General features: G+C 67.3%; 61 protein-coding genes and 1 pseudogene (2 of these 62 only partly in view). 43 read left to right on the top strand and 19 right to left on the bottom strand.

Annotated features, from left to right (window positions below; all coding sequences use genetic code 11):
- The 3 genes from NP4_RS19265 to NP4_RS19255 form a co-directional block, all read left to right on the top strand.
- Positions 1-472: the 3' portion of a helix-turn-helix domain-containing protein gene (locus NP4_RS19265; protein ID WP_245997716.1), read on the top strand. It extends 374 nt beyond the left edge of the window; 472 of the gene's 846 nt are visible here — the last part of the coding sequence; its start codon lies off the left edge, out of view; the stop codon is at positions 470-472.
- Positions 473-479: 7 nt separating this feature from the next.
- Positions 480-1,598, top strand: coding sequence for a serine hydrolase domain-containing protein (locus NP4_RS19260; protein WP_067999614.1), 1,119 nt, complete (start codon positions 480-482; stop codon positions 1,596-1,598).
- A 309-nt stretch (positions 1,599-1,907) separates the two neighbouring features.
- Positions 1,908-2,813: an ROK family protein gene (locus NP4_RS19255; RefSeq protein WP_067999613.1), complete on the top strand. Its 906-nt coding sequence runs from the start codon at positions 1,908-1,910 to the stop codon at positions 2,811-2,813.
- A gap of 2 nt (positions 2,814-2,815) precedes the next feature.
- Here NP4_RS19255 and NP4_RS19250 read toward each other — a convergent pair whose 3' ends face one another.
- Positions 2,816-3,025 (bottom strand): DUF4287 domain-containing protein, encoded by a 210-nt coding sequence (locus NP4_RS19250; protein WP_067999609.1) that lies wholly within the window; start codon positions 3,023-3,025, stop codon positions 2,816-2,818.
- A gap of 83 nt (positions 3,026-3,108) precedes the next feature.
- Between NP4_RS19250 and NP4_RS41670 the strand changes: the two genes are divergently transcribed.
- The 4 genes from NP4_RS41670 (at position 3,109) to NP4_RS19235 (ending at position 7,352) form a co-directional block, all read left to right on the top strand.
- Positions 3,109-3,285 carry a KOW domain-containing RNA-binding protein gene (locus tag NP4_RS41670; protein WP_169813767.1) on the top strand — a complete coding sequence of 59 codons (177 nt, stop codon included), beginning with the start codon at positions 3,109-3,111 and terminating at the stop codon, positions 3,283-3,285.
- Between the two features lie 45 nt (positions 3,286-3,330).
- The gene (locus NP4_RS19245; RefSeq protein ID WP_067999607.1) at positions 3,331-4,068 is read left to right on the top strand and encodes a phosphoglyceromutase; all 738 of its coding nucleotides are present in this window, start codon (positions 3,331-3,333) and stop codon (positions 4,066-4,068) included.
- A gap of 174 nt (positions 4,069-4,242) precedes the next feature.
- Positions 4,243-4,977, top strand: coding sequence for a S1 family peptidase (locus NP4_RS19240; protein ID WP_067999839.1), 735 nt, complete (start codon positions 4,243-4,245; stop codon positions 4,975-4,977).
- A gap of 317 nt (positions 4,978-5,294) precedes the next feature.
- The gene (locus NP4_RS19235; protein ID WP_067999605.1) at positions 5,295-7,352 is read left to right on the top strand and encodes a CocE/NonD family hydrolase; all 2,058 of its coding nucleotides are present in this window, start codon (positions 5,295-5,297) and stop codon (positions 7,350-7,352) included.
- A 63-nt stretch (positions 7,353-7,415) separates the two neighbouring features.
- On the opposite strand, the gene NP4_RS19230 is transcribed toward NP4_RS19235, so the two are convergent.
- Positions 7,416-8,066, bottom strand: coding sequence for an NADPH-dependent F420 reductase (locus NP4_RS19230; RefSeq protein WP_062505393.1), 651 nt, complete (start codon positions 8,064-8,066; stop codon positions 7,416-7,418).
- A gap of 90 nt (positions 8,067-8,156) precedes the next feature.
- On the opposite strand from NP4_RS19230, the gene NP4_RS19225 reads away from it, so the two are divergent.
- The 3 genes from NP4_RS19225 to NP4_RS19215 all read left to right on the top strand — a co-directional run bounded on the left by NP4_RS19225 (position 8,157) and on the right by NP4_RS19215 (position 10,777).
- On the top strand, positions 8,157-8,534 hold the full coding sequence (locus NP4_RS19225; RefSeq protein ID WP_067999603.1) for a winged helix-turn-helix transcriptional regulator: 378 nt from the start codon (positions 8,157-8,159) through the stop codon (positions 8,532-8,534).
- Between the two features lie 300 nt (positions 8,535-8,834).
- Positions 8,835-10,091 carry a sensor histidine kinase gene (locus tag NP4_RS19220; RefSeq protein ID WP_067999602.1) on the top strand — a complete coding sequence of 419 codons (1,257 nt, stop codon included), beginning with the start codon at positions 8,835-8,837 and terminating at the stop codon, positions 10,089-10,091.
- Positions 10,088-10,777, top strand: coding sequence for a response regulator (locus NP4_RS19215; RefSeq protein ID WP_062505398.1), 690 nt, complete (start codon positions 10,088-10,090; stop codon positions 10,775-10,777). Before NP4_RS19220 ends, NP4_RS19215 begins: the two co-directional genes overlap by 4 nt.
- Positions 10,778-10,834: 57 nt before the next feature.
- On the opposite strand, the gene NP4_RS19210 is transcribed toward NP4_RS19215, so the two are convergent.
- From NP4_RS19210 to NP4_RS19195, 4 genes are all read right to left on the bottom strand, one after another.
- Positions 10,835-11,182, bottom strand: a complete 348-nt coding sequence (locus tag NP4_RS19210) for a hypothetical protein (RefSeq protein ID WP_062505401.1) — start codon at positions 11,180-11,182, stop codon at positions 10,835-10,837.
- Positions 11,183-11,268: 86 nt separating this feature from the next.
- Positions 11,269-11,601: a hypothetical protein gene (locus NP4_RS19205; protein ID WP_147287924.1), complete on the bottom strand. Its 333-nt coding sequence runs from the start codon at positions 11,599-11,601 to the stop codon at positions 11,269-11,271.
- A 57-nt stretch (positions 11,602-11,658) separates the two neighbouring features.
- Positions 11,659-12,243, bottom strand: a complete 585-nt coding sequence (locus NP4_RS19200) for an NADPH-dependent FMN reductase (RefSeq protein WP_245997719.1) — start codon at positions 12,241-12,243, stop codon at positions 11,659-11,661.
- Positions 12,244-12,309: 66 nt separating this feature from the next.
- Positions 12,310-13,185 (bottom strand): DUF3109 family protein, encoded by an 876-nt coding sequence (locus NP4_RS19195; protein ID WP_373863845.1) that lies wholly within the window; start codon positions 13,183-13,185, stop codon positions 12,310-12,312.
- 100 nt (positions 13,186-13,285) lie between these two features.
- On the opposite strand from NP4_RS19195, the gene NP4_RS19190 reads away from it, so the two are divergent.
- The 9 genes and pseudogenes from NP4_RS19190 (at position 13,286) to NP4_RS19155 (ending at position 21,726) form a co-directional block, all read left to right on the top strand.
- Positions 13,286-14,281, top strand: coding sequence for a Ppx/GppA family phosphatase (locus NP4_RS19190; RefSeq protein WP_067999598.1), 996 nt, complete (start codon positions 13,286-13,288; stop codon positions 14,279-14,281).
- 1,346 nt (positions 14,282-15,627) lie between these two features.
- Positions 15,628-15,870 (top strand): annotated as a pseudogene (locus NP4_RS43550) (Rv0497 family membrane protein); the annotation flags it as partial.
- 38 nt (positions 15,871-15,908) lie between these two features.
- The gene (locus tag NP4_RS19180; RefSeq protein WP_067999594.1) at positions 15,909-16,787 is read left to right on the top strand and encodes a sugar phosphate isomerase/epimerase family protein; all 879 of its coding nucleotides are present in this window, start codon (positions 15,909-15,911) and stop codon (positions 16,785-16,787) included.
- Between the two features lie 138 nt (positions 16,788-16,925).
- The gene (locus NP4_RS19175; RefSeq protein ID WP_373863846.1) at positions 16,926-17,777 is read left to right on the top strand and encodes a thioesterase family protein; all 852 of its coding nucleotides are present in this window, start codon (positions 16,926-16,928) and stop codon (positions 17,775-17,777) included.
- A 58-nt stretch (positions 17,778-17,835) separates the two neighbouring features.
- A complete protein-coding gene (proC, locus tag NP4_RS19170; protein ID WP_067999592.1) occupies positions 17,836-18,654 on the top strand; it encodes a pyrroline-5-carboxylate reductase in 819 nt (272 codons plus the stop codon).
- A gap of 187 nt (positions 18,655-18,841) precedes the next feature.
- Positions 18,842-19,066, top strand: coding sequence for a helix-turn-helix domain-containing protein (locus NP4_RS19165; RefSeq protein ID WP_062513513.1), 225 nt, complete (start codon positions 18,842-18,844; stop codon positions 19,064-19,066).
- Positions 19,067-19,339: 273 nt separating this feature from the next.
- Positions 19,340-19,441: a 30S ribosomal protein bS22 gene (locus tag NP4_RS40025; protein ID WP_003402602.1), complete on the top strand. Its 102-nt coding sequence runs from the start codon at positions 19,340-19,342 to the stop codon at positions 19,439-19,441.
- A gap of 199 nt (positions 19,442-19,640) precedes the next feature.
- The gene (locus NP4_RS19160) at positions 19,641-20,717 is read left to right on the top strand and encodes an NAD-dependent epimerase/dehydratase family protein (RefSeq protein ID WP_082876022.1); all 1,077 of its coding nucleotides are present in this window, start codon (positions 19,641-19,643) and stop codon (positions 20,715-20,717) included.
- Positions 20,710-21,726: a lysophospholipid acyltransferase family protein gene (locus NP4_RS19155; RefSeq protein WP_067999589.1), complete on the top strand. Its 1,017-nt coding sequence runs from the start codon at positions 20,710-20,712 to the stop codon at positions 21,724-21,726. Before NP4_RS19160 ends, NP4_RS19155 begins: the two co-directional genes overlap by 8 nt.
- Here NP4_RS19155 and NP4_RS19150 read toward each other — a convergent pair.
- Positions 21,723-22,739: an HAD family hydrolase gene (locus tag NP4_RS19150; protein WP_373863844.1), complete on the bottom strand. Its 1,017-nt coding sequence runs from the start codon at positions 22,737-22,739 to the stop codon at positions 21,723-21,725. The genes NP4_RS19155 and NP4_RS19150 overlap by 4 nt on opposite strands.
- A gap of 144 nt (positions 22,740-22,883) precedes the next feature.
- Here NP4_RS19150 and NP4_RS19145 point away from each other — a divergent pair, with 144 nt between their 5' ends.
- From NP4_RS19145 to NP4_RS19125, 5 genes are all read left to right on the top strand, one after another.
- Entirely contained in the window at positions 22,884-23,144 is a 261-nt protein-coding gene (locus tag NP4_RS19145) for a glutaredoxin family protein (RefSeq protein ID WP_067999587.1), read from the top strand.
- Positions 23,145-23,425: 281 nt separating this feature from the next.
- Positions 23,426-24,265 carry a redox-sensing transcriptional repressor Rex gene (locus tag NP4_RS19140; RefSeq protein ID WP_067999585.1) on the top strand — a complete coding sequence of 280 codons (840 nt, stop codon included), beginning with the start codon at positions 23,426-23,428 and terminating at the stop codon, positions 24,263-24,265.
- 76 nt (positions 24,266-24,341) lie between these two features.
- Positions 24,342-25,730, top strand: coding sequence for a glutamyl-tRNA reductase (locus tag NP4_RS19135; protein ID WP_067999582.1), 1,389 nt, complete (start codon positions 24,342-24,344; stop codon positions 25,728-25,730).
- Positions 25,727-26,734, top strand: a complete 1,008-nt coding sequence (gene hemC, locus NP4_RS19130; RefSeq protein ID WP_067999580.1) for a hydroxymethylbilane synthase — start codon at positions 25,727-25,729, stop codon at positions 26,732-26,734. The genes NP4_RS19135 and hemC overlap by 4 nt, the downstream gene beginning before the upstream one ends.
- Positions 26,731-28,293 carry a bifunctional uroporphyrinogen-III C-methyltransferase/uroporphyrinogen-III synthase gene (locus tag NP4_RS19125; protein ID WP_062513499.1) on the top strand — a complete coding sequence of 521 codons (1,563 nt, stop codon included), beginning with the start codon at positions 26,731-26,733 and terminating at the stop codon, positions 28,291-28,293. The genes hemC and NP4_RS19125 overlap by 4 nt, the downstream gene beginning before the upstream one ends.
- Before the next feature lie 32 nt (positions 28,294-28,325).
- Here NP4_RS19125 and NP4_RS19120 read toward each other — a convergent pair whose 3' ends face one another.
- The 3 genes from NP4_RS19120 to NP4_RS19110 all read right to left on the bottom strand — a co-directional run bounded on the left by NP4_RS19120 (position 28,326) and on the right by NP4_RS19110 (position 31,221).
- Positions 28,326-28,595, bottom strand: coding sequence for a hypothetical protein (locus tag NP4_RS19120; RefSeq protein WP_062513496.1), 270 nt, complete (start codon positions 28,593-28,595; stop codon positions 28,326-28,328).
- 128 nt (positions 28,596-28,723) lie between these two features.
- On the bottom strand, positions 28,724-30,208 hold the full coding sequence (locus NP4_RS19115) for a lipase family protein (protein ID WP_082876003.1): 1,485 nt from the start codon (positions 30,206-30,208) through the stop codon (positions 28,724-28,726).
- Between the two features lie 218 nt (positions 30,209-30,426).
- Positions 30,427-31,221 carry a tetratricopeptide repeat protein gene (locus NP4_RS19110; protein ID WP_082876002.1) on the bottom strand — a complete coding sequence of 265 codons (795 nt, stop codon included), beginning with the start codon at positions 31,219-31,221 and terminating at the stop codon, positions 30,427-30,429.
- Between the two features lie 95 nt (positions 31,222-31,316).
- Between NP4_RS19110 and hemB the strand changes: the two genes are divergently transcribed.
- The 4 genes from hemB (at position 31,317) to NP4_RS19090 (ending at position 33,807) form a co-directional block, all read left to right on the top strand.
- On the top strand, positions 31,317-32,294 hold the full coding sequence (gene hemB / locus NP4_RS19105) for a porphobilinogen synthase (protein ID WP_067999575.1): 978 nt from the start codon (positions 31,317-31,319) through the stop codon (positions 32,292-32,294).
- 77 nt (positions 32,295-32,371) lie between these two features.
- On the top strand, positions 32,372-32,803 hold the full coding sequence (locus NP4_RS19100; protein ID WP_147287925.1) for a hypothetical protein: 432 nt from the start codon (positions 32,372-32,374) through the stop codon (positions 32,801-32,803).
- A gap of 273 nt (positions 32,804-33,076) precedes the next feature.
- Entirely contained in the window at positions 33,077-33,571 is a 495-nt protein-coding gene (gene mce1N / locus NP4_RS19095; protein WP_067999570.1) for a transport-regulating membrane protein Mce1N, read from the top strand.
- Complete coding sequence (locus NP4_RS19090) at positions 33,571-33,807, top strand: hypothetical protein (RefSeq protein ID WP_067999569.1); 237 nt, start codon at positions 33,571-33,573, stop codon at positions 33,805-33,807. The genes mce1N and NP4_RS19090 overlap by 1 nt, the downstream gene beginning before the upstream one ends.
- A gap of 19 nt (positions 33,808-33,826) precedes the next feature.
- Here the strand turns inward: NP4_RS19090 and NP4_RS19085 are convergent, their stop codons facing one another.
- Positions 33,827-34,213, bottom strand: a complete 387-nt coding sequence (locus NP4_RS19085) for a hypothetical protein (protein ID WP_067999566.1) — start codon at positions 34,211-34,213, stop codon at positions 33,827-33,829.
- 218 nt (positions 34,214-34,431) lie between these two features.
- On the opposite strand from NP4_RS19085, the gene hemL reads away from it, so the two are divergent.
- From hemL to NP4_RS19050, 7 genes are all read left to right on the top strand, one after another.
- The gene (hemL, locus tag NP4_RS19080; RefSeq protein WP_067999827.1) at positions 34,432-35,769 is read left to right on the top strand and encodes a glutamate-1-semialdehyde 2,1-aminomutase; all 1,338 of its coding nucleotides are present in this window, start codon (positions 34,432-34,434) and stop codon (positions 35,767-35,769) included.
- 68 nt (positions 35,770-35,837) lie between these two features.
- A complete protein-coding gene (locus NP4_RS19075; protein ID WP_114755618.1) occupies positions 35,838-36,443 on the top strand; it encodes a histidine phosphatase family protein in 606 nt (201 codons plus the stop codon).
- Complete coding sequence (locus NP4_RS19070) at positions 36,440-37,039, top strand: TlpA disulfide reductase family protein (RefSeq protein ID WP_067999562.1); 600 nt, start codon at positions 36,440-36,442, stop codon at positions 37,037-37,039. Before NP4_RS19075 ends, NP4_RS19070 begins: the two co-directional genes overlap by 4 nt.
- Positions 37,036-37,854: a cytochrome c biogenesis CcdA family protein gene (locus NP4_RS19065; protein ID WP_067999560.1), complete on the top strand. Its 819-nt coding sequence runs from the start codon at positions 37,036-37,038 to the stop codon at positions 37,852-37,854. Before NP4_RS19070 ends, NP4_RS19065 begins: the two co-directional genes overlap by 4 nt.
- A gap of 13 nt (positions 37,855-37,867) precedes the next feature.
- Positions 37,868-39,484: a cytochrome c biogenesis protein ResB gene (gene resB / locus NP4_RS19060; protein WP_067999826.1), complete on the top strand. Its 1,617-nt coding sequence runs from the start codon at positions 37,868-37,870 to the stop codon at positions 39,482-39,484.
- Between the two features lie 2 nt (positions 39,485-39,486).
- A complete protein-coding gene (gene ccsB / locus NP4_RS19055; RefSeq protein ID WP_067999558.1) occupies positions 39,487-40,452 on the top strand; it encodes a c-type cytochrome biogenesis protein CcsB in 966 nt (321 codons plus the stop codon).
- Between the two features lie 109 nt (positions 40,453-40,561).
- Positions 40,562-41,764, top strand: a complete 1,203-nt coding sequence (locus tag NP4_RS19050; RefSeq protein WP_067999556.1) for a hypothetical protein — start codon at positions 40,562-40,564, stop codon at positions 41,762-41,764.
- A 208-nt stretch (positions 41,765-41,972) separates the two neighbouring features.
- Here NP4_RS19050 and NP4_RS19045 read toward each other — a convergent pair whose 3' ends face one another.
- Both NP4_RS19045 and NP4_RS19040 read right to left on the bottom strand, forming a co-directional pair.
- Positions 41,973-42,380 (bottom strand): hypothetical protein, encoded by a 408-nt coding sequence (locus tag NP4_RS19045; RefSeq protein ID WP_067999554.1) that lies wholly within the window; start codon positions 42,378-42,380, stop codon positions 41,973-41,975.
- A 178-nt stretch (positions 42,381-42,558) separates the two neighbouring features.
- Positions 42,559-43,443 carry a LysR family transcriptional regulator gene (locus NP4_RS19040; protein WP_067999552.1) on the bottom strand — a complete coding sequence of 295 codons (885 nt, stop codon included), beginning with the start codon at positions 43,441-43,443 and terminating at the stop codon, positions 42,559-42,561.
- A 70-nt stretch (positions 43,444-43,513) separates the two neighbouring features.
- Between NP4_RS19040 and dapA the strand changes: the two genes are divergently transcribed.
- Together dapA and NP4_RS19030 are read left to right on the top strand one after the other, a co-directional pair.
- On the top strand, positions 43,514-44,395 hold the full coding sequence (dapA, locus tag NP4_RS19035) for a 4-hydroxy-tetrahydrodipicolinate synthase (protein WP_067999824.1): 882 nt from the start codon (positions 43,514-43,516) through the stop codon (positions 44,393-44,395).
- A 72-nt stretch (positions 44,396-44,467) separates the two neighbouring features.
- On the top strand, positions 44,468-45,394 hold the full coding sequence (locus NP4_RS19030; RefSeq protein ID WP_082876000.1) for a LysR family transcriptional regulator: 927 nt from the start codon (positions 44,468-44,470) through the stop codon (positions 45,392-45,394).
- A 22-nt stretch (positions 45,395-45,416) separates the two neighbouring features.
- On the opposite strand, the gene NP4_RS19025 is transcribed toward NP4_RS19030, so the two are convergent.
- A complete protein-coding gene (locus NP4_RS19025) occupies positions 45,417-45,623 on the bottom strand; it encodes a hypothetical protein (protein WP_062513534.1) in 207 nt (68 codons plus the stop codon).
- 70 nt (positions 45,624-45,693) lie between these two features.
- Positions 45,694-45,927 (bottom strand): BldC family transcriptional regulator, encoded by a 234-nt coding sequence (locus NP4_RS19020; RefSeq protein ID WP_062513434.1) that lies wholly within the window; start codon positions 45,925-45,927, stop codon positions 45,694-45,696.
- Positions 45,928-46,161: 234 nt separating this feature from the next.
- On the opposite strand from NP4_RS19020, the gene NP4_RS19015 reads away from it, so the two are divergent.
- The 5 genes from NP4_RS19015 (at position 46,162) to NP4_RS18995 (ending at position 48,924) form a co-directional block, all read left to right on the top strand.
- Positions 46,162-46,500: a DUF4229 domain-containing protein gene (locus tag NP4_RS19015; protein WP_067999551.1), complete on the top strand. Its 339-nt coding sequence runs from the start codon at positions 46,162-46,164 to the stop codon at positions 46,498-46,500.
- Entirely contained in the window at positions 46,497-47,582 is a 1,086-nt protein-coding gene (cds1, locus tag NP4_RS19010) for an L-cysteine desulfhydrase Cds1 (protein WP_067999549.1), read from the top strand. The genes NP4_RS19015 and cds1 overlap by 4 nt, the downstream gene beginning before the upstream one ends.
- An 80-nt stretch (positions 47,583-47,662) precedes the next feature.
- Complete coding sequence (locus NP4_RS19005; protein WP_067999546.1) at positions 47,663-47,884, top strand: helix-turn-helix domain-containing protein; 222 nt, start codon at positions 47,663-47,665, stop codon at positions 47,882-47,884.
- On the top strand, positions 47,884-48,471 hold the full coding sequence (locus tag NP4_RS19000) for a Clp protease N-terminal domain-containing protein (protein WP_067999544.1): 588 nt from the start codon (positions 47,884-47,886) through the stop codon (positions 48,469-48,471). Before NP4_RS19005 ends, NP4_RS19000 begins: the two co-directional genes overlap by 1 nt.
- 63 nt (positions 48,472-48,534) lie before the next feature.
- Complete coding sequence (locus NP4_RS18995) at positions 48,535-48,924, top strand: phage holin family protein (protein ID WP_062513424.1); 390 nt, start codon at positions 48,535-48,537, stop codon at positions 48,922-48,924.
- Here the strand turns inward: NP4_RS18995 and NP4_RS18990 are convergent.
- Positions 48,921-49,790: a 1,4-dihydroxy-2-naphthoate polyprenyltransferase gene (locus tag NP4_RS18990; protein WP_067999542.1), complete on the bottom strand. Its 870-nt coding sequence runs from the start codon at positions 49,788-49,790 to the stop codon at positions 48,921-48,923. The genes NP4_RS18995 and NP4_RS18990 overlap by 4 nt on opposite strands.
- A gap of 21 nt (positions 49,791-49,811) precedes the next feature.
- Entirely contained in the window at positions 49,812-50,267 is a 456-nt protein-coding gene (locus NP4_RS18985; protein WP_067999540.1) for an SRPBCC family protein, read from the bottom strand.
- Between the two features lie 89 nt (positions 50,268-50,356).
- Between NP4_RS18985 and NP4_RS18980 the strand changes: the two genes are divergently transcribed.
- On the top strand, positions 50,357-53,728 hold the full coding sequence (locus tag NP4_RS18980; RefSeq protein ID WP_082875998.1) for an AfsR/SARP family transcriptional regulator: 3,372 nt from the start codon (positions 50,357-50,359) through the stop codon (positions 53,726-53,728).
- A gap of 50 nt (positions 53,729-53,778) precedes the next feature.
- Here NP4_RS18980 and NP4_RS18975 read toward each other — a convergent pair whose 3' ends face one another.
- Complete coding sequence (locus tag NP4_RS18975; protein WP_067999538.1) at positions 53,779-54,618, bottom strand: ABC transporter permease; 840 nt, start codon at positions 54,616-54,618, stop codon at positions 53,779-53,781.
- Positions 54,615-54,696: the 3' portion of an ATP-binding cassette domain-containing protein gene (locus tag NP4_RS18970; RefSeq protein ID WP_067999536.1), read on the bottom strand. The gene runs 929 nt beyond the window's last position; only the last 82 of its 1,011 coding nucleotides appear in the window; its start codon lies beyond the right edge, outside the window; the stop codon is at positions 54,615-54,617. Before NP4_RS18970 ends, NP4_RS18975 begins: the two co-directional genes overlap by 4 nt.

Below are 54,696 nucleotides of genomic sequence, written 5' to 3'. Positions count from 1 at the left end.
GCGGCTCGCCGAGGCCGCGTCCTGGGAGTGTCGCTTCGACCTGACGAAAACGTTTCTGGCACAACGCGAATCGCCGTCGGCGTCGCCGGATCCGGAAGTGATCGAGACCTGGAATCGCATCATCGTCTCGCGCGGGCAGGGCAGGGTCGCCGCACTAGCCGAATCCTGCGGTTGGAGTCGGAAACGGCTGTGGGCGAGATTCGAGGCCCAGACCGGCCTCACGCCCAAGCGGTTCGCGATGCTGGTCCGTTTTCGGAGCGCGGTCGACGGTCTGCTGGCGGGGCGGCCCGCCGCCGAGGTCGCCGCGGCGTGCGGCTATACCGATCAGGCTCATCTGTGCCGGGACGTAGCCATTTTCACCGAGCGGCCGCCTGGGGCATTGACGGCGCAACACCTGCCGACCGTCGCGCGATATCGCCATCGGGCGTGGGGAACTTTTTTCCAATACGGCGTGGCATCGGCCGACCGATAGTGAGGTCGTGAAATACGACCTCGATCCCGCGGAACTCGATGCCGCGATAGAGAATGTCCACCGCGCGGGAATGCCGGGGCTGTTCGCCGAAGTGCGTGACGGCGAACGGATCTGGCGCGGCGCCGCCGGAGTGGCCGACCTCGACTCCGGCCGTCCCGTCACCGCCGATATGCGACATCGCGTCGGTAGTGTCACCAAATCCTTCACCGCCGCCGCGGTGCTGCGGCAGGTCGACGAGGGTCGCATCGAGTTGGACGCGCCCATCGGGCACTATCTGCCCGCGCTGGTTCCGGGAGAACGCGGTGCGGCGATCACGATACGAATGCTGATCAATCACACCAGCGGTCTCGCCGAATACCTTCCGTATGCCTATCCGTCCCTGGCCGAATTCCCGGCCATGGCGCGTACGACGCCGAAGAGTCTGCGCGACAATCGGTTCACGCGGTTCCATCCGATCGAACTGATCGAAATGGGAGTCGGCGCGCCCGCGGTCGATACTCCCGGTGGACATCCGGGCGTTTACTCCAACACCAATTTCCTTCTCCTGTGCCAACTTCTGGAAGCGGTGACCGGGACCAGCGCGGAGAAGTGCATTACCCGCGATGTCATCGAACGCGCGGGCCTGCGCGATACCGAACTACCGACCGGGCCCTATGTGGACGGCCCGCATTCCAAGCTCTACGAGTCCTGGTTCGGCATGATCGACCCGCCACAGGATTTCAGCGTCTTCGATATGTCCTGGGTGGGCCCCGCCGCCTCGCTGATCTCGACCGTCGCCGATCTGAACCGCTTCTTCGGCCTGCTGCTCACGGGAGAAATCATCAGCCCGTCGTCGCTGGCCCAGATGCAACGCACCGTCCCGGTCATCTCCTTCGAGGGAAAGACCATCGACTACGGCCTCGGCCTGCACCGCCAGGAAATCCCCGGCCTCGGCACCTTCTGGGGCCACGACGGCTCGGTCTGGGGCGGCGGCGCAATATCCCTGACCAGCGCCGACCACACCCGCCAAATGTCCCTCGCAATAAACCTACAACGCTGGAACCACCTATCCCCCGAAGGAAAACCCCAACCCCACCCCATAGACCCAGCCCTCGCATCCTTCTACCGAACCGCCCTCGGCGGCTGACCCACCGCGACCCTAGCGCTCCCCTTATGTTCCCGGGCCTAGCGCTCATCAGATGTTCCCGGCTCTAACGCTCATCGGATGTTCCCGGGCCTAGCGTTCCCTCTATGTTCCGGGCTCTGGCGTTCCCTCTATGTTCCGGGCTCTGGCGTTCCCTCTATGTTCCGGGCTCTGGCGTTCCCTCTATGTTCCGGGCTCTGGCGTTCCCTCTATGTTCCGGGCTCTGGCGTTCCCTCTATGTTCCCGGCCCTGGCGCTCCCTCTATGTTCCCGGCATGCTTTTCGCCGGGACATTGACGGAAGGTGATCTCGGATGACTGTGCTGGCTCTCGATATCGGGGCGACCAAATTCGCGGCGGGGGTTGTGCGTGCCGGACGGCAGGTGCGGGGGGTGCGGCAGGTTGCGGTGCCGGGGGCGAAGGTGTGGGAGGCGTGTCGGGAATTGCTGGTCGAGGTGGCCGGTGGGGAGCGGGTGACGGCGGTCGGGATCGGGTCGGCGGGGCCGGTGGATGTGCGGTCGGGGGTTACCGCGCCGTTGAATATTCCCGAGTGGAATTCCGGGTTCCCGATCGTCGCCTCGGTGCAGGAGTTGTTTCCGGCGGCCGTGATTCGATTCGCGGTCGACGGGGCCTGTCTGGCGCTGGCCGAACATCACATCGGGGATCTGCGCGGAGTGCGTGACGGGCTGGCGATGACCGTCTCCTCCGGAATCGGGGGCGGCATCATCATCGACGGCCGGGTCGCGGTGGGCCGCACCGGCAACGCCGGACATATCGGTCACATCGTGGTGCCGGGGTGGGACGAGCCGTGCGGGTGCGGCGGGGTCGGCTGTGTGGAGGCCGTGGCCAGCGGCATGTCCTCGGTGCGCTGGGCACGTTCACAGGGCTGGTCCGGTACGACCGGCGTCGAGCTGTCCCAGGCCGCGCAGGCGGGTGAGCCCATTGCGCTCGCCGCCCTGGAACGCGCGGGCACCGCACTGGGACAGGCGATTTCCTCCGCCGCCGCGCTACTTGACATCGATCGGGTGGTGATCGGCGGCGGCTTCGCCGAATCCGGTGCGCCGCTGTGGGATCCGATGCGCGCCGCGATCGCGAAGCACGCCCGGCTCGGATTCCTGCGCGAGCTGCGCGTGCTGAAATCGCGAATCACCAACGGCGCCACCCTGGTCGGCGCGGGCGTGCTGGCGGCCGGGCACGCCACCGCCGACGAATACGACTGAACTCAGGCGGCGCGCACATGCGCCACGAGCGCATTGGCATGGCCGTGCCCGAGGCCGTATTCACTCTTCAACCAGGCCACCAGCTCCATATGCTTGGTCAGCTCCGATGCGCGAATCAGCTCCAGCCACTGCTCGATCGGCCGTCCGTACTTCTGTTCGATGGACGGGAAGTAGGAGGCTGGGCCCCGCACCGCGGTCCTGTTGTCGCTCATGCCCGTAAAGACGGGGCAACCCCCCGAAACTGACCGCTCCGCGGTTGTGGTTCAGCTCACTGTTCTCGGTTAGCGTGAGTCGAGTGCGTGTCGAATTCTTCCCAGGGGATGTGGTTTTCGTGCCGCGCGGGCCGTTCCAGGGCTGCTGTGGCGTGGTGCGCGAGGTCGACACCGACCGCGGCGAACTCGGCCTCGACATACCCATGGGCCGCCGTCGGCACCGCGTGATCGTCGCCTTCGGAGAGGCCGAGCCCGCCTAGCCGGGCCGGTGAGCAGCGGTATCGCCATCGTGGCAGGATGGCCGCATGACGTACACCCTCGTTTTGCTGCGCCACGGCGAGAGCGAATGGAACGCCCTGAACCTGTTCACCGGCTGGGTGGACGTGCATCTCACCGATAAGGGTCAGGCCGAGGGCAAGCGCGCCGGAGAATTGCTGGCCGAGCGGGGCATCCTGCCCGATATCGTCTACACCTCCCTGCTGCGCCGCGCGATCAGCACCGCCAATCTGGCCCTCGACGCCGCCGACCGGCACTGGATCCCGGTGGTCCGCGACTGGCGTCTCAACGAGCGCCACTACGGCGCGCTGCAGGGCAAGAACAAGGCCCAGGTCCGCGACAAGTACGGCGACGAGCAGTTCATGCTGTGGCGGCGCAGCTACGACACCCCGCCGCCGCAGATCGAACTCGACGACGAGTACAGCCAGGCCGGCGATCCGCGCTACGACGGCATCGACGTGCCGCGCACCGAATGCCTGCAGGATGTCGTGGCCCGCATGGTGCCCTACTGGGAGTCGACGATCTCCAAGGATCTCCTCGCCGGTAAGACCGTTCTCGTTGCCGCGCACGGCAATTCGCTGCGCGCGCTGGTCAAGCACCTGGAGAACATCTCCGACGAGGACATCGCCGGACTCAACATCCCCACCGGCATTCCACTGCGCTACGAACTGGACGAGAACCTGCACCCGGTCGGTTCCGGCGAGTACCTCGATCCGGAGGCCGCCGCGGCCGGTGCGGCCGCGGTCGCCAACCAGGGCGGTAAATAAACCCGCGTTGTTCACCCGACCCTGGTAATGTCCTGCCGTTCAGCGTCGGGCTGTCGCTGAAACGCTTTCTGCCAGAGGATCTTTCGTTCCATCGCACGGGGAGCTCGTTGCTGCCCGGCGATGGATCGATCCCTCACCACCCGGATAGCCGGGCACGCAGAAAGAGACGAATATATGTTCGCAGCGGGACGCGCCCGAGTCGTTTCCTGGGCCGCCGCGACGGTGACGGCATTGGCCGCCGCCGCATTCACCACCGGCACCGCCGCCGCCGACGCCCCGGTCACCCTGGGCGGCGGCTCCGGCATCATCGTCGAACAGCTCGACGATCCCGGGAAGGCCGCCGACTGCACTCTTACGGCCATCGGCTACGACCATGACAACCGCCTCGTCGGCCTGACCGCCGGACACTGCGGTCAGATCGGTTCCCGCCTGCTGGCCGAATACGATCCGCACGCCGGTGTGGTCGGCCGCGTCACCGCCAGGAGCGAGGATTTGGACTGGGCCGTCATCGAATTCGATGCCACGCGTGTGGTCGCGACGCGGCAGGTGACCCAGTCGGTGATCAACGGCGTGGCCGCCGGACCGGGCGTCGGCGACAACGTCTGCAAGAACGGCCGCACCACCGGCTTCACCTGCGGCATCGTCTGGGAAACCCATCAGGCCTGGTTCGCCAGCCATGTCTGCGCCGATCACGGCGACTCCGGCGCGCCGGTGCTGCGCGGGGATCAGCTGGTCGGAATGGTCGTGGCGGGTAAGGACTTCCAGGTCGGCCCGGTGACCGTGCCGCTGCCGTCCTGCCAGGGCGCGGGTGATGTCATCCATCAGCCCGACGCCGCCACCACGATCCAGATCGTGCTGCGCGATATCGACCGCACGGGCGGGCCGGGCTCCGGCTTCCGACTGTCCTGAACGAGTTCGGTGGCGGCCTGCGGTCGCCACCGTCTCTCGATAGCAGTGAGACTGATCACTCCTACGCGACCGTAGCTATGGCATTGCTATATCTGCTAAGCGATCTTGCTAAAGGGGTGGCGGCAGTCACATACGGGCCGGTGGGAAGTGGTCCGGACAACTTTCGGTAGGCAATCCGCCAGGTCAGCGCCGCCCTTGTATCGAGTTGAGGCTTTGAGAGAAATCGGTTGCAGTTGGTGTAACCGAGGGTTTGCAACTTACTAACGGGTAGTTAGGCTCTCGGACGTTCGACCATTGCGAGAGGTGGATCACGTCCGATGAAGTACGCGCTGCGCGTCACAGTGGCCGCGGTGGCCACCACCGTCACCCTTCCGTTCTTGGGTCCGGGCACCGCGAGCGCCGCACCGGTGTCGACCGGAGCGGACGGGGGAGCGGCAGGTGCGGCGTGGACCGCCACCGAGGACGGCCCGCAGCAGTACCCGAATATCAATATCCAGTGGGATGTGCCGATCACGATGAGTGACGGCACCGTGCTGAAGGCGAATGTCTATCGCCCCGCGGATGCCTCGGGCCGTCCGATCGATACGCAGACACCGGTCGTGGTGAACCTGACCCCGTACACCAAGCTGGTCAGCAATCTCGCCGACCACGCGGGCTCGATTCCGGGCCTGTCGGATCTGCTGCTGAATCTGTTGCGGCAGATCGACTTCAGCGGTACGCCCCTGTCGGGCGTCACCGATCTGACCAAAGCCTTCGGCGGCGGTGAACTGCGCAACTTCTCGGTCGACCGGCAGCTGATCAAGAGCGGTTACGCCCAGGTCGTCGTCGATACCCGCGGCACCGGATTCTCCCAGGGCGAATGGGATATGTTGCGCCAGCGCGAACAGCAGGATTCGGTCGAGGTGATCGACTGGGCCTCGCGTCAGCCCTGGTCCGACGGCAATGTCGGCATGAGCGGCATCTCCTACTCGGCCATCAACCAGATGCAGGCCGCCGAGAAGCGTCCGCCCGCGCTCAAGGCGATCTTCCCCATCGTCCCGGGCAGCGATCTGGTCCAGGATGTGCTCGCGCCCGGCGGCGGTTTCGGTCTGACCTTCATTCCGTTGTGGCTCACCGCGATCAACACCACCAAGTGGGTGCCCGATGTGCAGTCGCTGCTGCAGGGCAAATTCGACACCCAGTGGCTGGCCGATCGCGCCGCGAGCCCGCTGACCTATATGGACGTACTGCTCAACGCGTATGCCAGCGTGCGCATGGACGATCTGGACCCGCGGGTGAAGGGCATGCTGACCGACTTCAGCTCCGAACGCCAAGCGTGGCTGGGCGATCCGAGCCGGGTGCAGGTGCCGACCTTCGTCGTCGGCGGCTGGCACGACCTGTTCACCTACTCCGAATCCAAGATCTACAACGACATTCCGCTGCCGCCCGGCGAGAAGCAGCTGCTGATGGGCAACACCTATCACCTGAACTCGGGCAACGACTACGGTAAGCCGGGCCTGCCGCCGCGGCTGGATGTGCTGCAGCGCGCGTGGTTCGACAAGTGGCTCAAGGGAATCGATAACGGCATCGACGGCTATGGGCCGGTGACGCTGTATCAGCAGGGTACGGGCGGCTGGGCCACCCAGGCGGGCTTCGGGGCCTCCGCGCCCGCCGAGGAGGCCGGTGGCTATCGGCGAATGTATCTGTCCGCCAACCGAAGCGGCACCGCCAACAGCCTCTACGACGGTTCGCTGACCGTCGATCCGGACGGGGACAGCACGCGGCTGACGGTCGCGCCGGGGCTGAGCACGCTGTGCTCCAACGACGCCGCCCAGGGCACCGCGGGCATCCTGTCGATCATCAACGCCTGCGGTGAGGATTCGCGGATCGCGGAATCCAACGGGCTCACCTTCACCAGCGCGCCCGTCGCCGACGCCACCACCATCTCCGGCCCGATCGCGGTGCGGCTCAACACGGTTCAGGACGCCACCGACGGCTACTGGACGGTGACGGTCAACGATGTCGCGCCGGACGGGCAATCGACGGTGTTGTCGTCGGGTCAGCTGATGGCCTCACTGCGGGAGATCGACGATTCGGCCAGCGCGCGTTCGGCCAACGGCGACTACACCGATCCGCGTCCCTACGATTCGCTGGCGCGGCGTCAGCCGACGGTGCCGGGTGAGGCGACCACGCTCGATATCGCCCTGTCCGGAACCCAGGCCGTCCTCGCGCCCGGCCACCGGCTGCGCATCGATGTGTTCGCGGGCAACTTCCCCAAGGGCCTGCCGATCGGCCCGATGCTGGCCGACACCGGCCTGAAACCCGAACACCTGCAACTGGATCCGAATGCCCCGAGCTTCGTGAACATCCCCGTCCGCGGCAATACGGGCTGGTAGTTCCGTCGCTCCCCGGCTGTCCCGGGCGCGCACAACGGCGTGCGCCCCGGGACTTTTCCTGTGTCAGGCGTGGTCCGGCTCGGTGAACGCGGCCTCGATCGGCGGGAAGACGGCGCGAATATCGGTGCCGCCGAACCAGAGTCCGACGAGGAACGCGCCGGTCGCCTCCAGATAGCGGGCCTGGGCGAGACCGCCGCCGCGCGCCGGGGTCAGCTTCAGATCCTCGGTGAGGGCCGCCACGCGCGCGACGGCCGCCGGATCGTCGCCGCACAGCGGAACGACCAGGCGACGGCCCTCGAACACCCGCTCCGGCGACGCCCAGACCTCGGCGGCGCAGAGATTGAACGCCTTCACCACCCGCGCCTCGGGCACGGTCGCCGAGATGCGTTCGGCGACGGCCGGTTCCGACAGTACGAAGCCGCCGGTATCCGGTTCGAACGCATTGGTGCAGTCGATCACCGTGCGACCGGTCAGCGGTCCGGTCGCGGTGAGTACCTCGGTCAAGGCGGCGACCGGCACCGCGAGCAGTACCGCCTCGCCGAATTCGGCTGCGGCGGCGATGGTTTCCCCGCGAGCGCCGTGGCCGATGGCCGCGGCCGCATCCCGCGCCCGGGCCGAATCCCGTGCGCCGACGACGATCTCGTGCCCGGCCGCGGCCCAGCCGCCGCCCAGCGCCCGAGCCATCCCGCCCGCGCCGACTATTCCGATTCTCATGGCAACTCCTTGTTCGACGGATGTCGGAGCCGACGCTAGAAGTTCCGATGGGCACCCCCGGGTGCGCAATGGATCCGGCAAGCTGGAACGGTGACGACAACAGGGGTGACGTTTCCGCCCTATGGTGATTTCGTGGCCGACTGCCCGGCCCGGCTCGGTATGGATCTGTTCGGCAACTCCTGGCTGGCGGTGATCGTGTACGCGCTGCGCAACGGCCCGATGCGCCCGGGTGAGCTGCGCGAGACGATCGGCGGCATCAGCCAGAAGATGCTCACCCAGACCCTGCGGCGCATGCAGGCCATGCGGCTGGTGCAGCGGCATCGCTACGCCGAGGCCCCGCCCCGGGTGGAATACGAATTGACCGCGGCGGGAAGAGATCTGCTCGGTCCGCTGTACGCCCTGGGAGAATGGGTGCGTGAGCACGGCGAATCCGTCAGCGCGGGGCTGGCCGGGCTCGACGAGGAATGAGACCAGTCGCGACGAATGAGGCGCATATCACAGTCTTCCTCGGCTGCGGTGTCGGCCACTGCGCGCGGCACAATGGATCACAGTTCACGTCGGCTTCGCGCACTGGTGAGATGAGCGGTGCCGCAAGGAAAAGTGCCCGCGAGATCGTGATACGCGGGCAGAACCGCCGTCCGGAATCGCCTCCGGACAGGCCGAACTCTGCGTAAACACCCGGCTAACAACCGCATAAGCCCCCGTGACCTGCGCGAAACTTCGCGAACCCGGACTTGGTGAGCGCTTCCGCGATCGTACGATTCAATTGTGAGCGTTCCCCAGGCCGTGCTGCTGGCAATTCTCGCGGCCGTCGTAGGTCTGGCCGTCGGTGGTCTGCTCATCCCTTACGTCAATGCCCGTCAGGCCCAGCGCCGCGAGGCCGATACGGGGCTGACCATGTCCCAGGTGCTCGATCTGATCGTGCTCGCCTCGGAGAGCGGTATCGCGGTCGTCGACGAATATCGCGATGTGGTGCTGGTGAATCCGCGAGCCGAGGAGCTCGGCCTGGTCAAGGACCGGCTGCTCGACGAGCGCGCGTGGGCCGCGGTGGAGAAGGTCATCGCCTCGGGCGAGAGCGCCGACTTCGACGTGACCGCCAAACATCCGGTGCCCGGGCGCGGGCGCATCGCCGTGCGCGGTGTGGCCCGGCCGCTCTCGCGCGAGGGTTCCAGCTTCGTTGTGCTGTTCGCCGACGACGATTCCGAACAGGCGCGGATGGAGGCGACCCGGCGCGATTTCGTGGCCAATGTCAGCCACGAACTCAAGACGCCCGTCGGCGCGATGAGCCTGCTGGCCGAGGCCCTGATGGAATCGGCCGACGATCCGGATTCGGTGCGCCATTTCGGCGAGCGCCTGCTGGGCGAGACCCGGCGCATGGGCAAGATGGTCACCGAATTGATCGCGCTGTCGCGGCTGCAGGGCGCGGAGAAACTGCCGCAGCTCGAGGCCGTCGATGTGGATACCGTGGTCAATGCGGCCATCGAGCGCTCACGCACCGCGGCCGAGGCCGCCGGAATCACCGTGAGCACCGATCGCAACAGCGGTTTGGAAATGCTCGGCGACGAGACGCTGCTGGTGACCGCGCTGTCGAATCTGGTCGAGAACGCCATCAACTATTCGCCCAAGGGATCGCACGTCTCGGTGAGCCGATCGCTGCGCGGCGGACATGTGAACGTCGCGGTCACCGACCGCGGTATCGGAATCGCCAAAGAGGATCAGGAGCGGGTGTTCGAGCGCTTTTTCCGCGCCGACAAGGCCCGTTCGCGAGCCACCGGCGGGACCGGTCTCGGCCTGGCTATCGTCAAACACGTGGCCGCCAATCACAACGGTGAAATCACCCTGTGGAGCAAGCTGGGGACCGGCTCGACGTTCACGCTGCGCATCCCCGCGGTCGAAACCGACGACCAGAATTCCGTCAACCCGGCGGAGAAAAAGGGCCCCACCGCCATCCAGGTGGGCAAGAAGGAAACAGGTCCGCGCCCCGCAGGGCGGGCCAGACCCAATGGTGTGGAGGCAACCCGATGACGAGTGTCCTGATCGTCGAGGACGAGGAGTCGCTGGCCGATCCGCTCGCATTTCTGCTGCGCAAGGAGGGGTTCGAGGTCACGGTAGTCGGCGACGGCCCGTCCGCGCTGGCCGAATTCGACCGCTCGGGCGCCGATATCGTGCTGCTCGACCTCATGCTGCCCGGCATGAGCGGCACCGATGTGTGCAAGCAGCTGCGGACGCGCAGCAGCGTTCCGGTGATCATGGTGACCGCCCGCGACAGCGAGATCGACAAGGTGGTCGGGTTGGAGCTCGGCGCCGACGATTACGTCACCAAGCCGTATTCGTCGCGCGAGTTGATCGCGCGCATTCGCGCCGTGCTGCGCCGCGGCGCCGGTGAGGATGTCGACGGCTCGAACGAGAGCGGCGTACTGGAGGCGGGGCCGGTGCGCATGGATGTCGATCGGCACACCGTGCAGGTGAACGGCAAGCCGGTCACCCTGCCGCTCAAGGAATTCGATCTGCTCGAATATCTGCTGCGCAATTCCGGCCGGGTGCTGACCCGCGGCCAGCTCATCGATCGAGTCTGGGGCGCGGACTATGTCGGCGACACCAAGACCCTCGATGTGCATGTGAAGCGGCTGCGTTCGAAGATCGAGGCGGATCCGGCCAAGCCGGAGCATCTGGTGACCGTGCGCGGGCTGGGTTACAAGCTCGAGGCCTGATCGGATACAGCGAAAACCGCGGCCGCCCCTCGGCGGCCGCGGTTTCCGGTCTGGAAATCAGTTGTAGATGTACAGGGGGCGAATCGGATTCGCCACCAGGTTCAGGTTGTGCGGATTGCCGTTGTCGTCGTACTGCCGGCAGTCGTGCATCTTGACGTAATGCCCGTCACCGCGGCACTCGATGTAATGACTGGTGCCGTACGGGCTGATCAGCAGCGATTTGTAGACCTTGGCGGGATCGAAATACGCGCCGGGGTCAAGGGGCGAGACGAACGAATCGGTCCGGTCCTGATAGGCGTTCCAGCCGTACGGATCGTCCGGGGACGGATCCGCGTTGGCGACCGGGGCGACGAACATGACAGCGCCGGCGGCTATCGCCGCGGCGACGAGGATCGACTTCTTCATGCTCCTCCTATCGCGCGATAACGATCAGCTATTACATAGCTAATTTTGCCCGCCGCGGTATCGACGATCCGCGACGGGCGGTCCGACTAGACGACGTGCACCCAGGCGGTGCCGATCTGCGGCAGCTCGGTCTTCGACAGCGGGAACCAGCCGAAGTCGTCGCGCTGCCAGCAGTCGTCCACCGGCGCGCCGGCGGGGACGTCGTGGCAGGCGATCGGCCGCGAGGTGCCGTACGGGCTCACGATGACCTGCTTACCGGCCTCCTTCGCCTGCAGGACGGCCGGATCGGTGTAGACGACGAAGTTCTCGTTCTGCAACGAGTAGCTGTTGGGATCGGTGTTGGGGTCGGCGTGCGCGGCGGGGACGACAGCCAGCGCGGCGCCCGCGGCCAGGGCGGCCGTGGCCAAGAATTTCCTCATCATGGACATGATGCCTACCACGTCGAGGTGAATCTTTCATGGCGAGGCAGTGTCTGGTCAGCGGTCCAGATATTTGCCGATCGCGGTAATCGTGGCGGCCAATTCCGCGCGCACATTCGAATCGGACACCGTGCCGTCGGATTCGACCGCGCCGTGCGGCACGGTGATTCGGACGCACGCATTGTCGATGATCGTCGCGCCCACATATCCGAGTACGGTGCGCAGCGATTCGATCGCGCCCTCGCCTCGGCCCGGCGCGGCGACATTGATCCACGCCACGGGCTTTTCGTACAGATCGGCCGTGCCGACGGTCCACTCGAGCAGATTCTTCAGGCTGCCCGGAATCAGGCCGGCGTATTCGGGCGTACAGAACAGCACCGCATCCGCGGCGGCCAATCGCTCGCGCAATTCGGCCACCGCGGGCGGTGACGGCTGATCGCCGGGTACGAAGGCGGGCAGTTTCTCCAGGCCGGTATACAGCTCGGTCGAAATATCCCCGGGCGCGACCGTCGCGACGGCCCGCAGCGCGGCGGTATTGGACGAGCCGGGGCGCGTGCTACCGGAGATCAGCAGAAGATGAGCGCGCTGCACCGCCTCCCCGCGTTTCTGGCCATACGAGTCGGCGCCGCTCGGCTCGGTCACAGGTCCTGCGTCGGTAACGGGACGGCTCTTGGGCGTTCCCGGTGAGTTACCCATGTACCTACGAAATCAGTTGTCGCGCTGGGTATTCCCATGGGTACGCTCGTCCGCCACCATCGTGGCCGGATGGATCGCGATCAGCCCCAAGCCCTCCCGGCGTTTGCAGTGCCGGGCCAATTCGTCGTAGGCGGGCTGGCCGATGAGTTCGACGAGTTCGGGGGCGTAGGACTGCCAGACCGGGCGGGAGCCGACATGGGCGTCGGGGGAGCCGCTGCAGTACCAGTGCAGATCCTCACCGCCCGGACCCCATCCGCGGCGGTCGTATTCGGTGATGACCGTGCGCAGAATCTCCTCGCCGTCGGGCCGCTCCACCCAGTCCTGGGTGCGGCGGATCGGCAGCTGCCAGCAGACCTCGGGTTTCACGGTCAGCGGTTCGAGTCCGGTGCGCAGGGCCATGGAATGCAGGGCGCAGCCGATGCCACCGGCGAAACCCGGGCGGTTGAGGAAGATGCAGGCGCCGTCGTAGCGGCGGGTGCGGATCGCGGGCTCGTCGTCGAGCTCGTCCTCCTCGAGATAGTGCTTCTTGCGGACCTTTCCGCTGGCGTCGCGCGCCTCGTCCATCAGCTGCCAGTCCTGCGGTGTGAGCATTTTCACAGCCTTCTGCAGCTTCTTGCGATCGTCGTCGTCGCAGAGGAACGCGCCGTGCGAACAGCAACCGTCATCGGGGCGGCCCTCGATGATGCCCTGACAGGCGGGCGTGCCGAATACGCACGTCCAGCGCGACAGCAGCCACGTCAGGTCGGCGACGATCGTGTGCTCTTGATTTGCCGGATCGACGAATTCGATCCACTCCCGAGGGAAGTCGAGATCGACCTCCGGACTGGGATCGATCTTCGCCGCTGGTCGCAGCCCGGTCGGACCGCTCGCGGATGCTCCTACCGTCACATCGCCAGACGCTAACAGTTCCCGCCGCTCGAGCGCCGTCACGGGGCCTTGCTGTCGCGGAGTTGCCCGGGGGAGGTGCCGCACCCAGTACCGTGTCTATGTGCGGCTCGGTGTGCTCGATGTGGGAAGCAATACCGTCCACCTGCTCGTGGTGGACGCGCATCGGGGTGGCCACCCGATGCCGATGAGTTCGACCAAGGCGACCCTGCGCCTGTCGGAGAATATCGACGACGAGGGTTGCATCACGCCCGAGGGAGCCCACCGGCTGACCAAGACGGTGGCCGAATTCGCCAGTATCGCAAAGACTTCCGGCTGCATTCAGCTGATGCCGTTCGCCACCTCCGCGGTGCGCGAGGCCGCCAATTCCGATGCCGTGCTGGCCCAGGTCCGCCGCGAGACCGGGGTGGAGCTGCGGGTGCTGTCGGGCGCCGACGAGGCGCGGCTGACCTTCCTCGCCGTCCGGCGCTGGTACGGCTGGAGCGCCGGGCGCATCCTGAATCTCGATATCGGCGGCGGCTCGCTCGAGATGAGCAACGGCTGCGACGAGGCGCCGGATGTGGCCCTGTCGCTGCCGCTCGGCGCGGGGCGACTCACCCGCGACTGGCTGCGCGAGGATCCGCCCGGTAAGCGCCGGGTCGGGGTGCTGCGCGACTGGCTCGACGCCGAGATGGTCATCCCGGCGAAGCAGCTGCTCGAACCCGGCCGCCCCGATCTGGCCGTGGGAACCTCGAAAACCTTCCGCACCCTGGCCCGGCTGACCGGCGCCGCCCCCTCTGCCGCGGGACCCCGGGAACGGCGTATCCTCACCAGTTCCGGTCTGCGGCAGCTGATCGCGTTCATCTCCCGGATGACCGCCGCGGACCGGGCGGAATTGGAGGGCGTCAGCTCCGATCGGTCACAGCAGTTGGTGGCCGGCGCATTGGTCGCGGAGGCGAGTATGCGGGCGTTATCGCTGGATACTCTCGAAATTTGCCCCTGGGCGCTGCGAGAGGGACTGATCCTGCGCAAACTGGATACCGACCTCGAGAGCGAACCCAATGCGGCCAACGGCCGACCCAAAGGGGTTCCTGGCCCGACTGAAACGGTGTCGCGATGAGTGACGAATCGAACCAGCTGTCGGTCGCCGAACTACTGGCCCGCAACGGCCAGGGCGTCCCGTCCAGCAGCGGCGGCCGCCGTCGTCGCGGCGGTCGCGGTATCGCGGTGACCGATCTGACCGGCGATCTCCCGGCCGTACCCGAGGGTTCCTCCGCGCACGCGGCGCCCGAACCCGACGAGTCGCCGGCTATTCCGCCCTTCCCGCTGTCGACGCCGGTCGAGCCGTCGCATTCGCCGGTTTCGGGGCCCATCTCCTACTACGATCCGCTCTCGCACAACGGCGCGAGCGCGACGCCCAGCTACGATCCACCCTCCTACGAACCGCCCTCCTACGATCCACCGTCGTACGAACCACGTTCCTATTCCGCTCCCGCCGTGCCCGATTCGCGGGACAGCGCGGAACTCGGCTGGCCGCCCTCACCGGCCGCGCAGGCCCCCTCGTCGGGCGGGCGACGCGCGCGGCGCGAGCGGATGGAGGCGCTCGAGGCGCAGGAGGCCGCGCAGGCCGCCGCGAATTCGCACGCCCCGGCGCCGGGTCTCGACGCACCCGCGAGCGGTCGGCGTCGGCGTCGCGAATCCGATGAGGAGACCACCGAGGTGCGGCCGTATCGAGGGCCGTTGCCGCAGAACGACACTGTCGGCCCGCCGACCCAGGCCTGGGCGCCCACCCGGGCGCCCGAGCCGAATCCGCGTGCGCCGCTGCCGGATTCGCCGCCCGCGTCGGTCCGCCGGGATCGGTCCGCGGAACGGGGCTTCGGCGGATTCGATCTGGGCCCGGAGCGTGGACTCGATCGCGGTCCCGAACGCGCTCCCGATCGTCCGGATCGCGGCGGCCCCGATCGCGGCGGACTGCTGCGTGGCGGCCGTCGCAACGGTGTGGACGGCCCGCCCCAACCGGGTCCGCCCCAGCCCGGCCTGCCCGCGTGGTCGGCCCGAAGACCAACTCCGCCCGAACCCGATCGCCCCGCGCGCAACGGCCGCCCCGCACCGGAGGATCAGCCCCCGACCGCGGCCTGGCAGGCGGCCAATCGCGATCAGCAGCTGCTCGCCGGTCCCACGGTCGCCGGAGATCTCATGCGCGACGCGGCCGAGCGCGGCGATCGTCGCGGTATGGGCGGTCCGGGCGAACGCGGCCCGCGCCGCGGCGGCGCGGATGTGCTCGAGGATGTCGAACATCGCACCGAACTGCTGCGCCCGCTCGATTCCGAGCGCGACGACGTCGAGGACGACGAGCCGGACGCCGAACCCACCCGCCGACGGACCACCCGGACCCGCACCCCCGTGTCCCGCCGTTCGCGCGTGGCGCGCAAGGCGACCGAGGACGAGAACCGCAAACAGTGGATGATCCTCGGCGGCCAGGCCGTCGGCGCGGCGGTCGCGGGAATGTTGCTGTTCAAGGGTTTCGAGAAGATGTGGGATCTGCTGCCCTTCGTCGCCCTGCTGCTGGCGATGGTGGTGATCCTCGGACTGGTCGCCCTGGTTCGGGTACTGCGCCGCACCGACGACATCTTCAGCACTGTGATCGCCGTCGTCGTGGGCATCTTCGTGACGCTCGGACCGCTAGCCTTCTTACTCAGTACCAACTGAGCCAGGGAGCAGCCGTGGGTAACAGCCAGGCGGGGAACATGATTCGGGTTGGTTTGTCGACGGCCTCGGTATATCCGGAAAATACCGAGGCGGCCTTCCGGTACGCCGCCGAACTGGGTTACGACGGTGTCGAATTGATGGTCTGGGCCGAACCGGCCAGTCAGAGCATCGCCACCGTGCAATCCTATGTGCGCCGCTACGAGATTCCGGTGCTCGCGATCCACGCGCCGTGTCTGCTGATCTCCCAACGGGTCTGGGGCGCCGATCCGATCGCCAAACTCGAGCGCAGCGTGCACACCGCCGAGGCGCTGGATGCCGCGACCGTGGTGGTGCATCCGCCGTTTCGCTGGCAGCGTCGCTATGCCGAGGGCTTCGCCGCGCAGGTCGCGCGGCTCGAGGACAACAGTCCGGTCGCGGTCGCGGTCGAGAATATGTTCCCCATGCGCGCCGACACCCTGTTCGGTCGGCGTTCGGGTTCGGCGCGGCGTCTGGAACGTCGTGGGGGACCGGGACCTTCGCTGACCGCGTTCAGTCCGTCCTACGATCCGACCGATACCGGCTTCCGGCACTACACCCTCGATCTGTCGCATACCGCCACCGCGGGTATGGACGCCCGGGAGCTGGCCGCGCGCATGGGTTCGGGTCTGACGCATCTGCATCTGGCCGACGGCAACGGTGCGGCCCACGACGAGCACCTCATACCCGGCGAGGGTGCTCAGCCCTGCGCCGAGGTCTGTGAATCTCTGGTGCGCAACGGTTTTCGCGGTCAGGTCGTCATCGAGGTGAACACCCAGAACGCCCGCACCACCCTCGACCGGGCGGCCATGCTGCACCGGGCGCTGACCTTCGCGCGCACCCATCTCGACAATCTGCGACCCGTCCGCGCACCCGAGCCCACCGGGGCGCAGCGCAGCTGATCGACGGGGTCTTCGTCACATCATCGGCCGAATCCGGTGACCTTCGGTGACACTTATACAGTGTAGAAAGACCGGGGGCGTCGAAAGGAGCTGTGGGTGACGGAACTGGCCATCGAGCGGGATCTGGACGAATCCGGTCTGGACGCCGCGCCCTTCGGTCGCGTATGCGCGCTGGACGAGCTGTCGTCCGAGGACGGAATCGGCCGCTATCGAGGCACGATCGATCCGATCTGGACGATCGGCCCCAAGGTGCACGGCGGGACGATGGTCGCGAGCAGCGCCGCGGCGGCGACGCGCTGGCTGCGGACCGCGCATCCCGAGGCGGCGGAGATGTTCGCGATCTCGGCGGGCACCGATTTTCTCGGCGCGCCGGATCCGGGTGAGGTGGACTACGAGGTCCGCATTCGTAAGACCGGTCGGCAGATCTGCCTGGTCGACGTCGGCCTGATCCAGGGCGGCCGCACGCTGGTGCACTCCGCGTTCACCTTCGGCCACCTCGACGAGGCCGCGCCGGTCTACGCCCCCGACAGCTATACCGATATGCCCGCCGAGCCGACCCCGGACGCGATCGCCTACTCACCCGATTCGCCGATGGGCCGGATCGTGCATGTGGCGCAGGGGGCCTCGGTGGCGATCGATCCGAGTTGGGCGCACTTCCTCGCGGGTGAACAGGGTGAGCCGCGACTGCGGCTGTGGATCCGTCCGCGTCCGGGTGATGAGAGCGATCCGGATGTATCCGCCTGGTTCGCCATGATGGCCGGGGATATGAGCCCGCCGGTATCGCAGAATCTGGGCCGGTTCGGCTGGGCGCCGACGGTTCAGATGACGACCTATCTGCGTCGTCGTCCGGCCCCGGGCTGGCTGCGGGTCATCGCGACCACGCATGCGATCGGTGAGCGGATGTTCGACGAGGATCAGCTCGTTCTCGACTCCACCGGCGCGGTGGTCGCGCAATCACGTCAGCTCGCGCTGATTCCGCTGCCGCGCTGACCGCTCGCGCCGAGTGTGCTTGACGCGTCGCGTCGGCACGCGGATAGCCTTAGTCGCCATGACGAGAATTGCGGTGATCGGCGGCGGACGGATCGGCGAGGCGTTGATCGCCGGCCTGCTCGAATCCGGGCGGGCCGCCAAGGATCTGGTCGTCGTCGAGACGATGTCGGCGCGGGCCGAGTTTCTGGCCGAGCGGTTCGGGATCCGGGTCACCGATTCCGTCGCCGAGGCCGCCAACGGAACCGATTTGGTGGTGGTCGCGGTGAAGCCGCACGACGTCGACGGCGTCATGTCCGAATTGGGCAAGATCGAGATCGATAACGACCGCGATCAGGTGCTGATGACGCTGGCCGCGGGCGTGCCGACGAGCCGGTTCGAGGCGAAACTGCCCGCGGGGTTCCCGGTCGTGCGGGTCATGTCGAATACGCCGATGCTGGTCGGCCAGGGGATGAGCGCGATCGCGCCCGGCCGCTACGCCAAGAAGGATCAGCTGGAGTTGGCCACCGAGGTGCTGGAATCGGTCGGCAAGGTGGTGACGGTCGCCGAATCGCAGATGGACGCGGTGACCGCGGTATCGGGTTCGGGTCCGGCCTATTTCTTCCTGGTCGTCGAGGCGATGGTGGAGGCCTCGGTGGGCCTCGGGCTGAGCCGCGATGTGGCGACCCAGCTGGTCGTGCAGACCATGCTCGGTTCGGCCGCGCTGCTCGACGAGTCCGAGCAGGAGGCGGCGGAACTGCGCGCCGCGGTCACCTCCCCGGCCGGGACCACGGCCGCGGCGGTGCGCGAACTCGAGCGTGCGGGAGTCCGTTCGGCCTTCATCGAGGCGCTGCACGCGGCCAGGCGTCGCTCGGTCGAACAGGGCTCGCCGGAGGCCTGACCTATCGTGTCGTCGCTCGTGCCGCCGGTAAACGCAGCCTGACCGGGAGGTTCCGGCGCGGCGAATCCTATTTCTCCCACCCGTCGCAGTAATCCCACTGGTCCCGCTAAGCTGCAAGGAGCACGTGCGTGTCTGTTCCGCCGGTGGGGAAGCCGGCGGCGCGGACGTGCCGGAGGTCAATGGCGCAATGATGTCTGGAAACAGCTCTGCGAATTCGGGACCCGTATTCGGCGGAGGAACCCAGTTCCTCACCGTCGCCGAAGTGGCGAATCTGATGCGGGTTTCCAAGATGACGGTGTATCGGTTGGTGCATTCGGGCGAATTGCCCGCCGTCCGAGTAGGCCGTTCGTTCCGTGTACACGCCAAGGCGGTGCACGACTACCTGCAAACGTCCTACTTCGACGCGGGCTGAGGCCCGCCACCGCGACCGGCCGAGGCAGCCCCTGAGCCTCGGCCGGTTCGTGGTGCCTGCGCTCGCGAGTAACAGGTCGACCCCGGTCCCCGTTTCGTTCGCTCATGGTTGGCCCGGTACGATGAACCACCGTTGTGTTGCCTGCCGGTGGCATGGGTCGCATCGGCGGCGGACACTGGGACGGACTCGAGCGGTGCGCAGACCGCTGAACACGATGGGCGTACGTAACCGGCGTGCGCGCCGAGGTAGAGAGAGAACGCGAGGAACAACCCTATGGGTTCTGTGATCAAGAAGCGTCGTAAGCGCATGTCGAAGAAGAAGCACCGCAAGCTGCTTCGCCGTACTCGCGTGCAGCGTCGCAAACTCGGCAAGTAAGCGCGAGGTTAGCTGGAGGCTCGTCACCGAATCGGTGGCGGGCCTTTCGCTTTGAAACCAGACTGTTTAAAAGGCTTTTCGTTTCCGGTGATGGAAGTCATCGTTAGAACCTGGTTAAAGCCGTCGATGCCCCACATGTCAGGGGCTACGCTGGAAAGCGGGAATAGGCAACTCGGGGGCTTGGCAGGTGGGATCCGGCGTGGGTTCGAGCGTGCGGGACGGGCATACGCCCAAGGTCGTACTGGTGACCGGTGCGAGCCGGTTCTTCGGCGGCAATACCGTCGCTCGGCTGGCCGACGATTCGGGGATCGAGCGGGTGGTCGCGGTCGACGCGCGGATGCCCAGCCCAGAGCTGTTGCGCCGCATGGGCCGAGCCGAGTTCGTCCGCGCCGACATCCGGAATCCCCTGATACGCAAGGTGATCGACGAGAACGAGGTCGACACCGTGATACATCCGGCGGTGCTGTCGCGACCGCCGTCCAGCGGCGGTCGCCCGGCCATGAAGGATTTCAACGTCCTGGGCACCATGCAGCTGTTCGCCGCCTGCCAGAAGGCGCCGAGCGTGCGGCGCGTCGTGGTGCGCTCGTCCTCGGCGGTGTACGGCTGCAGCGCAAAGGATCCCGCGCGGTTCACCGAGGAGATGAGCGCCCGCACTCCACCGCGCGGAGAATTTGCCCGCGATGTGATCGAGGTGGAGGGCTTCGTCCGCGGCCTGGCCCGGCGTCGCCCGGATATCGCGGCCGCCATCCTGCGCTTCCCGCCGATCGTCGGCCCGCGACTGGCCGGTCGCGGCGTGCAGTACTTCCGCTCGCCGGTCACGCCGACCGTTTTCGGCCGCGATCCGCGCCTGCAATTGCTGCACGAGGAGGATGCGATCGCCGCCCTGGTGCACGCCGCGCTCGCCGCGCCCGGCGGCACCTTCAATGTAGCGGGCGACGGCGCGCTGACCCTGTCGCAGGCCATCCGTCGCGCCGGGCGCATCGCGGTTCCCGTGCCCTATGCGGCATTTCGTACCGTGGGCCGGTCCCTGATGGGTCCGGTCATGCGGGAGTTCACGGTCGAACAGATCGATTATTTCCATTTCGGCTGCGGTCTGGACACCACCCGGATGCGCACCGAACTGGGGTTCCAGCCGCGCTGGACCACAGTGCAGGCATTCGACGATTTCGTCGGGGGCGCAGCGTTGCGGCCCGTCATCGATCCACGGTGGATCGACGCTGCAGAGAAGAGACTTCTCGGCCTGGTCGGGGCCGGAGCGGGAGCAACCAATGAATGACGTGGCCAAGGTGATTCAACTGCACGATGCCGACTTCGAAGCGCGGCATCGACCGCCGGCCCGGCGCTGGCCCGAGGTGTCGGAGCCGAGTCCGGTGACCTCGCTGACCGATCGACTGGCCGAGGCGTCGCCCCGGCCGCCGCGGTCGCTCGGAGATCTGGTGCGCGGCACGGTCGCCGGCGGCATCAGGGGTACGGCCGATTTCGCGCGCCGCCGCCTCACCGGCGATTATCAGGTCGACGAATTCGGCCTGGACGAACATCTGCTGGAATCGGTGATCCTGCCCGCGCTGCGGCCGCTGTCGGAGCTGTGGTTCCGGGTGCAGGTCAACGGAATCGAGAACATTCCCGAATCCGGCGGCGCGCTGATGGTCAGCAATCATGCGGGCGTGGTGCCGCTGGACGGATTGATGCTGCAGTTGGCCGTGCACGACAATCACGCCAAACAGCGCGCGCTGCGGCTGCTGGCCGCCGATCTGATCTTCGAACTACCGGTACTGGGCGGGTTGGCGCGCAAGGCCGGTCACACCCTCGCCTGCCCGGCCGATGCCGAGCGGCTGCTGCGCTCGGGTGAGCTGGCCGGAGTATTTCCGGAGGGGTTCAAGGGAATCGGCAAGCCCTACGGCGAGCGGTACAAGCTGCAGCGGTTCGGGCGCGGCGGATTCGTCTCGGCCGCGGTCAAGACCGGCGTGCCGATCATTCCGGTCTCGATCGTCGGATCCGAGGAGATCTATCCCAAACTCGCCGATCTCAAGCCGCTCGCACGCCTGCTCGGACTGCCGTATTTCCCGGTGACTCCGCTGTTTCCGCATCTGGGCGTGCTCGGCGCGATGCCGCTGCCGTCCAAGTGGTACATCGAAATCGGCACGCCCATCTCCACCGGCGCGTACGAGCCCGAGGCGGCCGACGATCCGATGATCATGTTCGAGATCACCGATCAGGTCCGCGAAACCATCCAGCAGACCCTCTACAAACTGCTTGCCAAGCGCCGCAACCCCTTTACGGGCTAGCGCGCGTCGCGCTTTCGCGTGAGCACCGCGGCGGCCGCCCCACCGGCCGCGCCCAGTGCGAGCGCTGTGGGCACACCGATCTTGGCGGCCTTGCGGCCCGTACGGAAATCGCGGATCTCCCAGCCGCGGTTCTTGGCCACCTCGCGTAGATCCGAATCCGGATTGATCGCAACGGCGGTGCCGACCAGCGACAGCATCGGCACATCGTTGTGGCTGTCGGAATACGCGGTGCAGCGCTTGAGATTCAGCCCCTCACGGATCGCGAGCGTGCGCACCGCGTGGGCCTTGCCCAGGCCGTGCAGGATATCGCCGACCAGCCGGCCGGTGAACAGCCCGTCCTCGCTCTCGGCGACCGTGCCCAGCGCGCCGGTGAGTCCGAGACGTTTCGCGATCACCTGCGCCAATTCGACCGGGGTGGCCGTGACCAGCCACACCTGTTGTCCGGCATCGAGATGCATCTGCGCCAGCGCGCGGGTGCCCGGCCAGATCTTGTCGGCGATGATCTCGTCGTAGATCTCCTCGCCGAGGGCGGCCAGTTCGGCGGTGGAGCGACCGGCGATGAACGCCAGGGCCTTCTCCTTGCCGCTGGTCATATCACCCTTGTTCTCCTTGCCGGTGACCCGGAATTTGACCTGCTTCCAGGCGATGTCGACCAGATCGGAGGTCTTGAAATACTTGCGCGCGGCCAGTCCGCGGGCGAAGTGCACGATCGACGCGCCCTGCACCATGGTGTTGTCGACATCGAAGAACGCGGCCGCGGTGAGATCGCGCGGCGCCTCCGAATCCGCCTGACCCCCACCGGCTTCGGCCAGTTCGGCGTCGTGCAGGGCGAGGGCGGCGTCGGCGCTGGCCTCACCGGCGAGGTTGGCCCGCACCTCCTCCTCGCTGGGCCCGAACGGGCTGCGGGCGATGCGCGTGAACTGATCGGACAGTCCCTGACCCCAGCGCGCCGGGAATTCGCCGAACCTCCCTGCGATGAACCCCGTCCTCGCCTCTTTCGATCGTTCCGGCACCAGTACCTCCGCCCGTCCGCGCGAACACACCCACACTAGCCCAGGGCACTGACCGTTTAATTGGTACATGAGCGAGCTTGCGAACGAATCACAGAAACAGCGCGCGTCGCGCACGACGACAACGAGCGGCAGCGAGGTGGCGTCGTGAGCGACTCCACGCATTCGGTGACTCTGTTGACAAGGAACGGTTGTGGGATGTGCGACGTGGCACTCGAACAACTGCGGGTGATTTGTGCCGATTACGGGATCGCGCCGAGCACGGTCGATGTGGACGAGGCCGCGGCGACCGATCCGGCACTGCGCGCGGAATTCGGTGATCGGCTGCCGGTCGTGCTGCTCGACGGCCGTGAACACAGCTATCTCGATGTCGACGAGCCCCGGTTACGAGCGGATTTGTCGCGCTGACCGGCCGGAGGTCCGGCTTCCGGCGCGTTGTGTGGAATATCACCGACCATTGCGGGTTGAATGGGGCGAACGAGGTTTGGTCCCGTGTGCCCTCGAGTGACTGAATTCACCGACTTTGTGCAGGGCTTCACAAGCGGTTACGGTGGTGACACGCAACCCGCCTGCTTCGGGCGGCGGTGCCACCCTGAACCCCGTGAACGATACCGGCGCCTGCCCCGGGCGTCGGCGGTCGACAAGCGAAACCGGACATCCATTACCGGCCGGACGAGGAGCCGAACGACGTGACAGAGCAGCATGAGACGCCAGGCGGCGTCTCCGGCAGGGCTCTGCGTCCGACCCCTCAGAAGGACATTCCGCAAGCCACTGTCGCGCGCTTGGCGACCTACCTGCGCGTCCTCGCCGTACTCGCCGACGAGGGTGTCCTCATCGTATCGAGTGAGGAACTGGCTGTCGCGGCGGGTGTCAATTCGGCCAAGCTGCGCAAGGATCTGTCGTTCCTCGGACCCAATGGTGTGCGCGGGGTCGGCTACGACGTGGCCAAGCTGCGCGCCCGCATCGAGGCCGTGCTCGGGCTGTCCGACGGACATCGGGTGATCCTGGTCGGCGCCGGAAATCTGGGTCGCGCGCTGGTCGGCTACGGCGGATTCCAGCGGCGCGGATTCACCATGGTCGGCGTCTTCGACCGCGATCCGCAGGTGGTCGGCGAACAGGTCAGCGGGCTCGAGATCCGCGACGTCGCCGAGCTTGCCGACGCGGTGGTCGAATTGCAGCCGACCATCGCGGTCATCACCGTTCCCGACGAGGCGGCCCAGGGCGTCTGCGACGACCTGGTGGCCGCGGGGGTGCGGTCGATATTGAGTTTCTCCCCGGTCGTTCTCGACGCACCGCCCGCCGTGGAGGTGCGGCGCGTGGATCTGGCCGTGGAAATGCAGATGCTGTCGTTCGAGCGCGCCCGGATCGCGGGGGCCGCGGCGCAGGACGAACACGGCGTGGCGGCCGGTGAGACCGTGCACGCCGTCTCCACCCCGATCGGCCGACGGCTGGCGAACCGTTCGGCTTCCGCACACGTGGGAATTTCGGCAACGGAGCCAACCAGCAAGGGATCGGTGGTCGCACCATGAGTGAGCGAAGCGAACGAACAATAGGCACAGCCGTGCGCACGCTCGTGACAACTCCGAGCGCCAGCGAGGAGTTGGCATGAGTGTGCTTCTAGTCGGTATTTCGCATCGCAGCGCGCCGGTTGCGGTGTTGGAGAGGGTCGCGGTCACCGAGGACGATCGACCGAAGCTGACCGACAAGATGCTCGAATCGCAGCACATCTCGGAGGCGATGATCGTCTCCACCTGCAATCGGGTCGAAATCTACGCGGTGGTCGACGCCTTCCACGGCGGTCTGGCCGATGTCGGCGATCTACTGGCCCGCCACTCGGGTCTGCCGCTGCCGGAACTCACCCGCCACGCCTACGTCCGCTACAGCGAAGCCGCCGCGGAACATCTGTTCGCGGTGGCCTCGGGCCTGGATTCGATGGTGGTCGGCGAGCAGCAGGTGCTCGGCCAGATCCGGGCGGCCTACGCCTCGGCCGACGCGCAGTCCGCGGCCGGCCGCACCCTGCACGAACTGGCCCAGCACGCGCTGCGCGTGGGCAAGCGGGTCCATACCGAGACCGGGATCGACCGAGCGGGCGCGTCGGTGGTGTCGGTCGCGCTGGATCGGGCGCGCACCGTGGTCGGCGATCTGACCGGCCGCACGGCCGTGGTCGTCGGCGCGGGCGCCATGGGCGGCCTGGCCGTCGCGCATCTGGCCCGCGCGGGCGTCGAGCGGATCGCCGTGGTGAACCGGACCCTCGATCGCGCGCAGCGCCTGGCGCAGACCGCGATCGATATGCACGGCGTGAGTGCCACCGCCACAGACCTTTCCGGCCTGGTCGACGCCATGGCCGATGTCGATGTCGTGATGACCAGCACCGGCGCGGTCGGCGCCGTGGTGACGCTGGCCGATGCGCATCGCGCCCTGAACGCCTCGCGGGCGGGCCACCAGATGGTCGTCTGCGATCTGGGCCTACCGCGCGATGTCGATCCCGCGGTCGCGGGCCTGCCCGATGTGACCGTGATCGATATGGAGACCCTGCAGCGCGATCCGTCGGCCATGGCCGCGGCCGCCGATACCACCGCCGCGCGCGGGATCGTCGCCGAGGAACTGGCGAAATACCTTGCGGGACAGCGGATGGCGGAGGTGACGCCGACCGTGGCCGCATTGCGCCAGCGCGCCGCCGACGTGGTCGAGGCCGAGCTGATGCGGCTGGAGTCGAAGCTGCCGAGCCTGGGCGATCCCGAACGCGAGGAGGTCGCGCGCACGGTTCGCCGCGTGGTCGACAAGCTGCTGCACGCGCCGACGGTGCGGGTCAAGCAGCTGGCCTCCACCCCGGGCGGCGGCAGTTACGCAGAGGCCCTGCGTGAGCTGTTCGAACTCAAACCCGGTGCGGCGCAGGCGGTTGCGACTCCGATGGAGATCGCGGCCCTGGGCGGCGAACTGGCCGACGATTTCACCGGGCACCACCTCTCGGACGGACAGGGACAGCCGGCATGACGGAGGCGATCGTGATCGGGAGTGCCGAGCGCGGCACCGTAACCGCCCCGTGGCGGATCGGTACCCGCGGCAGCCTGTTGGCGCTGACTCAGGCGGGCACCGTCCGCGACGCGTTGATCGAGTCCGGCCAGCACGCCGAACTGGTCATCGTGAAGACGGCCGGGGACCAGTCCTCCGATCCGGTGCAGCAGATCGGCGTCGGCGTGTTCACCGCCGCGCTACGCGACGAATTGGCCGCGGGCGCAGTGGATATCGCCGTGCACTCCTACAAGGATCTGCCCACCGCGCCGGATCCGCGCTTCACGATCGCCGCCATTCCGCCGCGCGCCGACGCCCGCGACGCGCTTGTCGCCCGCGACGGGCTGGTGCTCGGCGAGCTGCCCGCGGGCGCCCGGGTGGGCACCTCGGCGCCGCGCCGGGTCGCCCAGTTGCGCGCGCTCGGGCTCGGCCTCGACATCGTGCCGCTGCGCGGCAATCTCGATACCAGACTTCGTAAGGTCGCCGAGGGTGAACTCGACGCCGTGGTGGTCGCGCGGGCCGGGCTGTCCCGCATCGACCGTCTCGACGCGGTCACCGAGGCCCTGGAACCGGTGCAGATGTTGCCCGCACCGGCGCAAGGCGCGCTCGCGGTCGAATGCCGCAGCGACGAAGGCGATCTCGTGACCATCCTGTCCACCCTGGACGATCCGGGCTCCCGTGCCGCGGTGATCGCCGAGCGGGCGCTGCTGGCCGAACTCGAGGCCGGCTGTACCGCCCCGGTCGGCGCGCTGGCCGAGGTCGTCGAATCGCTCGACGACGACGGCCGGGTGGTCGAGGAACTGTCGCTGCGCGGGTGCGCGGCGGCGATCGATGGCTCGGATGTCATCCGGGCCTCGGCGGTCGGCTCGCTCGCGAATGCCGAGCAGCTGGGCCGCGCATTGGCGCGTGAGCTCCTGGAGCTGGGAGCCCGCGACTTGCTGAGCGACGACTTCACCAATCCCAGCCCAATGGAGAACGACAAATGAGCCGAGCCACTAAGAAGCACCCTGGTCGGATCCTGTTCGTCGGATCAGGACCCGGTGACCCGGCACTGCTTACCGTGCGGGCCCGCGAGGTGCTCGGGCGGGCGGAGCTGGCGTTCACCGACCCCGATGTCGACAAGGGCGTCCTCGCCCTGGTCGGCACGGCGGTGGAACCGGGCGCGGACGGGGAGCTCCCCGTCGACGTGCGCCCGGCGCTCGGCGAACCCGCCGAGGTGGCCAAGACCCTCATCGCCGAGGCCCGCGCGGGTCACGATGTGGTGCGGCTGGTCTCCGGCGACCCGCTGACCACCGATTCGGTGATCGCGGAGGTCAATGCCGTCACCCGCTCACATATCGCCTTCGAGGTGCTGCCCGGGCTGCCGTCCGGCACCACGGTCCCGGCGTTCGCCGGAATCGCGTTGGGCTCCAGCCACACCGAGGTGGATGTGCGCGGCGAGGTGGACTGGGCGTCGGTGGCCGCCGCGCCGGGTCCGCTGGTGCTGCACGCGACCTCCGGACATCTCGCCGAAACCGCCAGCGCGCTGGTCGAACACGGACTCGCTCCGCAGACCCCGGTCGCGGTGACCGTGCGCGGCACCACCCGTCAGCAGCGCACCATCGAGGCGACCCTCGCGACCCTGAACTCCGCCGCCTCCGAACTGGTCGGGCCGCTGGTGGTCACGGTCGGCAAAGAGGTCGAGAAGCGCTCGAAGATGTCCTGGTGGGAGTCCCGGGCGCTCTACGGCTGGACGGTCCTGGTGCCGCGTACCAAGGAGCAGGCCGGCGAGATGAGCGAGAAGCTGGTCACCCACGGCGCCATTCCCATGGAGGTGCCGACCATCGCGGTCGAGCCGCCGCGCAGCCCCGCGCAGATGGAGCGCGCGGTGAAGGGCCTGGTCGACGGCCGATACCAGTGGGTCGTGTTCACCTCTACCAATGCCGTGCGCGCGGTGTGGGAGAAGTTCGGCGAATTCGGTTTGGACGCACGGGCGTTCTCCGGTGTGAAGATCGCCTGCGTGGGCGAGGCCACCGCCGAGAAGGTGCGCTCGTTCGGCATCAATCCGGAGCTGGTGCCCAGCGGTGAGCAGTCCTCGGAGGGCTTACTCGCCGACTTCCCGCCCTATGACGACGTTTTCGATCCGGTCAACCGAGTCCTGTTGCCGCGGGCCGATATCGCCACCGAAACTCTGGCCGAGGGTCTGCGTGACCGCGGCTGGGAAATCGACGATGTGACCGCCTACCGCACCGTACGCGCCTCGCCGCCGCCCGCCGAGACCCGCGAGATGATCAAGACCGGCGGTTTCGACGCGGTCCTGTTCACCTCCTCCTCGACGGTCCGCAACCTGGTCGGCATCGCCGGAAAGCCCCACGCCCGCACCATCGTTGCCTGCATCGGCCCCAAAACCGCCGAAACGGCCATCGAATTCGGCCTGCGCGTGGATGTCCAGCCGGAGATCGCCCAGGTCGGCCCGCTGGTCGACGCCCTGGCCGAACACGCCGCCCACCTGCGCGCCGAGGGCCTGCTGCCCCCGCCGCGCAAGAAGAGTCGTAGGCGCGTGTAAGCCCTCCCTCATCGGAGGGCAGCACCCTCGACCTACCGCCGCGCACGCATGAGATCGCGCACCAGGCGGCAGGTTTTGTCCGAGGGCGGCCGGATGCCGACCAGATCGGCTGTGCGGCGGATCTTTTCGTTATCGGCCAGGCTGGCGCGGTAGACGCCGGAGTCGAGCAGGGCTATGGCCAGGCGCATGGCCTTGAGTCTGCGGTTGTGGGTGACGTACCACGACCGGGGGCGACCCGGCGGCAGGCGGCGCTTCTCCAGCGGAACGTAGGGCCGATCGATGATCGTCGATGTGGTGGCCACGAGATCCTCCCCTCGGACAGGGAATTCAGCGAATCCCCTTCGAACACATCTTCGATTCTACTCGGGGGCACCGACAAAAAACGTCCCCGGCCGGGTCGTTCCGGCCGGGGACGAGAGGTCGATCGAACCTACTTGGGAGCCTGCCGAGCGGCCTCCTCGTACATGGCCTCGGTCAGTCGCGCGGCTTCCGGCCCGACCATGTCGTAGAAGTCGGCCTTGGCCTGACCCTCGAGGGCGATGCCCGCCACGTCGTTGCAGATGCAGTGATCCGCCACCGGCTTACCGTCGAAACGGTCCTTGAGCCAGGAGAATACGCGCGGCTGCGCGGTCCAGAACAGCGTGTAGCCCTCGTTGGCGTGGGTGCGGTTGTATTCGACCCGTCCCTCCCCGTCACGGCAGTAGGTGTGCACGAGTTCGTTGACCGATCCGACCGGCGCCACCCAGTCCGGATTCGAGTGGTAGATGAACATGGGGAAGCGCGGAACGCTCTGCCCCATCTTGGTTTTCGCCAGCACCGCCGCGGGCTCGGGTTCTCGGACGACGTCCGGCACGTCGAACAGGCCCTTGATGTTCAGGAACGGGAACATGAACGAGGTGTTCCACGCCATGCACATATTGCTCTGCGGCCCGATCATCGCTTTGCCCAGCGGATTCATATGCCTCTGGAAATAGTCGTCGAGCTGGGGATATTCGCGGGCGACGCCCAGTACGCCGTTGAAGATGAGCCCGGCCGCGAGCTGACTGTTCGCGAGGTCCACCATTGTCGTCAGATCCGCCGGGGTACCACCCTCGGCCGCGCCGACGATATTCAATTCCGGTGCGTACCGGTCCTTCATCTCGGCGGCCCAACCGGTGGCGATGGCGCCACCGGAATTGCCCAGCAGACCGACAGCCGTGTCGTAGCCGCGCCGCAACAGCATCGGGCCGAAGTTCTCCGCGGCCTTGATTCCGTCGAGGGTGAGCTGGCCCTCCAGCGGACCCGCCGCGAACGCACCGTTCGGACCCTCGTAGTCGGGCATGGCCACGGCGTAGCCCTGGGTGATCGCGTAGATCGGCACCAGCATTTCGGTGCCCATATTGAAGTGACCGGTGTAGTTCGGCGGAATCGACGCCTGCTGAACCATGTACGACGGCGCGCAGTGCGCCGCGATGGAGTCCTCGGGCAGCTGATAGGACACCAGATTGGTCGGTGAGCTACCGCGCGGCTTCATGACCGTGGTGACCGCGGGAATGGGCTCGCCCCGCGTATTGGTCGAGCGATAGGAGATCTGCCAGGCCTCGACATCCAGCGGCAGGACCGCGAAGAAGGACGGGACCATTTCGCGCGCCGCGATGATCTCGCCCGGCTGTTTGGATGCCACGATATCGGCGGGCGGATTGTAGAAGGCAGGATCGCGGCCGGGGAAGTGGCCGAGCAGACCGTGATCGTAGCCGGGGACCTCCGGCGGAACGGGAAACGGCAGCGCCGGGAAGATCGGATAATTCCCTTGGCCGTTGTCGTTCGGATCGGCGCCTGCGGTCCCGATCGCAGCTACCTGCGTGACGGTTACCGCCGCGGCCGCGACCGCCAGCGCCCAAGTGGCGCAGCGTTTCCGTGGTCGAGAATTGGACATCTTTGTACGCAATCCCTTCGGCTGAGTAAAGCACGTTCCAACTGGAAAGAACCGCAGCGCATCGTGGAGCCGCGCCGTTACCACTTCGTTTGGTCGCCCAGTAGCGGAAAGTATTTGTGCCTCGGCGAAACTCGCCGCAATGATGGCTGGTGCGGCGAATCATTACACGGCCGTACCGCAATTCCTGTGTAGCGCCTGTGAAATCGCGTGTCGGCGAGTCACATTTCGTGCAAAACGTCCAAAGCGCGCGGATAACCCAGTGCGGCCGCGCGTTCCAACCAGAGGCGGGATTCCGCCTGCGCCATCGGATCCGTGGGTTCCGCGTCCAGTAGCAGTGCGAGATGGAACATGGATTCCGCGTCGCCCGCATCGGTTCCGCGGCGCAGCCACCGCTCGGCCTCGTCGACGCGATCGAATTCCAGTGATATCGCACCGAGTACCGCGAAGGCGTCCGATCGCCCGCGTCGAGTGGCCTCGACGAGAATTTCTGTGGCCCGCTCGATTTCGCCTCGACGGGCCAGCCGCAATCCGAGATTGCGCATACCCGTGGGATTTCCGGCCGCCGCGGCCCGTTCGTACCACTGCTCGGCCTGTTCGTCGTCGCCGCGCCGATCCGACAGCGCGCCCATATTGCACATGGCCTCCGGCAATCCGGCCGCGGCCGCCCGGCGCAGCCAGGGTTCGGCCCCGTCCAGATTGCCGCGTTCCAGATGAATTGCGCCGAGCTGATATTCGGCGGTCGTGAGGCCGCGATAGGCGGCCTGTTCGAGCCATTGCAGCGCCTCGGCGATGCGCCCGTCCGCCCACGCCGATTCGCCGAGTTTGCCCAGCGCCTCGGCGCTGCCTCGCTCGGCCGCGACGCGCAGCCAGTGTTCGGCCTCGGCCCGCGCGCCCGCCTCGGCGAGTCGCTGTGCGAGCAGTTCGGCCGCCGTCGCATCCCCGCGCTCGGCCGCGGCCCGCAGCGCGCGCACCGCGGGCTCGTCGGATGAGGAACGTTCGTCTCGCTCGGACATGCCTGCTCCCGGGTCGCCCTCTCAGGAGTATGCCCGCTCACCCCGCGACCGAGGTGCCTGCGACACGCCCGCCAGCGGGGCGTATCGTGCGGTCCATGACCGGAATGGACCGCCCGCGGCGGTTGCGTCGTACCCCCGCTCTGCGCCGCCTCGTGGCCGAAACGACACTGGAACCAAGGCATTTGGTGCTGCCGATGTTCGTCGCCGACGGACTCACCGAACCGAGTGAGATCGGGTCGATGCCCGGCGTGTACCAGCATTCGATGGATTCGCTGCGCAAGGCCGCGGTCGAGGCCGTCGCGGCCGGTGTCGGCGGGCTCATGCTGTTCGGCGTGCCGAGGCCCGAGGACAAGGACGCGACCGGCAGCAAGGCGATCGATCCGGACGGCATTCTCAATCGCGGCCTGCGCGCGCTGGCCGACGAGGTGGGCGATGCCACGGTCATCATGGCCGACACCTGCCTGGACGAATTCACCGATCACGGGCACTGCGGGGTGCTCGCGGGGGACGGCTCGGTCGACAACGACGCCACCCTCGACGTGTACGTCGATATGGCCATCGCCCAGGTGGAAGCGGGTGCGCATCTGCTCGGCACCAGCGGCATGATGGACGGCCAGGTCGGCGCGATTCGCGCCGGACTCGACGACGCCGGACACCTCGACGCGGGCATCCTGGCCTACGCCGTCAAATACGCCTCGGCGTTCTACGGCCCGTTCCGCGAGGCGGTCGGCTCGTCGCTGCAGGGCGATCGGCGTACCTATCAGCAGGATGCGGCCAACCGCCGCGAGGCGATCCGGGAGTTGGAACTGGATCTGGCCGAGGGCGCCGATATCGTCATGGTGAAACCGGCCATGTCGTATCTGGACATCCTGCGCGATGTCGCGGATCGCTCCGAGGTGCCGGTGGCGGCCTACCAGATCTCGGGTGAGTACGCGATGATCACCGCCGCCGCGCAGCGCGGTTGGATCGATCGGCGCGGCGCGGTGCTGGAATCGCTGCTGGGAATCCGGCGGGCGGGCGCGGATATCGTGCTCACCTACTGGGCGACCGAGGCCGCGCACTGGCTGTCGTGAGTCCCTCGCCTCCGCCGCCGGGCCCGATCGCGGCGCCGGCCGATATCCGCACCGCATGTCAATTGTGGTGGGGTGTTGTGGCTTTCGGGGTGCTGCGGCTGATCCTCAGCGCCGCCGGACGTTTCGCCGACCGGCACGATCTGGCGTGCCAGCTCTACGACCAGGTGCGCGCGCAGGAGGCGCAGGCCAGTCTGGCCGAGGTCGAGATGATGGTCGCCATCCTCGAGGTGGTGATCGTCGTGTTCGGTCTGGGTCTGGCCGCCGGCGCGGTCGCGGTGGCCTACCAACTGCGTCACGGAAAACTGTGGGCGCGTACGGTGCTCGATGTCGCCGCCGTTGTGCTCGTACTGGGCGCCTTCGGAGCGATGTTCGGGCTGGGTACGGTCACCGGTATGGTGCCGTTGCTCACCGGCGCGGCCGCGATCCTGCAGGCGGTGCTCGCGGGTGGGGCCGTATTCCTGTGTCACCGAGTCGAATCCGAAGCCTTCTTCCGGATGAACATTCGGTGAGCTACGGGGCGAATTTGTCGCAGAACCGCCAGGATGTATCGTGAGGGTTGTCACAGAGGACTTGGGAACCGGAAGCCGCGGCCCGGGCGTTGATCTTCGGATGGCGTCGTGTGGCCCGCTCCGGGAGAGCGGAGGCATTGATGCGCGTGGTGATTCAGCAACCGCAAAGCCTTCGGCGAGATGTGCTGGTGTTGAGTCTGCTCATTCTGTTCGGCCTGCTCACCCTGGCCGTCTTGTTGATTCCGAGTACCGTCGGCTGAATTTCGCGCGGGTATGACCGACGCCGCGCCCACTGTTCTGTTCGCCGAGCCCGGCGCGCGCTGGCGTACCGTCGCGTACGGACCGCTGCTGTGTCTGCTCGTGCTGATTCTCGAACTCGTCTTTCGCGGTCAGGTGCACTGGTTCGGCCTGGCCTTCTGCGCGGTGCTGCTGGCCGGATTCGTCTGGCTGCAGGTAATCGCCGGTCGTCGCCACGTCAGCGTCGAACTCACCGACACCACCCTGCGCGAGGGTACGGAGGTGCTGGCGCTGCGCTCGATCGAGCGCGTCCTGCCCGAATCGGACGAGGACGCCTGGGAGGATGAGCCCTGGCAGTCGGCCCGGGCACTCGGCGAGTTGACCGGTGTTCCGCGTCGGCGCAAGGGCATCGGGGTGAGACTGCGCGACGGCGGCACGGTGCAGGCCTGGGCGCGCGACCATCACGGCCTGCGCGCGGAGCTGACGGCCGCGCTGGAACGGCTGCCCGAAGGTGACGAGGAGGTGCGCTGATGCGACGACTGTGGATCGTCGTCGATCTGGTGTTGATCCTGCTGTGCGTCGGCGCGGCCGTGCCGAGCTGGCGCAATGGAATTCAGACGACGTCGTTCGCCGCGTCGGGCGATCTGCCCGCGTTCGAGGCGACCCGCTATGTCGGGCCGTGGCTGGGTCTGGCCACCCTGCTGGTGGCCGTGGCCGGGGTGGCCGTGGTCGATCTGGTGGCCCGCTGCGCGGGAAGGGCGCGGTGAGGATTCGGGATTCGAGCGCTCAGTTCCAGCGCTGATAGATGTCCACCAGTCGCGGTCCGCGGCTGCCGGGGGCGTTCAGATACAGCGTGACCGTGCCGTCCGGATGTTCGGAGGCCTCCAGGATCACCTGGCGCAGCGTGGCGTGGATGCCGCCGTTGTCGTCGCGGTAGAGCTCGGTGTCCGGGCGCAGGCCCGCACCCATTCGGCTCGGCGGCACCAGCATGGCGACCAGTGCGGGCACCGGGCCGTCGGCCAGCGCCGCGGTCTCGTCGTGGGACAGGGTCAGGCCGATGCGGCCCTCATCGGGCATGGCGATCGGAGTCGCGGCCCCGGCCGCGCCGATTCCGCCGATCACGGCGGCCGCGGCCATGGTGAACAGGGTGGTGCCGAACAAGATGGAACGCATGAATGCCCTCCCGGCCGTCGACGTGTGGTGGTTCCGAGGGTACGCAGCAGCAATCGCTCAGCGATCGATATGAGGCCAAAGTTGCCCCGGCGTGTTGCGGTTGCGTTCGGCCGCTGTGGTTTTCGTCACGATCGCGAGTTTGCCCGGGCGTGTGCGGTGGCTCACCGCACTACACCCTGTCGTCGACCGGTCCCGGGCGGGCTGCGACACTGGGTGCCGTGAGTTCTTCTCCGCGCGCTACCCAGGCGAGGGTGCCGGTCTCCGCCCGACTGTTCGACCGCGCCGCCGCGGTCATCCCCGGTGGGGTGAACTCGCCGGTCCGGGCGTTCAAATCCGTCGGCGGTACACCGCGATTCATCACCTCGGCGCGCGGCTGCACCCTGACCGACGCCGACGGCAACGACTATGTCGATCTGGTCTGCTCATGGGGTCCGATGATCCTGGGCCACGCCCATCCCGACGTGGTGGAGGCCGTACGCCGCGCCGCCGACGGCGGACTGTCGTTCGGCGCGCCGACCGAGGCGGAGATCGAACTGGCCGAGGCCATCGCCGCGCGGGTCGAGCCGGTGCAGCGGGTGCGGCTGGTCAACTCCGGCACCGAGGCCACCATGAGTGCGGTGCGCCTGGCCCGCGGATTCACCGGTCGCAGCAAGATCATCAAATTCTCCGGCTGCTATCACGGCCACGTCGACGCCCTGCTGGCCGATGCGGGCTCCGGCGTGGCGACGCTCGGCCTGCCGACCTCCCCGGGCGTGACCGGCGCGCAGGCGGCCGACACCATCGTGCTGCCCTACAACGATCTCGACGCGGTCGCCGCGGCCTTCGCCGAATTCCCGGATCAGATCGCCTGTGTGATCACCGAGGCCGCGGCGGGCAATATGGGCACGGTCGCGCCGCTGCCCGGCTACAACGCGGGCCTGCGCCGACTGACCGAACAGCACGGCGCGCTGCTGATCATGGACGAGGTGATGACGGGATTCCGGGTGAGTCCTGCGGGCTGGTACGGCCTCGACGGCGTGGCCGGTGACCTCTACACCTTCGGCAAGGTGATGAGCGGCGGTCTGCCCGCGGCGGCCTTCGGCGGCCGGGCCGACATCATGAACCGCCTCGCCCCGATCGGCCCGGTCTATCAGGCGGGCACGCTGTCGGGGAATCCGGTCGCGGTCGCGGCCGGACTGGCCAGCCTGCGCGCCGCCGACGACGAGGTGTACGCGACGCTCGACCGCAATGCCCAGCGACTCGGCGCCCTGCTCACCGAGGCCCTGACGGGCGCCGGCGTCGCCCATACGGTCCAATTCGCGGGCAATATGGTGAGCGTGTTCTTCGCCGACCGTCCGGTGACCGACTACGCCTCCGCCAAGGCCACGCAGACCTGGCGATTCCCGGCGTTCTTCCACGCCCTGCTCGACCGCGGCGTCTACGCGCCGCCGAGTGCCTACGAAACGTGGTTCGTCTCCGCCGCTCTCGACGAGGACGCATTCGACCGAATCGCCGCCGCCCTGCCCGCCGCCGCGGCGGCCGCGGCCGCGGCAACACCCGAAGGACCCAGCGCGTGACCGATCCCGAACAGCCCGAATCGCCCTCGTCCGCCCTGCCCTACGACACCGAGACGATCGTGCACGTCATGCGGCACGGCGAGGTGCACAACCCGAGGGGCATCCTCTACGGGCGGCTACCCGGATTCAGCCTGTCGGTCAACGGCCGCTCGCAGGCCGGCGCCGTGGCCCGCTCGCTGGCCGATCACGATGTGACGCTGGTGGTCGCCTCGCCGCTGCAGCGCGCGCAGGAGACCGCGGGACCCATTGCGGCGAGGCATGAATTGGCCGTGCGCACCGACGACAATCTGATCGAGGCGGGCAACACCTTCGAGGGTCTGCGCGTCTCGGTCGGCGACGGCGCGCTGCGCAAACCGCGGCACTGGTGGAAGCTGCGCGATCCGTTCACCCCGTCGTGGGGCGAGCCGTATCTGCAGATCGCGCACCGCATGCTCGCCGCGGTCAACAAGGCGCGGGTCGAGGCGGCCGGACACGAGGCGGTGCTGGTCTCGCATCAGCTGCCGGTGTGGACGCTGCGGCGATTCCTGGAGGGTAAGCGGCTCTGGCACGATCCGCGGGCGCGGCAGTGCTCGCTGGCTTCACTGACTTCCCTTGTGTATCAAGGGGATACGCTCATCGATATCGTCTACTCCGAGCCCGCGGGCGCTTCGGATCCCCGGGTGACGGGAGCGTGACCCCGCGGATTGCGGTTCTGCTCGCCTGCGCGGCCCTGGTCGCCGCCCTCGTCGGCTGTTCGACCGGTACGGACGCCGTCGCCACCGGCGGCACCTTCGACTTCGTCTCGCCCGGCGGTAAGACCAAGATCTTCTACGATCCGCCCGCCTCGCGCGGCACGATCGGGCGGCTGTCCGGACCCGATCTGATGACCGACGGCAAAACCGTTTCCGTGGAGGATTTCCCGAATCAGGTTGTGGTGCTGAATCTCTGGGGTCAGTGGTGCGGGCCGTGCCGTGCCGAGGCGCCCGCACTGGAGAAGGTCTACGAACAGTCCAGGGCCCGCGGGGTGACGCTGCTCGGCATCAATGTCCGCGACCCCCAGCGCGACAAGGCCCGCGATTTCGTGATCAGCAATCACGTCTCCTATCCGTCGATCTACGACCCGGAGATGCGCACCCTGCTCGCCCTCGGCGGCAAATTCCCGACCAGCGTCATCCCCACCACGCTGATCCTGGATCGACACCATCGCGTGGCGGCGGTATTCCTGCAGCCGGTACTCGCCGAGGATCTGCAGCCGGTCGTGGACAAGATCGCCGCGGAGGATCCGCAATGATTCTGGCGTCGGTGGGCGACACCTTCCAGCAGACCGCGGCCACCGGTCCGCTGCTGCTGGCGCTCGGGGCGTGTGTGCTCGCGGGTCTGGTGTCGTTCGCCTCGCCGTGCGTGGTGCCGCTGGTACCGGGCTATCTGTCGTATCTGGCCGGACTCGTCGGCGCGGAGGCGCCGCCGGTCACCGTGGCCGAGGCGAAGGGACAGCAGGCCACACTGGTGCGGACGGCCGGTAAGGCGCGCGTCGCCGGGGCGGCCGGACTGTTCGTCGCGGGTTTCACCGTGGTGTTCGTGCTCGCGTCGGTGACCGTCTTCGGCGTCATCCAGACTCTGAACGTCAATCGCGAACTGCTGCAACGCATCGGCGGCGTGGTCACGATCGTGATGGGTCTGGTGTTCCTCGGTCTGGTGCCGGCGCTGCAGCGCGACACCCGCATGCATCCGCGCCGCCTCACCGGCATCATCGGGGCACCGCTGCTCGGCGCGGTTTTCGCGCTCGGCTGGACGCCGTGCCTGGGTCCGACGCTGTCGGGCGTGATGGCGGTGTCGGCCGGTACCGAGGGCACGACCGCCGCGCGCGGGGTGGCGCTGATCGTCGCCTACTGCCTGGGTCTGGGTCTGCCGTTCGTGATCCTGGCCTTCGGTTCGGCCAGCGCCCTGCGGGGTGTGGGCTGGCTACGCCGTAATTCGCGCACCATTCAGGTGATCGGGGGAATTTTGCTCGTCGCCGTCGGTATCGCACTGGTCACCGGTATCTGGGATCAGTTCGTCGGATGGGTTCGCGATGTCTTCGTTTCCCGAGTGACCCTGCCGATCTGACATGACGACAACGATGACCGCACCCGACCAGCGTCCCGCCCGCCCGAATCGGCAATCGTCGCCGCGTCGCGCGCTCGCCCTGTTGCGCAATACCTGGCGCGGGCTGACCAGTATGCGCACCGCGCTGATGCTGCTGTTCCTGTTGGCGCTGGCCGCGATTCCCGGCGCGCTGCTGCCGCAGCGCAGTCTCAACGCGCAGAAGGTCGATCAGTACATCGCCGATCGCGCGACGCTCGGTCCGTGGATGGATCGGCTGCAGCTGTTCGATGTGTTCTCCAGCGCCTGGTTCACCGCGATCTACGCGCTGCTGTTCATTTCGCTGGTGGGCTGCATCGTGCCCCGCGTCTTCGATCACTATCGGGCACTGCGCACACCGCCGGTCAAGGCGCCGCGCAACCTGTCCCGGCTGCCGCATCATCATTCCGCGACGGTGACCGGAACGTCCGCGGAGGTGATCGTCCAGGCGCGCAAGGCCCTTCGCGGCTGGCGGGTCGTCGAGCGGGGTTCCGGCGACGAGGTGACGCTCTCGGCCGAGAAGGGATATCTGCGCGAGCTCGGCAATATCGTCTTCCATCTGGCCCTGGTCGGACTGCTGATCGCGATCGCGGTGGGCAAGCTGTTCGGTTACGAGGGCACGGTCATCGTCGTCGCCGACAACGGGCCGGGTTTCTGCACCACCTCGACCGCGGCCTTCGACTCCTTCCGCGCGGGGCGGATCAACGACGGCACCGGACTGTCGCCGCTGTGCGTGCGGGTCAGGAACTTCAAGGCCGACTATCTGCCCAACGGCCAGGCCGAGATGTTCACCGCGAACATCTCGTATCAGGCGGGCGGGGATCTGGCCGGTGATACCTGGCGCGACACCACGATTCAGGTCAATCATCCGCTGCGCGTCTCCGGCGACCGGGTCTATCTGCAGGGGCACGGCTACGCGCCGACCTTCACGGTCACCTATCCCGACGGGCAGACCCGCACCGAAACCGTGCAGTGGCGGCCGGACGACGCCACGACCTTCCTGTCCAGCGGCGTCATGCGCTTCGATCCGCCGGGCGGGATGTTCGCCTCCGAGGACGATCGACGCAAACACCAGATCGCGATCGAGGGCCTGTTCGCGCCGACCGCGCTGCTGCACGGCAATCTGCTGACCTCCTCGTATCCGGCGCTGACCGATCCGGCCGTCGCCGTGGACATCTATCGCGGCGAGACGGGTCTGGACACCGGGCGGCCGCAGTCGCTGTTCGCGCTGGATCCGGAGATGATCAAGCAGGGGCGGCTGGTCAAACAGCAGCGCGTGAATATGAAGCCCGGCGAGTCGGCGACGCTGTCCGACGGCACCAAGGTGACCTTCGACGGGGCGAAAGAGTTTGCGAATCTGCAGGTTTCGCACGATCCCGCACAGGGCTGGGTGCTGGTGTGCGCGTTGACCATGATGGCCGGACTGCTGGTGTCGCTGCTGGTCAAGCGACGTCGCGTCTGGTTGCGCGCCTACCCGGACACCCACGCGCCCGATGAACGACGTACGGTAGTAGAGATGGGCGGCCTGGCCCGCACCGATCAGGCCGGATGGGGCGGCGAATTCGACCGCCTGCGCACACGATTGATGGGCGACTCGCAGAGCACGGGAGAGTGAACATGCCGATCGACGAGACCCTCGCCGGGTACAGCAATCTGGCGTTCAAATCGGCGTGGGTGGTCTATGTCGTGGTGCTCGCGCTATTGATCGTGCAGTACTCCTCGGCCCGCACCACCGAGACCGCGGCCCGCGAACTGGTCCCCGCGGGCGGCCCCGACCGTCCCGCGGGCCCGGGCCGCATCGAACCGACGCCGACCCGCTCCACCGCGGAACGCTTCGGCAATATGGGTTTCGCGGTCCTGTTCGTCGCGATCGGTCTGCATCTGACCTCGATCGTCCTGCGCGGCTTCGCGACCCATCGTTTCCCGCTGGGCAATATGTACGAGTTCATCGCCATGGCCACCGCCGCCGCGATGGTCACCGGCGTGGTCTTCATGCGCGAACGCCGCTACCGCTCGATGTGGGTCTTCGTTCTGGTCCCCGTCCTGATCCTGATGTTCCTGGCGGGTCAGGTCCTCTACGCCGAAGCCGCCCCCGTCGTCCCCGCCCTGAAATCCTTCTGGCTCCCCATCCACGTCACAGTGGTCAGCACCGGCAGCGGCATCTTCCTCCTCTCCGGCGTCGCGAGCCTGCTGTTCCTCCTGCGCCTGCGCGAACCCGAGGGCGGCGAATCCACCGGCATCCTCGGAAAAATAGCCCGCCGCCTCCCCGACGCCCGCACCCTCGACCGCCTGGCCTACCGCACCACCATCATCGGCTTCCCGATCTTCGGCACCGGCGTAATCCTCGGCGCGATCTGGGCCGAATCGGCCTGGGGCCGCTTCTGGGGCTGGGACCCGAAGGAAACGGTCTCATTCATCGCCTGGGTCATCTACGCGGCCTACCTCCACGCCCGAGCGACCTCCGGTTGGCGAGAAACCAAGGCGGCGTGGATCAATATCGCGGGCTTCGTGGCAATGCTGTTCAACTTGTTCATCATCAATATCGTGGTGAGTGGGTTGCACAGCTATGCGGGATTGAACTGATCAAACCGTCGAGTTCTCTTGGTTGGCGGTATTGCATCGTACGATGTATGGCTCCGATCCGGCGAGTAGGGTAGTCGAGTCGTGATGTGCTCGCTGCTGAAAGATCGACATGGACTTGGATCCGCTCGCGAAGCGAGTCTCGATGATTCGATCATTTGTCGATAAACGTCGCGTTTTCGTTCGATACGAGTGGGCCAGTGTCGTCGGTATCGTTTCGCTCACGGTAAATGTACTCATAGCCGTTCTGACGCACAGACTGACCTGGTTTTCGATCGCTTTCGGCACATTGAGTGCGGCGATGTGGATCTACGGGTACGCGAAGATCAGAAAGGCGCGCGAGTCCTACCATCGTCCGGATCGGCTGGAGAGCGGCATCCTGCGGAGTATGTCGGACGGTCTCGCCGCACGCGTGCTGATCGTCGAGGGCGAGGTCTATCTCCCGCTTCCACTTCCGGGATCGATCGCGGCCGACTCGGCGGTGATTACCACCAGCGCCGCCGACTACGAGCTTCCCGCGCCGCTTCGTGCGTTACTGCCCGCGGTGATACTGACCAAGCGGGATCGTGCGCTCATCATGGATCGGCCTGGACTCGGTCTGGTCGACGTGAGCGACAATGAAATGGAAGTGCGTAAGCTCACTTATTTCCAGCATCTGGCCTCCAACAGCGCTTTCCGGTGTTACGCACGTCCGTACGGGCAGCCCGAGGTCGACATTCTCAACAGTTATGTGTTTCGCGAAGACGGCGGTATCGTCGACTTCGCCGAATCTCAATTCCCGAATCTGATAGGTATTTCCACGCTGGCTACGACCCGGGACGGACGAATATTCGTCATCGAATCGGACGGGCGAAATTCGGGATCGCCGAGGCTTATTCACCCCTCCGGTTCGGGGTCCATGGAACCGAAGGATCTGGTGGAAGCCCCGCGTTCACACGACCTCATCGTGCGGGCGATGGAACGTGAGCTGTGCGAAGAGTCTTCGGTGAAGACGAATGAGATCGTCTCCACGGAGATAATCGGATTCGCCCGCTGGGTGAACAAGGGGGCGATGCCGGAGTTCTTCGGGCTGACCAGGACAACCGTGAAGGCGGACGAACTCGTTCGACGGAGGCCGGAGGGTGAGGATCCACTGTTCGTGAAGAAAGTGGTCGTCACAAATTTCCGGCTCAGCGATGTATCGGTTCCGATGGTCGGTCGGAGAGTGGATCTGCGTCGATTCGACGCGATCGTCGCCGGGAGTTGCTCCGGCCCGCTCGGAGTTCTGCTCTGGCTGGTGTCGGAGGGGCGAAGCGCCACGAGCGGCTCGGTATGAGGCGGTGATCCGCCCGGACCCCGGTGCCCGCCGAGGTCCGCCACCGGCTCCGCTTCTCCGGACCGGATATTCCGGAGACCCCTACTGAACTGCCGTTTTGCCGCATGCGCAACGGCTTCACGCTGACTGGGCGGGTGGGTTGCGGCAATGATGAGTCAGGGGGTCGGGAAACGCCGCAGGTGGAGGGGATCGGCGGCGCTTCCTTCCCCTATGCCGGGGGCTGGAAGGTGGACATGAAGCCGTTGGCTACGGTGCCGAGGGCCTTGCCCAGATCGGTGAGTTGTCGGTCGTCCAGTGGTGGGGTGGGGGTGGCATGCTCGGCGGGGGTGGCGTCGGGGTCCGCGCCGAGGATGCCCATGAGGCCGTTGAGGGCGTCGCCGAGTTCGGCGGCGCCTTCGGAATCGGATTCGCTGCCTTTACCTTTCGCCTTGGACTTGCCTCCGGCCTTGCCGGACTTGGACTTTCCGCCCGAAGCGGCGTCTTTGCTCTGAAGGGTCTGCGTTTTGGTGGCCGAATTCGTCGCGGCGGCGGTCGTCGCGAGGGCCGCGGGCAGCAGCAGGGCGGCGCAGACGGCCGTGGCCTGGGCGATAAGTCGGATGCGTCGGGTACCGGACATGCTGTGGCTGAACTCCTTCGGTCGGGAAAGCGGACGAGGCTCTACGGGACCAGCAGGCTGACCACCAGGTCCAGCACACCGCCGACCAGGTGGCCGATGATCCGCAAGAGCATGGGTTCTCCTTGGCTGTTTCGAGTGTCGAAATGGACCTGTGCCGGTTGTTTATTCGAGGCGGGGCTTATTCCGGATGGGATTGTTTTTCCGCGGCCGCGGTATGCAGCGCGCGCCGGGCCGCCGCGATGATCGGATGTCCGCCCGTCCCACGGCGATACGCCAACTGGGTGCGCCTGCGAATCGGCATGGGCGTCAGCACGACCTCCGCCGGTACGTCGAGCGCGCCCAGATCCGGTACGAACGCCACGCCCTGACCCGCCGCGACCAACGCCAGCACCGTGCCGAAATCATCGGCGTGGTGGCGGATGCGCGGCGCGAAACCCGCTGCCGCGCAGGAACGTATCGTCATGCGATGGCACAGCGTGCCGGGCGTGCCCGCGATCCAGGATGAATCGCGATGCGCGCCGAGCGTGTCCGGGGACAGCGCCGCCAGATGCACCGTCTCCTCCAGGAAAGGTTCGGTGGCCAATCCGATTTCGGGTTCGGCGGGCACATAGTCGTATTCCTGCAGCAGCGCGATATCGAGGGCATCGGCCCGCAGCGCATCGGCGGCATCGGCCGGATCCAGTTCGGAGACCAGCAATTCCAGCCGGGGATGGTCGCGGCTGAGGGCCACCAGTGCGGGGGACAGGATCGTGCGCACGGCCGTCGGAAACGCCCCGATGCGCAGCGCCCCGGTGAGTTCGGTTCGGGCGGCGGCGAGTTCGGCCGCGGCCTGTTCGAGAACCGCCAGAATCGTCTCGGCGTGGTCGACCAGTCGCACCGCGGCCGGGGTCAGCGTGACGCTGCGTCCGGTCCGCTCGAGCAGCGGCACCCCCGCCTCACGTTCCAGCGCGGCCAGCTGTTGAGAGACCGCCGAGGGCGTATAGGCCAGCGCCTCGGCCACGGCCGCGATCGTCCCGCGACGAGACAGTTCCCGCAGCAGGCGTAGACGCCGCGCATCGAGCATCAGCTGAGCTTACGCTCGACCTCAGAAACCGGCGATAGACGTGAAGCAATTGTGGCGTGAAGCTGAAACCATGCCGTTCTCGGGTTTGTACATCCCCCTGATCACACCGTTCACCGCCCAGGGCGAGCTGGCCGCCGAGGCCCTCGAGGCACTCGCCCACGACCTGCTCGACGCCGGGGCCGCGGGCCTGGTCGCCCTGGGCACCACGGGCGAACCGGCCACCCTCACCGCCGCCGAACGCCGCCGGGTGCTCGATATCTGCGGCCGCGTCTGCGCCGAACGCCGCGTCCCGCTGATCGCCGGAACCGGATCCAATGCGACCGCCGATTCGGTACGGGCGCTGGCGGAACTGGATTCGCGCGTCACCGCGGCGCTCACGGTCGTCCCCTACTACACCCGCCCCTCCGAGGAGGGCGTCGTCGCGCACTTCCGCGCGATGGCCGCGGCCAGCCCCGTGCCGCTGCTCGTTTACAACATTCCCTACCGCACCGGCCGCACCCTCGGCGTCGAAACCCTCTGCCGCCTGGCCGAACTGCCGAATGTCGCTGGCTTCAAGCACGCCGTCGGCGGAATCGACGATACGACGATCGCCTTCCTGAGCCGGACCCGGACCTCGGTACTGGCCGGTGACGATCTGTACGCCGCACCCCTACTGGCGCTCGGCGCCGTGGGCGCGATTCTGGCCAGTGCGAATGTCGCCCCGGCGGCCTACGCCGAACTCGTGGCAGCCTGGCGCGACGGTCCCGTCGAGCCCGCTCGCGCCCTGTCCCATCGCCTCGCACCCGTATCCGAGGCCCTGTTCGCGGAGCCGAATCCCGTCGTCACCAAGGCGGTTCTGGCCGCTCAGGGCCGCATTCCGAGTCCGGCCGTCCGACTGCCGCTGCTGCCCGCGAGCGATACCGCGCTCGCCGGGGCTTTGGACGCATTGGACAGGGTGCACATCTCAGCGTGATCATCACCGCGTGATGCGGCCGCTACGCGCGATAGAGTGAGCTGCACGTTCTACTCATTGCGGGGTGGTCGGATGAGTGTGAACCCGGTGGATTTCCGGCAGATCGAGGCGTTCGTCGCCCTCGCCGAAGAGTTGCACTTCGGCCGGGCGGCAGCTCGACTGCACCTCACCGCCGGGCGGGTCAGCCAGTTGATCCGACTGTTCGAACGACAGGTCGGCGAGCCGTTGTTCGCGCGTACCAGTCGTAAGGTCGAACTGCTGGCCGCCGGCGAGGCGCTGCTGGCCGAGGTGGAGCCCTGCTATCGGGAACTGCTGCAGGCGATCACGAATGCCCGGGCGCGGGCGCGCGGAGTGCGCGGGACGCTGCGGCTGGGTTATGTCATCACCATCGGCCTGGCCCGCGCGCATATGTACGTCTCCGCGTTCGAGCGCGAATACCCCGGCGTCTCGGTGATCACCCACCCGCTCAACGGTTTCGGGCCCGAATTCGACTTCTCGCTGCGCGATGTGACGGTGGATCTGCTCCTGCTGTGGTTCCCCGGCAACCCGGCCGAATACGCCGAGATGGAACCGGAACTGAGCTTCGGCCCGACCCTGCTCACCAGCCCGCGGGCCGTGGTCGTCAGCGCCGAACACCCGCTGGCACAGCGCGATACGGTCGATGCGGAGGAATTGGCCGACCATGAGCTGATCATGCCGCCGCCCTCGTTCCCGTCCTGGTTCATCGATGCCTGGGTTCCGCCGGCGACGCCGTCGGGTCGTCCGATCCGACGGCGATCGGTCATGTCGGAATGGGGAGTCGACTCGGCGGTCGACGCGATCGTGCGCACCAGGCTCATTCATCTGGCCACGTCGGTGCGTGTCGAGGGCCTGGCCCGCCCGGGCGTGGTCTTGGTCCCGGTGACCGGGTTACCCGAGTCCCATCTGATCCCGATTCACCGCGCCGAGGCCGATTCGGCCCTGATCCGCCGGTTCGTGGACGTGGCCAATCGGACCTGAACGTGCCGGTGTCATTCGACGATCAGCGATCCGGTCCCGGGTCGCCGCCGTCGCGATGCTGGCGGGATATGCGCCAGAGAAATTCGGGATCGTCGTCGGGGCCGACGATGTGCTTGCGTTGCGAGGGTTTCCGACCGGCGCCGAGGCGGTGCGAAGGTTCCGGTCCGAACGCCTTCCAGCACAACACCGCGACGGCCACCACCGCGATGAGTGCCAACAGGTACGTCACGTCGCTCACCTCCTGCTATCGAGGGTAATCGTGTGGCGTACCCGGGGCACGGACTACGTGGAAATCGGAGCTATACGCGAGTGGCCTCGGTGGTCAACGACTTCAACAGCTGCATGACCTCCGACTCACGGAAGCGGCGGTGGCCGCCTGGAGTGCGCAACGAGCCCAACCGCCCGGCATGCGCCCAGCGGGTGACGGTCTTCGGATCGACGTGGAACAGAGCGGCAACTTGGCCTGGGGTCAGGAGGGCCTCCTGGCCATTGACGGAACCCAACGTGCGGCTCGCCGCGGTGATCGCAGTCATTCGCAAACCTTTCCGTAATCGACAGTTCCCTCATCAGATAGCGACATCGTTGCACTGACACCCCCAGGTACTCGAACGATCTAACGTTGGTAAAGGGGAAGTAATAGACAAATCGGATATCCGTACGGCTTGGATTCGTCCGGTTATGACGCCACCAGCGAATATTCAGCGATTGGGATGGTTTGGACACCCGCCGAATCGAGCCGCCGCGGTCTCGTCGCCTAGGCTGGTCGCGTGAGTGACGCATCGCAACCGGACGCCGCCGCGGCCGATCGGACCCCCGCTTCGGCGGGTCGGCGGCTGGCGCGCAACCTGGTGTTCTACACCCTCGCCCGGCTGGTGCTGGTAGCGGTCCTCGCGGCCGTGATCGTCCTGATTTCGCGTTTGCTGAAGGTGGATATCCCACTGATCGTGGCGCTGTTGTTCGCGCTCGTCGTGGCCATGCCGCTGTCGCTGGTGCTGTTCAAGCGGCTGCGTGCCCGGGTCAATGAGGACATCGCCGCGGTCGACGAGAAGCGCCGCACCGACAAGGCCAAGCTGCGGGCCCGGCTGCGTGGTGAGGAGTCGGAGTGAAGTACTGCGATCGCAGTACTCCACGCGACTGGGTCGACAATGCCGTCCGGCTGATCGAGGCCGACGCGCAGCGCAGCGCCGACACCCATCTGCTGCGCTATCCACTGCCCCGCGACTGGGGCGTACAGCTGTATCTGAAGGACGAATCCACCCATCCCACAGGCAGTCTCAAGCATCGACTGGCGAGATCGCTGTTCCTGTATGCGATTTGCAACGGTTGGGTGGGTGAGGGCACCGCGATCGTGGAGGCGTCGTCGGGTTCGACCGCCATCAGCGAGGCGTATTTCGCGCGGCTGCTCGGCTTGGATTTCGTGGCCGTCGTACCCGCCAAGACCTCCCCGGAGAAGATCGCGCTGATCGAAGCTCAGGGCGGGCGTTGCCATTTCGTCGATCGGCCACCTGAAATCTATTCCGAGGCAGCGCGTTTGGCCCGCGAACTCGGCGGCCACTATATGGATCAGTTCACCCACGCCGAGCGGGCCACCGACTGGCGCGGTAACAACAACATCGCCGAATCCATTTACAGCCAAATGGCTTTGGAGGACAATCCGATTCCGGAATGGGTCGTGGTGGGCGCCGGGACGGGCGGTACGAGCGCCACCATCGGCCGCTATATCCGCTATCGTCGCCACGCGACCCGGCTCGCGGTGGTCGATCCGCAGAATTCGGCCTTCTACGGCGGCTACGAGACCGGCGACGCCGGATATCAGACCGGTATGCCCTCGCGGATCGAGGGCATCGGGCGCCCGCGTGTCGAGCCGTCGTTCCTCGGTTCGGTGGTGGACCGCATGATCGAGGTGCCCGATGCCGCGTCCATCGCGACCTGCCGCTATGCCAGCGTCGCGCTGGGCCGCCGGGTCGGCGGATCCACCGGTACCAATCTGTGGGGTGCGTTCGCGCTGATCGCCGAGATGCTCGCCGCCGGTCGCGCCGGCAGCGTCGTGACGCTGCTGTGTGACGGCGGAGATCGTTATGCCGGAACGTATTTCGACGACGTATGGGTCACGGGTCAGGGTTTGGACCTGACCGGGTCCGAGGCCGTGCTGGCGGAGTTCGCCCGCACCGGCGACTGGTCCGCGTAGTTCCCCGTTCTCCCGAAGCGAACAGTGTGAGATGTCAATTTTCGTTGACGCGCCCTCGATGTCAACGTAAATTGACGTACATGAGTGAAGCAACAACGCTGGCGGCCGCCGCGGGCAGCTCCGACCCCCAGGTCGGGCTGCGCGCCGTGCTCGCACTGCGTCGGCTGCTCGAACGGCTGGAGGCGATCCAGGTGGCCAATGCCCGCAACCAGGGCTGGTCCTGGCAGGCGATCGCCGACGCGCTCGAGGTCAGCCGCCAGGCGGTTCACCAGAAGTACAACCGGAGAGGCGGAATCCGCTGATGTTCGAACGGTTCAGCAAGTCGGCGCGCGTGGCGATCGTGATCGCGCAGGAGGAGGCGCGCCAATTGCATTCCCCCCGAATCGAAGTCGAGCACATTCTGCTCGGAATCACCGAATGTAAATCGAAAAGCGTTCAGAAACTGCTGGAGGACAACGGAATAACAACGCAGTCGCTGCGGCAGAAGTTGACCGAGAAGCGGACCGGCGAGCCGCTGGGCGAGGAGGACGCCGCGGCGCTGCGCTCCATCGGCATCGATCTCGACGCGGTGCGCGAAAGCCTCGAGGCATCGTTCGGCGAGGACGCCCTCGACCGCGCGGTCCCCACCGAGGAAAGCCGCTGGGCCCGTTTCGGTTTCCGCGGCGGCATGAACACCGGGCACATCCCTTTCACCAGGGATGCGAAGAAGGTGCTCGAACTGTCCCTGCGCGAAACCCTCGCCCGCGGCGACGACCGCATCAAATCCGGCCACGTCCTGCTCGGCATCCTGCGCGGCGCCAACCCCACCACCCGCGACCTGCTCGGCGGCGAACCGGGCATCCGCACCCTGCGCGAGGCGATACACGACCTGCTCGACGAGGTCGCGTAGTGGTTCACCTTCAAACCCCGCGACGCCGGAGGCGGCGCAGACAAACACAGCTACGCTGGCGGCATGGCTCTCCTGTTACGCCTGGTCATCAATGCCGTGGCCATCTGGCTCGCCGCCACCTGGGTGGACAAGATCGAACTGATCACCCCGGCGCACGACGGAACCGGCGGCAAGATCGTGGTGGTGCTGGCCGTGGCGTTGGTCTTCGGCCTGGTCAACGCGCTGGTCAAACCGATCGTCAAACTGCTGTCGCTGCCGCTGGTGGTCGTCACGCTCGGGCTGTTCCTGCTGGTGGTCAACGCGCTGATGCTGCTGCTCACCGCGAAGATCACCGAGACCACCGAATACGGCCTGCGCGTGCACGGCTTCTGGGCGGCGATCCTCGGCAGCATCATCATCACCCTGGTGAACTGGGTGCTGGGCGTGCTGGTGCCGGACGGAGACCGCGACTAGGCGATCGCCAGCGCGAGGGCGGTGAGGATCGACCACAGCAGCATCGCCAGGCCGGTATCGCGCAGCGAGGGGATCAACCCCGGGCCGTTCTGCCCGCCGCGCACGGGTGCGTTCGAGCGCACCGCCAGCGGGGCGGCTAGCAGACCGGCCAGCGCCCACGGCGTGCGCGCCACCAGCGCGAGCGTCGCCAGGAAGGGGATCACCAGCAGCGCCAGATGCAGTGTGCGCGTGCGGGTATCGCCGAGCCGTACGGCCAGGGTGGTCTTACCGGTTACCGAATCGGTCGGGATATCGCGCAGATTGTTGGTGACAAGCACCGCGCTGGAGAAGCAGCCGACCGCCACCGCGCCGACCACTCCGGCCCAGTCGATCCGCTGCGCCTGGACGAATTCGGTGCCGAGCACCGCGATGAGGCCGAAGAACACGAAGACCGCGATCTCGCCGAATCCGCTGTAGCCGTACGGTTTGCGGCCGCCGGTGTAGAACCATGCCCCCGCCAGGCAGATCAGTCCGACCAGCAGCAGCCACCAGGCCGTGGTGATCGCCAGGATCAGGCCGAAGACCGCGCCCACGGTCAGGCTCGCGATCGCCGCCGCGCGCACCGCGGCCGGACTGGCCGCGCCCGAGCCGACCAGGCGCAGCGGTCCGACCCGATTGTCGTCGGTGCCGCGCACGCCGTCGGAATAGTCGTTGGCGTAGTTCACGCCGATGATCAGGGCCAGCGAAACCAGCAGGCTCAGCAGGGCCTTCCACCACACCGCGGCGTCCAGCGAGGCGGCCGCGCCGGTGCCCACCAGAACGGGGGCGATGGCGTTGGGGAGGGTGCGGGGACGGGCTCCTTCGAGCCATTGTGCTGCGCTTGCCATGATCGGCAGCCTAATCCGCCCTCACGACTCGGCAAGCGTCCGCAGGCGTTCCAAACCCTTCTCGAAGTCGCGGCCGATCATCGAATCCATCGGAATCACCTTGGCCAGCAGTCCCATCGCGGCATTGCGCTCACCGACCATGCGCCAGCTCACCGCGGTGCCGGTGTCGGCGGGGGTGAGGCGGAAGGTGACCCGGTTGGTGGCGCGCCACGGCTTTTCGAAGCTCAGCCGGACGTCGATCGCGTCGTCGGTCACACCGGTGATCTCCATACTGCCGCGCCCGGCCTTGCGGTTGCCGTCCCACGCGTACTGCGCGCCGACCCCGGTTTCGGATCCGGTGTAGGTGCGCTGCAGATCGGGGTCCAGGCCCTCCCACGGCGACCATTGTTTCCATTCGCGAAAATCCACGATCAGTTCGCGGATGCGCGCGGGATCCGCGGCGATCACGGTTTCCCGGACTATTTCGAATTCGGCCACAGCGGGAGCGTAGGCGAACAATGGTGAGGTCGACGGGATGCGACGCGCACCCGCAATTGGTTGGACGACTCGCATACGATTGCAACAGCATGTCTGGAGATCACAGCGGTTCCCCCAGCGCCGCTACCACAGCCGCACGGGCGGAGTCCGGCGAATCCGTACTGGTCGGACTGCTGGGCGAGGTGGCCGTGCGCCGCGACGGGGAGCTCGCACCACTGCCCGGCGCGCGCGCCCGGCTGCTGGTGGCCGCGCTGGCCGCCCATCCGGGCCGCAGTCGCAGCGCGCAATCGCTCATCGACGACGTATGGGGCGAGCAGCCGCCGCGTGCCCCGATGAACGCGCTGCACACCCAGGTGTCGCGGCTGCGCTCGGCGCTGCCGGACGGGACGCTGGAGATCGGACCGGCCGGATATCGGCTCGCGCTGGGTGCGGACGAGGTCGATCTGACCCTGGCGCGCCGATTGGAACGGCAGGCCCGCGAGGTGCATGCGGCCGGAAATGATTCCGCGTGCCTGCAATTGGTGGCCCGCGCCCGCGCGCTGTGGCGAGGCGAACCCGCCGCGGATCTACCGGCGGGCCCGATCGCCGAGGAATTGGCGGATCTGGCCGCCACCCGCTGGCGCGCCCTGGACGAATTGGAACTGGCCTCGCGCGAGGCCGCGGGCGATTCGGCCGGTGCGGTGGCCATCGCGCGGGGCATCGCGGCCGCCGAACCGCTGGACGAGCCCGCGCACGCCACGCTCATGCGGCTGTTGGCGGCCGACGGGCGCAACAACGAGGCCCTGGAGGTCTTCGCGGGGCTGCGGGCGCGGCTGGCCGGTGAGCTCGGCACCGATCCGGGACCGGCGCTGGTGGCGCTGAATACCGCCATCCTGCGCGGTGATCCGATCGCGCCGACGCGGGCGCCCTCGCCCGGTCAGCGGGTGGCCTCGGCCCAGCACGCCACCGAACAGCCGCATCCGGAACCGGTCGGCGCGGCGGCCATCGGGCTGCGCGCGGCGCCGAATCCGCTGCTGGGGCGTGACGATGATCTGGCCGCGCTGGAACATTCGGTGCGCGTCAGCCGCGTGACCACCGTGCTCGGCCCCGGCGGCACCGGTAAGACGCGAGTCGCCAATGAACTCGGTGCGCGCGTGGCGCGGGAGTTGCCGGTGGTGCTGGTGGAGCTGGCCTCGGTGCGGGCCGATCCGACGCAGGCCAGGGCGGAGATCGAGGGCGCGATCAGCGCGACCCTCGGCATGAGCGAAATCAACCGGGACACAACGGCTTTGCGTGCGGGCAATATGCTCGACGGGCGACGGCGGCTGCGCGATGCGCTGTCGGCGCGGCCGATGCTGCTGATCCTCGACAACTGCGAACATCTGATCGATGCCGCGGCCGAGGTGGTCGCGGATCTGGTCGGCGCCTGTGAGCAACTCAGCGTCCTGACCACCAGCCGGGCGCCCCTGGCGATCACCGCCGAGGCGGTATATCCGTTGCCGCCCTTGGCTGTCGACGCGCACGGATCACCGGCGACCGAGCTGTTCGCCGCGCGGGCGCGCGCGGTGCGGCCCTCGGTCCGGTTGAATCCGGAGACCGTCGCGCGACTGTGCACCACCCTCGACGGGCTGCCCCTGGCCATCGAATTGGCCGCGGCCCGGGTGCGGACCATGAGCGTGGAGGATATCGAGGCCCGGCTCGAACACCGATTCGCATTGCTGCGCAGCGGCGATCGCAGTTCCCCCGAGCGGCATCGCACCCTGCACGCGGTGATCGAGTGGAGCTGGAATCTGCTCGACGAGCCGCAGCAGATCGCGCTGCGCAGACTGTGCCGATTCCCGGCCGGATTCACCCTTACCGCAGCGGAACTCGTCGCGGGCGGTGCTGACGTGCCGGATGTGTCCGCGGCCGTCGATGGTCTGGTGAGCCAGTCGCTGCTGTCGGTCATCGAGGACGACGACGCCGGTACCCGGTATCGAATGCTGGAGACCGTAAGGGAATTCGGCGAGGAGCAGTTGGTCGCCCGGGACGAGACCGATGCGTTGATGCGTCGAATGATCGACTGGGCCCGGCATTTCGTGATCGAGCTCGGCGATCTGTACGAGGCGGGTCTGCAGGTGCGGGCCGTGCTCGCACTCGGTGACGAGCAGGACAATCTGGCGGCTGTGCTGCGGTACGCGATCGAAATACACGACGCTGCAACGGTTTATCTCGTTTTTCCGACGCTCGGCATGTTCTGGATGATGCGTGGCGCTCATATGGAGCTGGAAAGCTGGGCCCAGCGCGTACTGCGGATCCCCCCGCCGGAGACCGTGCCGGATCAGCTGGCCGCCGATCTGCAGACCTACGCGCATGTGCTGGCGGCCTCGCAGGTGGTCCTGGCGGACCTCCGGCTGCGTGAATTCGCCGTACTGCGAATGCGGATGCGGCGTCTGCTGCGTTCGGATGCGGCGTTGTCGGAGCAGGCGCGCTTCATCGGCGGGGTGCTGTGTGTCGAACCGACGCCGATTGCGCTGTGGCGCAAGCTCGCCGACGGCACCCGGTCGGGGGACCGGGCGACCCGATGGTCGGCGTTGCTGTTCCGCGCGAATATGGCCGAGAACTCGAGCGATGTCATCGGGTCGATGCGGGACTCGTTGCGGGCGCTGGACGAATGCGATCCGGACGATGTGTGGGGCGAGGCCATGCTGTGCCAGCATCTGGGCCAGCTGACGGCCCAGACCGGCGGATATCGCGAGGCGACGGGGTATTACCGCCGGGCGGTGGATGGGCTGCTCGTCCTGCGGTCCTACGACGAGAGCGTCGAAATTCGCAGCGCCCTGGCGATGTCGCTGATCGGGATCGGCGATCTGGCCCAGGCCCGGCGGGAACTCGAGCTCGCGGCCGGATTCGTCGACGGCGCTCGCGGTCCCGACGATCCGGTGGCCAGGCCCAATCATCGGCTCGCGGCGGTACGCGCCGGGTGGGGTGAACTCGCTCTCGCGGAGGGGGACGTGGCGGGTGGTCTGCGGCGTTTGCGGACGTCGCTGGAGCTCTACGGCTGGCCGCTGCAGATCACGGGTCCGGGGCCCGGCGATATCATCCGCGCCGCCGAGGTGCTCGACGCCCATGTGCTGTACGGGCGGACCGACGATGTACCGGTCCTGGCGCAGCAGATCATCGACGCCACGCTGGAGCGGCTGGCGCAGTACATGGATCTGCCGCAGATCGGTTCGGTCGCCTGCGCGGTCGGCTCGTATCTGCTGTCGGTGGACCGGCATCCGGACTGTGCACGAGAGCTGCTGATACTCGCCACGAAAGTCCTTGCCCGGCAGGATGCTCCGACGATGCGGCTGGATCGGCACGTGACGTTGCACAGCGCGGTCCTGACCGGCCCGGTGGTCGAGGCCGCACGGCGGCGGGCCGCCCGGACCGGTCGGCGCTCGATAGCCAAGCGAATCATGGTGCTGCTGGCCGAAATCAGCGGCAGGCTGGACCGATGACTATGTCCGCCAACCGGTTTCCTGGTTGGCGGACATAGTCGGTACCGCGGTCATGCCCGGCGCATGTACGCCCGGATCGCCAGCGGGCCGAAGATCGCGATCACCACGACCGAGCCGATCAGGCACCAGGCCAGATTGCTGCTGTAGACATTGCCGTTCATCAGCTCGCGGCACGAATTGACCATGTAGTAGATCGGATTGACCTTGTTCAGGCCCTGCATCCAGCCTGGCATCGTGCTCACCAGGGCGAATGCACCGGACATGAAGGTCAGTGGGAACATGATCATCATCGAGATGCCCTGCACCGCGGCGGCGCTCTTACCGGTGACGCCGACCAGCGCCCAGATCCAGCTGATCGCGAACGAGCAGAACACCACCACCAGACCCGCGACCACGACGCCCGCGACGCCACCCGCGGGGCGGTAGCCCAGGATCAGCCCCATGCCGATGGTCAGGGTCGTGGCGATGCCGTAGCGGACCATATCCGCGATCAGCGCACCCGCCAGGGCCGAAACCCGGGCGATGGGAAGGGATTTGAAGCGGTCGAAGACGCCCTTGTCCATATCCTCGCGCAGCTGCGTGCCGGTGACGACCGAGGTCAGCACGACGGTCTGCACCAGGATGCCCGGAATCAGGACGGGCAGATAATCGTGCACATTGCCGCCGATGGCGCCGCCGAAGATGTAGGCGAACAGGGCGGTGAACAGGATCGGCTGCACGGTGACGTCGAACAGCTGTTCCGGATTGTGCTTGATCTTGAGGATGCCGCGGTAGGCCATGGTCAGCGAGTTGGCGAGGGTCTGCCGCAGGCTGATGTGGTTGCTTACCTCGGGAATCGCGGCTCTGACCGCGTGGCGTCCCGAGGTGGGCGCGGTGATGGTGGTGGTCATGCTGCACTCGTTTCGGTGTCGTCGTTCTGATCTTCGGCGCCGTGCCCGGTGAGAGCGAAGAACACCTCGTCCAGGCTG

Source organism: Nocardia pseudobrasiliensis NBRC 108224, from assembly GCF_001613105.1.
In the GTDB taxonomy this organism is placed as follows: Bacteria; Actinomycetota; Actinomycetes; order Mycobacteriales; family Mycobacteriaceae; genus Nocardia; species Nocardia pseudobrasiliensis.
The sequence above is the reverse complement of the archived record's forward strand: the minus strand, read 5'-3'. Positions and strand labels throughout refer to the sequence as shown.

Excerpts from the sequence above, each read along its gene's own strand:
- NP4_RS19255 (WP_067999613.1), top strand. The coding sequence starts at position 1,908 with ATGACTGTGCTGGCTCTCGATATCGGGGCGACCAAATTCGCGGCGGGG.
- NP4_RS19125 (WP_062513499.1), top strand. The coding sequence starts at position 26,731 with ATGAGCCGAGCCACTAAGAAGCACCCTGGTCGGATCCTGTTCGTCGGA.
- hemC (WP_067999580.1), top strand. The coding sequence starts at position 25,727 with ATGACGGAGGCGATCGTGATCGGGAGTGCCGAGCGCGGCACCGTAACC.
- NP4_RS19030 (WP_082876000.1), top strand. The coding sequence starts at position 44,468 with ATGAGTGTGAACCCGGTGGATTTCCGGCAGATCGAGGCGTTCGTCGCC.
- NP4_RS19045 (WP_067999554.1), bottom strand. The coding sequence starts at position 42,380 with ATGTCCGGTACCCGACGCATCCGACTTATCGCCCAGGCCACGGCCGTC.
- NP4_RS19155 (WP_067999589.1), top strand. The coding sequence starts at position 20,710 with ATGAATGACGTGGCCAAGGTGATTCAACTGCACGATGCCGACTTCGAA.
- NP4_RS18995 (WP_062513424.1), top strand. The coding sequence starts at position 48,535 with ATGGCTCTCCTGTTACGCCTGGTCATCAATGCCGTGGCCATCTGGCTC.
- NP4_RS19215 (WP_062505398.1), top strand. The coding sequence starts at position 10,088 with ATGACGAGTGTCCTGATCGTCGAGGACGAGGAGTCGCTGGCCGATCCG.
- NP4_RS19205 (WP_147287924.1), bottom strand. The coding sequence starts at position 11,601 with ATGAGGAAATTCTTGGCCACGGCCGCCCTGGCCGCGGGCGCCGCGCTG.
- NP4_RS19090 (WP_067999569.1), top strand. The coding sequence starts at position 33,571 with ATGCGACGACTGTGGATCGTCGTCGATCTGGTGTTGATCCTGCTGTGC.
- NP4_RS19135 (WP_067999582.1), top strand. The coding sequence starts at position 24,342 with ATGAGTGTGCTTCTAGTCGGTATTTCGCATCGCAGCGCGCCGGTTGCG.
- NP4_RS19115 (WP_082876003.1), bottom strand. The coding sequence starts at position 30,208 with ATGTCCAATTCTCGACCACGGAAACGCTGCGCCACTTGGGCGCTGGCG.
- NP4_RS18990 (WP_067999542.1), bottom strand. The coding sequence starts at position 49,790 with ATGGCAAGCGCAGCACAATGGCTCGAAGGAGCCCGTCCCCGCACCCTC.
- NP4_RS19230 (WP_062505393.1), bottom strand. The coding sequence starts at position 8,066 with ATGAGAATCGGAATAGTCGGCGCGGGCGGGATGGCTCGGGCGCTGGGC.
- NP4_RS19065 (WP_067999560.1), top strand. The coding sequence starts at position 37,036 with ATGATTCTGGCGTCGGTGGGCGACACCTTCCAGCAGACCGCGGCCACC.
- ccsB (WP_067999558.1), top strand. The coding sequence starts at position 39,487 with ATGCCGATCGACGAGACCCTCGCCGGGTACAGCAATCTGGCGTTCAAA.
- NP4_RS19085 (WP_067999566.1), bottom strand. The coding sequence starts at position 34,213 with ATGCGTTCCATCTTGTTCGGCACCACCCTGTTCACCATGGCCGCGGCC.
- NP4_RS19250 (WP_067999609.1), bottom strand. The coding sequence starts at position 3,025 with ATGAGCGACAACAGGACCGCGGTGCGGGGCCCAGCCTCCTACTTCCCG.
- NP4_RS40025 (WP_003402602.1), top strand. The coding sequence starts at position 19,340 with ATGGGTTCTGTGATCAAGAAGCGTCGTAAGCGCATGTCGAAGAAGAAG.
- NP4_RS19240 (WP_067999839.1), top strand. The coding sequence starts at position 4,243 with ATGTTCGCAGCGGGACGCGCCCGAGTCGTTTCCTGGGCCGCCGCGACG.
- hemB (WP_067999575.1), top strand. The coding sequence starts at position 31,317 with ATGACCGGAATGGACCGCCCGCGGCGGTTGCGTCGTACCCCCGCTCTG.
- NP4_RS19180 (WP_067999594.1), top strand. The coding sequence starts at position 15,909 with ATGATTCGGGTTGGTTTGTCGACGGCCTCGGTATATCCGGAAAATACC.
- dapA (WP_067999824.1), top strand. The coding sequence starts at position 43,514 with ATGCCGTTCTCGGGTTTGTACATCCCCCTGATCACACCGTTCACCGCC.
- NP4_RS18975 (WP_067999538.1), bottom strand. The coding sequence starts at position 54,618 with ATGACCACCACCATCACCGCGCCCACCTCGGGACGCCACGCGGTCAGA.
- NP4_RS18980 (WP_082875998.1), top strand. The coding sequence starts at position 50,357 with ATGTCTGGAGATCACAGCGGTTCCCCCAGCGCCGCTACCACAGCCGCA.
- NP4_RS19005 (WP_067999546.1), top strand. The coding sequence starts at position 47,663 with ATGAGTGAAGCAACAACGCTGGCGGCCGCCGCGGGCAGCTCCGACCCC.
- NP4_RS19210 (WP_062505401.1), bottom strand. The coding sequence starts at position 11,182 with ATGAAGAAGTCGATCCTCGTCGCCGCGGCGATAGCCGCCGGCGCTGTC.
- NP4_RS19110 (WP_082876002.1), bottom strand. The coding sequence starts at position 31,221 with ATGTCCGAGCGAGACGAACGTTCCTCATCCGACGAGCCCGCGGTGCGC.
- NP4_RS19050 (WP_067999556.1), top strand. The coding sequence starts at position 40,562 with ATGGACTTGGATCCGCTCGCGAAGCGAGTCTCGATGATTCGATCATTT.
- NP4_RS19040 (WP_067999552.1), bottom strand. The coding sequence starts at position 43,443 with ATGCTCGATGCGCGGCGTCTACGCCTGCTGCGGGAACTGTCTCGTCGC.
- resB (WP_067999826.1), top strand. The coding sequence starts at position 37,868 with ATGACCGCACCCGACCAGCGTCCCGCCCGCCCGAATCGGCAATCGTCG.
- proC (WP_067999592.1), top strand. The coding sequence starts at position 17,836 with ATGACGAGAATTGCGGTGATCGGCGGCGGACGGATCGGCGAGGCGTTG.
- mce1N (WP_067999570.1), top strand. The coding sequence starts at position 33,077 with ATGACCGACGCCGCGCCCACTGTTCTGTTCGCCGAGCCCGGCGCGCGC.
- NP4_RS19075 (WP_114755618.1), top strand. The coding sequence starts at position 35,838 with ATGCGGCACGGCGAGGTGCACAACCCGAGGGGCATCCTCTACGGGCGG.
- NP4_RS19235 (WP_067999605.1), top strand. The coding sequence starts at position 5,295 with ATGAAGTACGCGCTGCGCGTCACAGTGGCCGCGGTGGCCACCACCGTC.
- NP4_RS19000 (WP_067999544.1), top strand. The coding sequence starts at position 47,884 with ATGTTCGAACGGTTCAGCAAGTCGGCGCGCGTGGCGATCGTGATCGCG.
- NP4_RS19165 (WP_062513513.1), top strand. The coding sequence starts at position 18,842 with ATGATGTCTGGAAACAGCTCTGCGAATTCGGGACCCGTATTCGGCGGA.
- NP4_RS19245 (WP_067999607.1), top strand. The coding sequence starts at position 3,331 with ATGACGTACACCCTCGTTTTGCTGCGCCACGGCGAGAGCGAATGGAAC.
- NP4_RS19020 (WP_062513434.1), bottom strand. The coding sequence starts at position 45,927 with ATGACTGCGATCACCGCGGCGAGCCGCACGTTGGGTTCCGTCAATGGC.